This is a genomic window from Streptomyces malaysiensis subsp. malaysiensis (assembly GCF_040653035.1).
Lineage (GTDB): Bacteria > Actinomycetota > Actinomycetes > Streptomycetales > Streptomycetaceae > Streptomyces > Streptomyces malaysiensis.
The window spans coordinates 1-57671 of the sequence record NZ_JBEZNG010000019.1; the positions used below are offsets into that span (position 1 = coordinate 1).

The following is a 57671-nucleotide window of genomic DNA, read 5'->3' on the forward strand; positions in this document are numbered from 1 at the left end:
CTCGGCTTCGTCTACGCGGCCGGCGGGCTCACCCTGCTGATGTACGGGCTGAACAAGAGCGTGACCGAGGGCTGGACCTCGGGCCGGGCGGAGCGCCTCCGCCGCCTCCTCGGCCGCGGCGACCAGGTCGTCCGCCGTCAGGAGGGACGGGTCGCGTGCCGTGGCGACCCGCAGGGCGAGCGCCCCGTGAACGGTCTTGCGGATACGGCGCCCGTCGAGCCCGTGCAGCAGCTTGCCCACCCGGCGGTGCACCGAGGCGTCCGCCGCGAGTGTTCTCAACTCCGCCCACTGGGACGCCAGTTCGCGCAGTGAGTCCGCGACGATCTCCGGCACGACCTCCTCACCCGGGACCTCGGTACGGATCACCAGGTCGGCGCGGGAGAGGAACGCGTCGTCCACCGCGTCGGCGAAGTTCGTCGTCACCACGAGGAGCGTCCCGGGCCGCTCGGCCCGCAGCGCGTCAAGGCCGCTGAGGACGGCGTCCGTGGCACGGTGCACATCCACGGGGTTGGTGTCGAACGACGCCGAGTGCCGGCGGACGGCCAGCGCCTCCACCTCGTCGACCAGGACGACGGTGTGCGGCCGGCGCGCGGCCAGCTCCGGCAGCGTCTCCCGGAAGAGACGGGACACCTGCCGCTGGCTCTCCCCGAGCAGCTCGCTGGGGAAGGCGTGCGGATCGACCTCGACGAGCGTGGTCGCCCCATGGGGGGCGAGGACGCGGGCGGCGGCCTGTGCCAGGCCCTGCGCCAGCGTCGACTTGCCCGTCCCCGGCGGCCCGGCCAGCACCACCAGACCGTGCGGGGCGACCGCCGCCCCCGCGAGCCGCCGCCCGTGCCGCAGCACGAGGACGGCGGTCGCGAGGAGCCGCTCCTTGACCGCCGGGTCGATGAGCACCGCGTCCCAGGGCCCGTCGTGGTGGTCGGCCGGCAGCGCGTGGACACCGGCCACACCATGCGGGAGCGCACTCATCCCGTCACCCCGCTCACGGCCACGTCGGCCGGGTCACCGTCGGCCAGTCGATCGTCGACGGGTCGCCGGCCTGCGCGTCGCGGATGTGCTCCGGCGGCTCCTCGAAGAGCACCAGCGGGTCGCACAGCGCCCGCATGGTCTCCAGGAGGCTGTCGAACATATGGATGCGCACCACCTTCGCGGTCCGCTCCGGGTCCGTGTTGATGTGCTGGTGCCACAGGAAGTGGTCGACGACGATGATGTCGCCCTTCTTCCACGGATGGCGGGTGCCGCCCTCCGGCTCCGGGCCGAGGTAGCTCTCGCCGGAGCCCTCGACCACGTACAGCCATGCCTCGCCCGGGTGGCGGTGCATGGACTGGGCGCGGCCCGGGCCGATCTCGAACATGGCCATGGTGATACCGGACGCCTGGTAGCCGATCGCCCGGTCCAGCAGGAACGTGGTGCGGGTGCCGCGCGGGGTGTTCCGCAGCTCCAGCTCGTCCCAGTCGGTGTGCAGCCGGCCGGAGCGCCGGGCGTCCTGATCGCGGGCGAGGCGGCGCAGCCGCGCCGCGTACGGGTCGGAGCCGTCCTGGCCCGCCGAGTACGGCGGACGCGGCGGGAGTTCGGCCACGGGCGTATGCCCGGCGTCCTCGATGATCGCCATGCCCATGGTCTCGAGGAGCGGCTCGCTGGAGAACGACAGATAGCGCACGGTGTCCCCGGCGTCGTTCCCGCCGCGGTGCCAGGCCCACGCCGGAATGTGCAGGGAGTCTCCCGGCCCGTACTCCACGCGCCGGCCGTCGATCTCGATCCAGCCGCGGCCGGCCACGACGAAGAGCATCGCGTCCCAGGAGTGCCGGTGGATCGTCGTGGTGACACCCGGGTCGATCTCATGGGCGAGCGCGTCCATGGTGCGGGTGGCCCGGTCGCCGTCGGCGCCGACATATACGCCGATGCGGCTCCCGCGCTCGGTCACCCGCATCGGGACGTCCTCGAGGGCGACAACGGTGCGGTGGTTGGCCCGCCAGTCCTCGAGGAACTGGGCTCGTCGCCGCTTCTGCACGTGATAGTGGGTGGTCTGGGTTGAGGTGTGCACACTCATGAGGAACTTCTCCCTCTGACGCAGAACTGACGGATTGCTCAAGAAGCGGCCGACGGCGCCTCTTTCGGGACGTCGAAGGCGCGGATGTGGCGGCCCCGGACAGCGGCCAGACCGGCCGCGGCCGCCGGGACCAGCCCGCCGAGCGCGAGCGCGGTCACCGGGCCGATCGCCCCGGCGAGCACCCCCATCCCGGCGTCGCCGAGCGCGGGGCCGCCCCGCGAGGCCATCTGGTAGATCGCCGAGACCCGGCCGCGCAGCTCGTCCGGCGTCTCGACCTGCACGGCGGCGTGCCGGACGGTCGTCGCCAGCGCGTCTGCCGCGCCCAGGGTCAGCGCCGCCGCCAGGGCGAGGACGAAGGTGCCGGACAGGGCGAGCCCCGTCACCGCGAGGCCGTACACCGCGGTGCCCCACAGCACCAGGCGCCCCGAGCGGGCGGTGCGCACCAGCCGGAACACCCATATCGAGCCGAGCAGCGCACCGGCCGAGGGGGCCGCGGACAGCAACCCGTAGCCCGTGGCGCCGACATGGAGCACATCGGCGGCGAACGCGGGCAGCAGCACCCGGTAGGCCCCACTCACCGTGGCGGCCAGGTCCAGGCCCATCAGCTGCCACACCACCGGGCGGCGGGCCACATACGAGGCTCCCTCGCGCAGGCTCGCCAGGAGCCCCGCGTGCTTGCCCCGCGCGCCGGGCAGCGCCGGCACGCGCAGCACCGCGAGGGCGGCCACCAGCGCCGCGTAGGTGAAGGCATCGAACACGTAGACGGCCCCCGGCCCGCCGGCCGCGATCAGCACACCGGCGAGCGCGGGACCGGCGAGGACGGCCAGCTCGCGCGAGGGGTTGAGCAGCGCGAACGCGTCGACGAGCCGTTCGCGCGGGACGAGCGCCGGGATCAGGGCCTGCCTGGCCGGCTGGTCGAAGGTGGCGGCCGCCGTGGCGAGCAGCGAGGACAGCGCCACCGCCCACACCGTGGCCGTGCCCGTCAGGGTGAGTCCGGCCAGCGCGAGCGATACGACAAGGGCCACGGCCTGGGTGGCCTGGAGCAGACGCCGCCGGTCGAGCCGGTCGGCGTACACCCCGCCGAGCGGGGAAAGGGCCAGCAGGGCCACGGCCTGGGCGAGGCCGACCAGGCCGACCTGCGCGGTCGACCCGGTCAGCTCGTACACCTGGTACAGGTTGGCGGCCACGGCCCCGCGGGTGCCGATCTGCGACAGCACCACTCCGGCCCAGTACAGGGCGAAGTCGCGTTGTCGGAGTACCTCCGGAAGCGTCGGACGCACGGTCCTCCTCTGCGGTCGGTCGGGACGGCGGTGGTTCGGCCGGGGCCGGTCAGTCGACCGGCACGAGCGTCACCTTGTCCGGTGTGACCGAGAAGTGGACCTCCGTGCCGGGCGGGATGGAGAGGGTCGGGTTGGACCGGTTGCGGATCTCGGTGTCGCCGATCCGCACGATGTGGTCGACGACATCGCCGAGGAACGCGCGGGTCCGGACGGTACCGGTCCACTCGTTGGGCAGGCCGCGCCGCTCACGCGACAGGTCGACGCACTCGGGGCGGATCGAGAGGAGCACCGGGTCGCCGACGACGGGTGTGCGCGGCGGGTCGGCGGCCACCAGCCGGCCGTGCGGGGTGTCCACCTCCACCTCGCCGCCGTTCACGGCGACGACCTTGCCCTCCAGGAAGTTGGAGGTGCCGATGAACTCGGCGACGAAGCGGGTGGCGGGCCGGGTGTAGATCTCCCGGGGCTTGCCGATCTGCTCGACACGGCCCTCGTTCATCACGGCGATCCGGCTCGACATCACCAGCGCCTCGGCCTGGTCGTGCGTCACATAGATCGCGGTGAGGTTCAACTCCCGCTGGAGGCGCTTGAGTTCGAACCGCATCGTCTCGCGCAGCTTGGCGTCCAGGTTGGACAGCGGCTCATCGAGGAGCATCAGCTCGGGCCGGGTGACCAGGGCGCGGGCCAGCGCCAGGCGCTGCTGCTGGCCGCCGGACAGCTTGGTCGCCGACCGCTGTGCGTAGGCGCCGAGTTCCACGCTCTCCAGGACCTCGGCCACCTGCTGGTCGATCTCCTGGCGGGAGGGCCGCTTGGCGCGCGGCATGACCTCCAGCGGGAAGGAGACGTTCTTGGCCACGGTCATATGCGGCCAGATCGCGTACGACTGGAAGACCATGCCGAAACCGCGCTGGTTGGGGCGGAGGTTCACGTCCTGCGCCGAGTCGAACAGGACGCGGCCGCCCAGCTCGACCTTGCCCTCGGTGGGGCGTTCCAGCCCGGCGATGGAGCGCAGCGTCGTCGTCTTCCCGCAGCCGGATGGACCGAGCAGCGTGAAGAGTTCGCCGTCGTTGACCTCGAAGTCGACGCCGCCGACGGCATAGGTGCGGGTGGTGTCGCCCTTCTTGCGGCGGGCCGCCCTTCCCGGCACCTCGTCGTAGGACTTCTTCAGGGATTCGACAGTCAGCATCAGCCTGTCCTTCGGCTAGTTGGAGGAGTCGGCCTGGCCCTGGAGCCCGAAGCGGGCGCCGAGCCGGTAGGCGAGGGCGACGAGCACGACCAGCAGGAGCACCATGCACACGCCGAGCGCGGCGAGCGTGGTGAACTGCCCGTTCTCGAACTGCTCCCAGATCAGGACGGACAGCACCTCCTTGCCGGGGCTGTACAGCAGGATCGTGCTGGACAGCTCGCGGAAGGAGACGACGAGGATGTACACCCAGCCGGCCAGGATGCCGCTGCTCATCAGCGGCAGCAGCACCCGCCGGAACGTCTGGAACCAGGACGCCCCGGACACCGCTGCGGACTCCTCCAGCTCGGGTGCCATCTGCGCCATCGCCGCCGACGAGTAGCGCATGCCGTACGGCAGATAGCGCGTGCAGTACGACACCAGCAGGATCAGCAGCGTGCCGTAGATCGGCAGTGGCATCCGCAGGTACACGAAGGCCAGGGCCAGGCCGAGGACCAGGCCGGGGATGACGATCGGGGTGAAGGCGAGCAGGTCGAGGAAGCGCCGCCCGCGCGCCTTGGTGCGCAGCACCACCCAGGAGACGACCGAGGTGAGCAGCATGACCACGGTGGCCGCGCCGAGGCCCAGGATCAGCGAGTTCTTCAGCGCGGTGAACGCCAGCGGCATGTCGAAGACCTGCCGGTAGTTGTCGAAGGTCAGCGAGGACAGCGTCTCGGCGGACGGCGCCGCGTAGTACTTCAGCAGCGACGCGTACACCAGCACCGCGACCGGCAGCACCACGGTGATCAGGAAGTACAGGATGACCGCGATACCCACGACGGGCCGGGCCCGGCCCAGCTCGACCGGGCGGGGCCGGAACGCCTTTCCGGTGACGGTCTGGAAGTTGCGCGAGGAGCGCTGGAGCCAGGACGAGAGAAGCACACCGGCCGCGGCGATGAGCAGCAGGCCGATGGCGTAGGCGCCGGCGGCACCGTAGTCCGTGGGGTAGGAGCGCAGCACGAAGTAGATACGGCTGGTGAAGACGTAGATGCCGTTCTGAAGCCCGAGCAGGGCCGGTACCTCGAAGCTCTCCAGGGACTGGACGAACATCAGCAGCGCGGCGGAGATGAGGGCCGGCCGCACCAGCGGCACCGTGATGCGGCGCAGCACGGTGAGCCGGGAGGCCCCGGACATCGCCGCGGACTCCTCGAGCGAGGGGTCCATGGCGCGGAACGCCGCGACCATCAGGAGGAACGCGACGGGGGACAGATGGAGGCCCTGGACCCAGATCATGCCCCATACGCTGTAGATGTTGACCGGTGAGGTGCCGGTGAGGGGTTTGAAGAGCAGCGCGTTCAGCAGGCCGCTCTGTGGATCGCCGAGGAAGATCCAGGACGTGGAGTACAGGATGCCCGGGACGATCAGCGGAACCAGGGACGCGGCGAAGAACAGGCTCTTGAACGGGGTGTCGGTGCGGACCTGGATATAGGCCAGCGTGGTGCCGAGGATCAGCGCGAGGGCGGCGGAGCCCAGTGCGAACCACAGCGAGTTGAGGAGCATGTCCCCCGACTGGGAGTTGCCGCCGTAGGCGCGGGAGAAGGCGTCGAAGGAGACTCCGGAGCCGTCGGCGTCGAGGAACGTGTCGTGGATGAGATAGCCGAGTGGTACGACCGCGAGATAGCCGACGACGATCACGGCGCCGCCGACCAGGAGGGTCTGCGTGGAGAACCGTTTGCGCCGCAGGCGGGTCAGCAGCCCTGGCCGGGACGGCGGCGGGTCCTGCGAGGGCGCCGCGGGATCCTTGCGGGAGGCGGATATCAGGGCCATCGGGTCACTTCCCCACGGAGTCGACGCCGCGCAGCAGCGCGTCGTACTTCTTGTCCCAGGTGCCCTGGTCGTGGCTGAGGCCCTTGACGTCGAACGGGACGAGGGTCAGGCCGTCGAGGCTCTTGTCGCCGGGGACCTTGGTGGACGGGGTCAGATGGAGCTTGACGAGTTCCTTCTGGCCCTCGGTCAGCATCCAGTCGTAGAACAGCCAGGCGGAGGCCGGGTGCTGGGCGGACTTGAGCATGCCGACGCCGTTGGGGCGCGGGAACGCCGGCACCGTCGACTTCCCGCTCTTCGGCAGGAAGGTGACCGGTGCGCCCTTGGTCGCCGAGCGCGTGGTGATGTAGGTGTAGTTCATCGCCTCCATATGGGTCTGTCCGGAGGTCAGGAACTGCATCATCGTGGTGTGGCCCTTGGCCACCTTGGAGTTGGCGACGATCTTCTTCCAGAGCTGGTCTATCTCGGTCTGGGACTTGCCGTGCTCCAGCCAGTAGTGGGTGACGTTCTCGTACCAGTCGCTGTCGCTGACCTCCAGGGTGATGCGCCCCTTGTACTTGGGGTCGGCGAGCTCCTCCCAGCTCGTCGGCTCCTCACCGGGCTTGATGAGGCGGGTGTTCCAGGCCGGGTGGAAGATGTTGAGGCGGGTGGCGGTCCAGGTGGCGAACCTGCCGGTCTTCTCCACCTTGTCGAGGGGGGAGCCGTCGTACTTGGCGAGCAGCTTGTTGTCGGAGAGCGCCACCATTTCGCGGAAGTTGGTCTCCACCGCGTCCGCGCCCGCCCTGCGGGCCTGCGACTCCTGAAGGGTGCGCTGGAGGACCGTCTCGGAGTTACCGCGGAAGACGGTGACATGGATGCCGGTGTCCCTCTCGAACGCCTTCGCGACGGGGGTGGCGATGTCGGCGGTCATCGAGGTGTAGAGGGTGAGCGCGCCGCCCTCGTCCTTGGCCAGTTCGCGGGCCTTCTCCCGCTGCTTTTCCTTCGGCAGGGCGGCGATCTCGGCGTAGACGGCGTTCTCCTTGCCGCCGGCCGCCGCGTTCGGCAGGGCGCCGCCGCAGCCGCTGAGGGCACCGGCGGACAGCAGCGCGGCTGCCGCGAAGATCGGGGTACGGCTCCTCATTAGAGCTCCAGGTGGGTGGGAGGGACAGGTCAGTCGGCCTGCGGGGCGCCCCGCAGCAGGGCGTCGTAGGCCGCGTCCCATTTCTTGGTGTCTGTCTCGCCGGTCTTGGAGAGGGTGAAGGTCTCCGTACCGGCGGGCACGGGTTCGTCGTAGCCGGGAACGTGCCGCGCCGCGGGGATCCGCAGCGACTTGGCGATCTCCTTCTGGCCCGTGCCGAGGACGTAGTCCGTCCACAGCAGCGCCGCGGCCGGGTGCCGCGGGGTGGCCATGAGCCCGATCCCGTTGGGCCGGAGGATCACCGGTTCGACGGCCGGCTTCCAGGTGACGGGCGCGCCCTTGCGGGCGGCCTTGTCCACGGTGTGGCTGTATACGGACAGGGCCAGGCCGAACTGGCCGGCGCTGAGCATCTCGCCCTGCACGGTGTGGCCCTTGGCCACCTTGACGTTGGCGACGACCTTCTTGAACAGGGCGTCGGCCGCTGCCTCGCTCATTCCCTTCTTCTCGGTGAGATAGGTGTGCATGGCGGCGTACCAGTCCCAGTCGCCGACCTCGACCGAGAGCTTCCCCTTCCACTTCGGGTCGGCGAATCCGGTGAAGTCCTCGGGCTGCTCGCCCTTGGGGATCTCCCGGGTGTTCCAGCCGGCGACGAAGGCGTTGAACCGCTCGGCGGTCCAGTTGCCGAGGCCCTTGGCCTCGGGCTTGAGACCGTCCAGGGAGGGGCCGGTGTAGGCCCGCAGGAGGTGCTGGGAGTCGAGGGCGCGCAGCTCGAGATCGTTGGTGTCGATCACGTCGTTCTGCGGCTTGCCCGCCTGGTTCTCCTGGAGAGTGCGCTGAAGCACCGTCTCGGAGTTGGCACGGAAGGCACGGACCTTGATGTCGGGGTGGGCCTTCTTGAAGCCGTCGACCAGGTCCTGGATATCGGTGTTCGAGGTGTACAGGTCGAGTACACCGCCCTCTTCACGGGCGTCCGCGAGGAGCTTCTCGGTGCGCTTGTCGCCCTTGAGGTTCTCGTAGGCGGCGTACGGGTTGGACTCCTCCTGGGGGGCGTTGGCGGCGGTTGTCGTGGGCGAGGGACCGCATGCGGACATCAGCAGACCGGCGACCAGCAGGCCGGCGGGAAGAGCACCATGACGCATCACACACTCCAGGGCCGAGGGATCGTCTGGGGAGTGGGGGGTGCCGGCGGCCGGTTTACCTTCCGGCCACCGCGCTTGTCCCTGCATGAAACAAGACCGAGGTATTATGGTCTAACCATCGGACAGGACTTTATTGATTCGTTACCGACCTGGGTCGCCCCGAGCGGTCCCCCGGAGCAGCCGTCGGCCGCTCCGCGAAGACGAGGGACTTGATGGTCACGGGCACGGTCCCGGAGGGATGCCGCACCCGGCCGAGGTCGACGTAGTCGAAGTCCTGGAGCGTGATGCCGTCGAGCACCAGCACATCGCCGGGGAGGCCGAGTTCGTCGGTCAGCAGCCGGCCCAGGGTCATCGCCACGTCCCCGTCGAGGACCACGTACACGGGCCGGCCGGCCGCCGTGCGCGCGGCCAGCCCGTCACGGATGCCGCGGGCGAACGGCAGCAGCCGCTCGTACGACGGCGGCCCGTGCCAGGACAGGGCCAGCGCCACGTCCCGGTCCGGGGCCTCGGCGTCCGTCTCGTGCAGACGCCTGCGGATCGCCTCGGCGAGGGCGGCGGTGTCCACCTCGTCGCCGGGGGTGTGGGCGGGGCACACCACCGCCAGGTTGCGGCGGGGCAGCAGGGCGTCGGGCGAGGAGATATGACCGGTGTTCCCGCTCAGCTGGACGCTGTACTCCGAGGCGCCGACCGCGGTGGCGCGGATGCACTCACCGGCGGGCAGCAGCGGCACTCCCAGCGCCCCGTCCTCGGCGGCCGCCCGCAGGCGGCTGCCGAGCCGCCGGCCCAGGTCGCCGAAGTCGCGGTGCTCGCGGCCGTAGACATACTCGGCGACCCCGCCGGAGAAGACCACACCGTCCAGCCTGCCGAGGTCCGGCAGGGGATCGGTGAGGTAGAGGTCCTTCACCTCGTGCGGGGTGAGCAGGGCACGGACCAGCAGGTCGGCCATCGACGCCGCCACCGCGTCCAGGTCGGCCTCCGCCACCCGGCTTCCGGGGTCCCAGTCGAAACCGGCGCGCCGGGCGTGGTCCCGGCCCGCCGGTGCCAGACGCTCGATCCGGCCGTCGGGCGCGGTCACCTGAAGGCGGCCGCCGATGTGCACGGCAGCCGTGGCCTCCACCCGCCCGTGGTCCACCAGGGCCAGCTTGGTGGTGCCGCCGCCGATGTCGACGGTGAGCACCCGGGTGCCCGCCTCATAGGAGGCGCGGACCGCTCCGGAGCCATAGGCGGCGAGCCGGGCCTCCATATGGTGGCCCGCCGTCGCGGTGACCAGGTCGCCTCCCTTGGCCGCGAGTACCGAGGCGATCGCGGAGGCGTTGCGGCGGCGCAGCGCCTCCCCGGTCAGGATCACCACTCCGGTGTCCACGTCCTCGGGCCGGATGGCCGCCGCGCCGTACGCCTCGTCGACGAGCGCGCCCAGCGCGCCCGCGTCGATCATCGTCTCGCTCGCGTAGGGAGTGAGCCATACCGGCGAACGGTGCAGGGTCTCCCGGCGTACCACCAGATAGCGGCTGGTCAGCTCCTCTCCGATGCGGCGCAGAAAGAGCCGGGAGAACAGGACCTGGGTCCCCGAGGAGCCGATGTCGATGCCGACGCTGTGCAGGGTCACGTTGTCCTGCTGCCAGATCGGGTTGTCCTCGATGCGGCCCGGGTCCTCGTCGTGCTCGTGGTCGTGGTCGGGCACATAGGAGGAGTGCACGAGGCGGACCTCGTCGTGCCCGTGTGCATGGGTGTGCGGGTGCGGGTGTGGCATGGATCAGCCCTGGACGCGGGCTTGCGGCAGCGGCGGCAGGGTGGCCAGCTCGGCCTCGTACACCTCGTCCATCCGCGGTGTCATCCCGTGTTTGGCCAGCGCCTCGCGGAAGGTCTCCCGCACATAGGCGGACTCGTCGGCGTAGTCGATCTGGTCGCCGCCGATCCGCTGGCTGATCCACGCCTTGGGCACGCCCTGGGCGTTGCGCACGGAGACCACCTCGTGCTTGAAGGCGAGATAGCGGGCGGGCTCCGTACCGGTGTTGAAGTGCTGGTGGAACCACATGTTCGGCGGGACGATCAGTGTGCCGGGACCCCACTCGTAGCGGCGCGGCTCCTCGCCCTCGGGCCACATCAGGCTGTAGCCCTCGCCGGAGAGCATGATGACATGGGCGCCGGGGCCGTGCCGGTGGCCCTTCTTGTAGGTGGCGGTGGGGAACTGGGAGATATGGCTGTTCATCGACCCCTTGGCCATCGCGAAGCGGATGTGGCCGCCGCCCGCGCCGCGCTCCTTCGCCTCGATCAGCGGCAGGTTGACCGCGTCCGCGACGAAGTTGGTGTCGAGGAGGAGGCCCTTCTGCTCGCCCTTGGGTGAGAAGTAGTCCGGCTCGCCGTCGAAGCGGTCCGGGAAGTCGCGGGCGGTGCCGAAGACGAAGTCCGGGTCGGCGTAGAGGTTCAGGACCGGCGGCAGGTTGGTGGACGCCACGAAGCGGGCGGCCTTGCCACCGGACCCGTTGAAGTGCTGGTGGTGGGTGTTGAGCGGGATCGCGAAGATCGAGCCGGCCTGCCACTCGAAGGTGACCGACGCACCGGCGTCGTTCCACACCCGGGTGGAGCCGTTGCCCTCGAGGACGAGGATCATCTCCTCGAACAGCTGGCGCTGCGGGGCCAGCTTGCCGCCGGCCGGGATCTCGCACACATAGCAGTCGTTGGAGGTGCGGGTGGCCTCATGGTTGATGAACACGCCGCGGCCACCGCGCCGCTCCCATGGCCTGAGGTCCACGGTGCGCAGGTCCGGGACGTAATGGGCGGCGATGATGTCGAGACCCTCCGCCGCGACCCAGCGGGTGTACGGGGACTCCTTCTCGGTCGCGAACTTGGCGGCGAGCTTGTCATTGACGATCGCGTTCTCAGCCATCCTGGGCCCTTTCTCGTCGGCTGTGACAGCTAGGGTGGTGGGCAAAAGTGCAGGTCAACCGGATTGGTAAAACCATAAGTCCGCTACTGTGAGCCCGCTCACCATAAGTCGACCCCGTGTATGCGTCAACGTTCGGGTGTCACTCCGCTCCGGCCCGCAAGGGGCGTTCGGGGTCCAGTTCGGCGGCCGGGGCGCCGGCCGGGCGCAGATACCGGCCGCCGCGCCGCCGGGGCCGCAGAGCCGGATCCAGTTCGTGGAGCAGGGGGATGCCCGAGGGCAGCTCGAGGCCGAGCAGCTCGGTGGGGGAGAGGGCGTCGAGATGCGCGGCCAGGGCTCGCAGCGAATTGCTGTGCCCGACCACCAGGACCGTGGCACCGGCGGCCAGCTGTGGCGCGATGCGGGCGTGCCAGTACGGCAGCAGTCGCGCCGAGACATCGCCCAGTGACTCGCCGCCGGGCGGGCGGGCGTCGGCGGAGCGGCGGATCCGCCGGAACTCCGCCTCCCCCAGCTCGCGCAGCACCGCCTCCTTGTCCCGTCCCTGGAGGCTCCCGTAGTCACGTTCCTCCAGGGCGCGCACGGCCGCGACGGGCGCTGTGCCACGGCCCGCGGCGTCCATGGCGAGTGCGCAGGTGTGCCAGGCGCGGCGCAGTCTCGAGCAGTGGGCGGCGTCCGGCGCCAGCCCCAGAGCGCGGAGCAGTTCTCCGGCGTCACGGGACTGTCGCTCACCGCGCGGTGTGAGGGCGACATCCGCGCGGCCGGTGAACAGATTTCTCGCGTTCCACTCGCTCTCGCCGTGGCGGAGCAGGATCAGGCGGCTCATGGCGGTGATTGTCGGTCACCGGCACCGCTCTTGTATCGCGTTCAAGAGCTCTGGTCTAATGGACAGACCATCGAGCTGGGAGGGACGAACCTTGCCCAAGGTGACCTTCGTCGGTGACGGCGGGCTTGAGCTCACCGTCGAGGCGGCCACGGGAGACTCCGTCATGTCGGTCGCCGTTCGCCACGGCGTTCCCGGCGTCGTCGCGGAATGCGGCGGCAACCAGTCATGCGCCACCTGCCATGTGTGGGTGCGCGACAGCTACACCGATCTCGTCGGGCCTCCCGGAGACATGGAGGACGACCTGCTGGACCTGGCCGTCGCCGACCGGCGTGCCGGCAGCAGGCTCTCCTGCCAGATATCCGTGACGCCCGAACTCGACGGCCTGACCGTCGACATCCCCCCGGAACAGCCCTGAGGGCTCCGGCGTCACCGCACCACCGAAGCAGTCGCCCCGTCAGTCGGGTCGGTTGTCAGTATCGGAAGGGAAACGGCTGTGCTCCGCAAAGACATCAACGAGCTCCTCACCCGGACAGGTCCCGGGACGGCCATGGGAGAGCTGTTCCGCCAGTACTGGATACCGGCCATGCTGGCCGAGGAACTCCCGGAGACCGACTGCCCGCCCGTGCGGGTCAAGCTCCTGTCGGAGCGCCTGGTCGCCTTCCGGGACAGCGAGGGCCGCTACGGGCTCGTCGACGAGTTCTGCGCCCACCGCGGCGCCTCCCTCTGGTTCGGCCGCAACGAGGAGGGCGGCCTGCGCTGCCCGTACCACGGCTGGAAGTACGACGTGTCCGGGCAGTGCGTCGATGTGCCCTCCGAGGCCGACAACTCCAGCTTCTGCCAGAACGTGAAGCTCACCTCGTACCCGCTGGTCAAGATCGGGGACGTGCTGTGGACCTATATGGGCGACGCGGCCACCCAGCCGCCGCTGCCCGAGTTCGAGTGGACCCATGTGCCGGCCGAACAGACCTACACCTCCAAGCGCTGGCAGCAGTGCAACTGGCTCCAGGCGTTCGAGGGCGGCATCGACTCCAGCCATGTCACCTTCCTCCACTCGGGCGGCCTCAAGACCGACCCGCTCTTCAAGGGCGCGAAGGGCAACGAGTACAACCTGAACGACACCAAGCCGTTCTTCGAGGTCGCCGACAGCGACGGCGGGCTGTTCGTCGGAGCGCGCCGCAACGCCGAGGACGGCAAGTACTACTGGCGGATCACCCCCTGGGTCATGCCCGCCTTCACCATGGTGCCGCCGCGCGGCGACCACCCGGTGCACGGCCACTTCTGGGTGCCCATCGACGACGAGAACTGCTGGACCTACTCCTTCGACTACCACCCGGTGCGGCCCCTCACCGAGACCGAGCGGCAGGCCATGATCGACGGCCATGGTGTGCACAGCAAGAACATCCCCGGCACCTACCGGCCGATGGCCAACATGGACAACGACTACCTCATCGACCGCGAGGCGCAGAAGCGGGGCGAGACCTACTCCGGAGTGGCCGGCATCGCCATGCAGGACGCCTCCCTCCAGGAGTCGATGGGCCCCATCGTCGACCGTTCCAAGGAACGCCTGGTGCCCGCCGACAGCGGCATCATCAAGGCCCGCCAGAAGCTGAGGAAGGCCGCCGTGGCGCTGCGCGACGAGGGTGTCACCCCGCCCGGTGTGGACCCCGAGCACCACAGGGTGCGCTCCGCGGCCGTCGTCCTGCCGCAGGCCGAGTCGTTCCTCGACTCGTGCCGCGACGCGGTCAAGGCCGTCCCCGGCACCGCTCAGCAATCGGTGTGACGATGAGCCTCGCCACCAGCCGACAGAGCGAGAGCGCCCGCGCCGCCTCCGCGGCCGAGGCCCGCTACCGCATCGACGTTCCCATCGCGCCCGCCCGGGCCGCCCGTGTCGTCGCCCTCGACGACCGCGCGGCCCGGGTCGCGGCCAACCTCGCCGCCCATCCGTGGGCGCACGCCGAGTTCCTGCGCGCCGACGCCGTCGGCGAACTGCGTGAACTCGGCGGCGGCCCGCTTCCCCTGACCGCCGCGCTGATCGGCGCCGACGTGGTCGTCGTCCTCGCCACCGAGGACGGCGGCCGCGACACCGCCGAGCGAATCGGCCGGCACTGCTTCCGGTACGGGATCACCACCGCGGGCGTGGTCCTCGGCCAGGGCTTCGAAGCCGACGACGCCGTCGCCGCGCTGCGCCCGTACGCCCGTGTCCTGCTGCTCTCCGCCGACGAGAGCGATGTCTTCGAACTGCTCACCGCCCTGAGGGTCTGACCTGGAGCCGCATATGCCCGAGAAGGTGACGCTGCGGGACTTGCAGCGTATGAAGGACACCCGGCACAAGATTGTCGGGGTGGTGGCCTGGGACTACCAGCTCGCCCGTATCGCGGACCGGGCCGGTGTCGACCTCGTCTCCGTCGGCGACACCGTCGGCGTCAACCTGTGGGGCCACGCCACCCCGTTCGAGATCACCATGGACGAGATGCTGACCGTCACCAAGGCGGTCCGCCGCGGCGTCCGACGCGCCCTGGTCAGCGCCGACTTTCCATTCGGCCCGCTCCAGCAGGGCACCGCGGCCGCCCTCGACGCCGCGATCCGCTACGTCAAGGAGGCCGGTGTCGACCTCGTCAAGCTGGACGGCGCCTCCGACCATCTGGCGGCCGTCGAGGCGGTCACCCGGGCCGGTATCCCCGTCTTCGCCCAGTTCGGCATCACACCGCAGACGGCGCTGCGCTACGGCGTCGAGTACAAGGCCGTGCCGGCCGCCGGCGACCAGGTGCCCGAGGAGATGTGCGGGGAGTTGGTAGCCGAGGCCAAGCGGCTGGAGGAGGCGGGCGCCGCCCTCCTCAACTTCACCAACTCCGGTCCCGTGGTCGGCGCCGCCGTGGCCGGGGCGGTCTCCGTCCCCGTGGTCGGCGGCTTCGGCGGCGGGCCCTGGCTGGACGGCCGGATGCGCATGGCCCACGCCGCCATCGGCTACGCCGCCGACACCGTCGACGACGTCCCGCCGGACACCTACGCCCAGGTCGCCGCCACCGCCCTCGACGCCCTCACCGCCTACGCCGGGGATGTGCGCGCGGCACGGCAGATCGCCGGTGGCATTCCCGTACCGAAGGAGGTCTGACCCCGTGCCCACCGCGGTCCTCGACGGCATCCGCACGCGCTACGAGGTCACCGGGGACGGCCCGCCGCTGCTGATGTTCTCCCCGGGCGGCTTCGACTCCACCCTCGACAGCTGGTACGCCACCGGCATTCACCGGCGGCTTCGGCTGCCCGCCCACCTCGCGGCCAAGTTCACCTGCGTCACCTTCGACCGCCGCGAGTCCGGGCGGTCCGGCGGCCGGCTGGAGCGCCTCGCCTGGGACGGTTACGTCCGCCAGGGCGTGGCCCTGCTCGACCACCTGGGCTTCGGGCGGGCGTATCTGATGGGCGGCTGCGTCGGCTGCTCCACCGCGGCGGCCCTCGCCGCCGCGCACCCGGAGCGGGTGGCCGGTATGGTCCTCTACTCCCCGGCCGGTGGCGTCCACTACCGGCGCAAGCAGCACGAGCGGTTCGAGCGGCACCTCGCGTTCGTGCGCGAGTCGGGGCTCGGCGGGGTGGTGGAACTCGCCCGGGCGACCGAGGACGGCTTCTCGAAGGACCCACGGGTCGGCCCGTGGGCGGCGGTGCTCCGGCACGACGCCGACTTCGCCTCCGCGTACGCGGCGTGTGGCGCCGAGCGGTACCGGACGCTGGTCACCGGCAGCGCGGCCCACCTCTTCGACCGGGACACCGTGCCCGGTGTGGAGCCCGAGGACTTGCTCACCCTCGATGTGCCCGCGCTGATCGTCCCCGGTGACGACACCTCCCACGCTCCTTCGGCCGCGCACTACCTGAGGGAGTGCCTGCCCCGTACCCAGTGGTGGGGGGTGCCGCCGGGGGAGCGGACCCCGCAGAACACCTCGGAGCGGATCCTGGAGTTCCTGGCGGGTGCGTGAACCGGCCGGTTCTTCGCGCGCGTTTGAACGGGTCGAAGCCTGACGGGGTCGAAGCCTGAAGGGGTCGAAGCCTGAACCGGTCGAAGGGGGCCTTGGTCGTCCAAGGCCCCCTTCGGCTCTCCCACCCCCCGGTCGGGCTCAGCCGCCCTGTTCGAGCGCGGCGATCTGCGCCACCCGCCGGGCGTGCTTGCCGCCCTTGAACGAGGTGCCCAGCCAGCCGGCGACGATCTCGCGGGCCTGGTCGTCGGTGAGGCGTTTCGCGGGCAGCACCAGCACGTTGGAGTCGTTGTTGCCGCGGGAGATCTCCGCCGTCCACACGTCGTGGCACAGGCCAGCCCGGATGCCCGGCAGCTTGTTGCAGGCGATGGTCTCGCCCAGCCCGCTGCCCCCGAGCACGATGCCGCGCTCGGCCCGCCCGTCCCGCACCCGGGCGCACACCTCGACGCACAGCGCCGGGTAGTCGACCTCCTCGGCGGTATGGCTTCCGAGGTCGGACACCTCGTGCCCGGCGGCGGAGAGCTCCGAGCGCAACAGGGACTTGAGGGCGAACCCGTTGTGGTCCCCGGCGATCGCGATGCGCATGGTGTGTCTCCCCTCGGGCTCAGCCGACCAGGTCGCGGGTGCCGGGCGCGAACAGCTCATCCAGCGGCACGGCCCGCTCCAGGATCCGCTGGTCGACGGCGTGCCGCAGCAGCTCCTCCAGGACATGCCGGTTCGGTTCGAGGCCGTACGGCAGCGGATCGGCCCCGGTCAGCTCGGCCACCCGGCGGTGCATGGTGTCCACCGCCGTCGGGGCCTCGATCTCCCCGGCGAGCAGCCGCTCGGTGTAGAGCCGCTTGGAGCGGGCGAAGGCGTCGAAGACCTGGGCGCCCAGGTCCGGACGGGCCGTGAGGAGTTCGTCCTTGACGACGACGAGGTGGTTGATCGGGTACAGCCCGCGTTCCCGCAGCGCCGTGAAACCGGCCCCCGCGGGGTCGTCGATCAGCGGGACCAGCCCCTCCTGGGGCGGGACACCGATAACGGCGTCCAACTGCCCTTGGCGCAGGGCCTCTTCGAGGGTGCGGCCGGTGCCGAGCGGCTCGACATTGCCCGGCGGGCGGTACTCGGCGACATGCTCGTCGCCGGAGAGCACCCAGGTCACCTTCGACAGGTCCACGCCGTACTCGTCGCGCAGTACGGCACGTGCCCAGACGCCCGTGGTCACCGTGTATCCACGGTTCACTCCGACCCGTCCGCCCTCGAGCTCCCCGGGGGTGAGCGGGCGATCCGCGGCACGCAGGATCGCGCCGTGGTGGAAGCCGCGCACCAGGAACGCGGGCACGGCCGTGAACCGCGCCCCGTGGGCCTTCGCGACGAGATAGGTGGTGAGCGCCATCTCACTGATGTCGAAGGCGAGCTCACGGACCATACGGCGGAAGCCGTGGACGAGGACGGGCACCTCCTCGAAGTCGAACCCGAAGCCGGTGGGGGACACCTCCCCCGTTTTGAGCGCCTCGTTGTTGCCCTGGGTGCGGGTGCAGGTCCTGAGCAGGGGTTCTGTCATGCCCCGAAAGGTACCATGGTCAGTCCATCAGTCCATAGAGTACGGTGACCGACGGGACAACCTCAGAGCGCGAGGAGTCGCTTCATGGCAGATCACGTGCTGGCAGCCGTCCGCACCGCCCCCTCCACCACCGAACTCCGTGAGTTCCCGATGCCCGACATACCGGCCGACGGCGCGCTGCTGAAGGTCGAGGTCGCCGGGATCTGTGGCACCGACGTCAAGATGTACGGCAAGCCACCCTTCCCCGATCCGGTGATCATGGGGCACGAGAACGTGGGGGTCATCGCCCGCGCGGGAGCGGAGTTCACCGCCCGCAAGGGCCTGCGCGAAGGCGACCGCGTCTTCGTCGAGCACTATGTGGGCTGCTTCCGCTGCGCCTGGTGCCACGCCGGGGAGTACCGCCACTGCGAGGCCACCGACTGGCGCACCAACCCCGACGCCCGGCGCTACGGGTACACCTCCGCCGAGAACCCGTACCACCTGTGGGGCGGTTTCTCGCAGTACCTGTATCTGCCGTGGAACGCCGTCACCCACCGCGTTCCCGACGGCGTCACCCCCGAACTCGCGGGCCTGGTCACCCCGTTGTCGAACGGCATCGAGTGGGCGCTGGTCACCGCGGGCGTCGGTTACGCCTCCACGGTGCTCATCCAGGGCCCCGGCCAGCAGGGCCTCTCCCAGGTCGTCGCCTGCAAGCAGGCCGGCGCCTCCACCATCATCGTCACCGGCACCCCGCGCGACGCCGCACGCCTGGCCCTGGCCCGTGAACTCGGCGCCGACCACACCGTCGACGTCACCGAGGACGATCCCCTCCAGCGGGTCCTCGACCTCACCGGCGGACGCGGTGTGGACGTCGTCCTCGACTGCACCGCGGGTGCCGGCACCGCCCCCGTGCTGCTCGGCATCGATGCCCTCAAGCGCCGCGAGGGCGTCATGGTGGTCCAGGGCGAGCTCGCCGCGTTCCCCGACTTCCCCCTGAAGAAGCTCACCGAGAAGTCCATCGCCCTCAAGAGCGCCCGCGGACACAGCTACCGGGCCTGCGAACTCGCCCTGGAACAGCTCGAGTCCGGCCGCTTCCCGCTCGAGAAGCTCGCCACCCACAGCTTCCCGCTCACCGAGACCGACCGGGCCATCCGCACCGTCGGCGGCGAGACCGGCGAGGACGCCGTCCATGTGTCCCTCCTCCCCTGGGCGGCGGTATGAGCATCGTCGTACGGAACCCGCCCCGCGCCGACCTCGCCACCGTCGACGCGCTCGCCGGTTACGGTGTCGCCACCCTCCACGAGGCCCAGGACCGCACCGGGCTCCTCGACCCCGCCCTGCGCCCCGTGTGGCCGGGCGCGCGGGCGGCCGGCACCGCCGTCACCGTGAGTGTGCCGCCCGGCGACAACTGGATGCTCCATGTCGCCGTCGAGCAGTGCCGCGAGGGCGACATACTCGTCGTGGCCCCCACCTCGCCCTCCGAAGCCGGATACTTCGGCGAGCTCCTGGCCACCTCCCTCGCCGCCCGCGGGGTGCGCGGCCTGGTCATCGACGCGGGCTGCCGGGACATCGCCGAACTCCGTGAGATGGGCTTCCCGGTGTGGGCCCGGCACATCTGCGCGTACGGCACCGTCAAGGAGACCCTCGGGGACGTCAATGTGCCGGTGGTGTGCGGCGGGCAGCACATCCGGCCCGGCGATGTGGTCGTCGCCGATGACGACGGAGCGGTCGTGATCCCGCGCCCGCGCGCCGCCGCCGTGGCCGAGGCCGCGCGGGCGCGCGAGGCCAAGGAGGCGTTGTCCCGGAAGCGGTACGAGAGCGGCGAACTCGGCCTCGACGTCAACCGGATGCGTGAACGCCTCGCGGCCAAGGGGCTGGTGTACATCGACCACGCGGAGTGGTCCGCGGCGGAGGGAACCGACCGTTGATCATCGACATCCACGGTCACTACACGACCGCGCCCGCCGCCCACCAGTCCTACCGCGACGCCCAGCTGGCACGCCTGGAGGACCCGTCCCTGCCCGCCCCCGCTCCGGCGGCCATCAGCGACGACGCCATCCGGGAAAGCGTCGAGCACAACCAGTTGAAGGTGTTGCGCGAGCGGGGCGGCGACTTCATGCTCTTCTCGCCGAAGGCATCCGGTATGGAGCACCATGTGGCCGACCCGGCGACCGCCCGCGACTGGGCGCGCGCCTGCAACGATCTGGTGGCCCGGGTGGTGTCCCTCTTCCCGGAGCGTTTCGCCGCCGTCTGTCAGCTTCCGCAGACACCTGGCGGTGGCGTCGACGACGCGGTGGCCGAACTCCGCCGCTGTGTCACCGGGGCGGGCTTCGTCGGCTGCAACCTCAACCCCGATCCGTCGGGCGGGCACTGGACCTCACCGCCGCTGACCGATCCGTCCTGGTACCCGCTCTACGAGGCCCTGTGCGAGCTGGACGTCCCCGCGATGATCCATGTCTCCAGCTCCTGCAATCCGGCCACGCACACCCTCGGCGCCCACTATCTCAACGCCGACACGTCGGTCTTCATGCAGCTGATGCGGGGCGATCTGTTCACCCGGTTCCCCGGGCTGCGGTTCGTCATCCCGCACGGTGGCGGAGCCGTCCCCTACCACTGGGGCCGCTACCGGGGCCTGGCCATGCGCATGGGGCTGCCCGACCCGGCCGAAGCGCTCCTGGGAAACGTCTGGTTCGACACCTGTGTCTACCACCAGGACGGCATCGACCTCCTCACCCGCGTCGTCCCGGTGGCCAACCTCCTGTTCGCCTCGGAGATGCTCGGCGCGGTACGCGGCGCCGACCCGGCGACGGGCGTGGCCTGGGACGACACCAAGCAGTACGTCTGCGCGGCCGGCCTCGCCGCGGACGACCTGCGCCAGGTCCTGGAGGGCAACGCACGGCGTGTCTACCCTCGGCTGGACGCGCTGCTGACGGCCCAGGGTCGGTAACCCGTAGTCGACGCGAGGGGCCGGACAGCTGGATGCTGTCCGGCCCCTCGGCGTCGGGCGTCCGGCCTCCGCGTCAGACCGTCGTCCGCTCGCAGAAAAGGGTCTTGAGCGGAACCTCCGCGTCGGCGGCGCCGTCCGCGGGGATATGGGCGCCGATGGTGAGGGCGCGGCGTACGGCCATGTAGTCGGCGGGCCGGTTGACGGCGTCGACGGCGAGCAGCTCGCCCTGCCGGTAGTACAGGACGGAGAACCGCTCCTCGTCCGGAGTGCCGCGCACGACGCACTGGTCATATCCGGTGGAGAGCCCGGCGATCTGAAGGGTCAGATCTCCCTGGTGGGACCAGAACCAGGGCACGGAGGTGTCCGCCTCCTCCTGGCCGAGCAGCGCGGCGGCCGCCGCATTGGCCTGCGCGAGGGCGTTGGGCACGGACTCCAGCCGGATCCTGCCGTCCCCGGTGCGCGGATGCGGCCGTACGGTGCAGTCACCGGCGGCCACGACGCCGGGCCGGCTGGTCCGGGAACACGCGTCCACGACGATCCCGCCGTCCACCTCGAGGCCGAGCCGCTCGGCGAGGTCGGTGCGCGGGACGGCGCCGACGCCGACGAGAACCAGATCGGCGGGGACTCGTGAGCCGTCGCCGAGGAGCACACCGGTCATCCGGCCGGACTCCCCGTCGAATCCGGTGACGGACGCCGACAGACGCACCACCGTGCCCCGCCGCGCATGGGCCTGCCGGTAGAACTCGGAGACGACCGGCGCGACGGACCGCCCCAGGAGCCGGTCCGCCGCCTCGACCACGGTCACCTCCTTGCCCTGGGCCCGTGCGGCGGCCGCCACCTCCAGGCCGACGAATCCACCCCCGACCACCACCACATGGCGGGCCCACGCCAGCTCCTCCCGGAGCCGGAACGCGTCGGTGAGGTCGCGGAGATGGTGGACGCCGCCGAGCCCGGCCCCTGGCACGGCCAGCTTGCGCGGGGCGGCCCCGGTGGCGAGGGCGAGCCGGTCGTAGGGCAGCTCGCGCCCCCGGTCCGTGACGAGGACGCCGTTGCCGGTGTCGATGACCCGCTCGCCGGTGAGGAGGTCTATCCCGGCCTCGGCGTAGTACTCCGGCTTCCGGAACGCGAGCCGTCCGACGTCGTAGTCACCGGCCAGGAACTCCTTGGAAAGCGGCGGCCGCTGATAGGGAGCCCGCGGCTCCTCGCCGACCACGGTGATCCCCTCACGCTCCCCGCGCCGCCGCAACTCCAAGGCCACCTGCACTCCGGCCTGCCCCCCACCGACGACAACCGTCCCGCGCCCCATGTGCTGGTCCTTCCGTTGGAGTCTTAATGTCAGACCATTATGCCAATGGAGAGGGGGTGAGGGTATGGGTGGGGGCGGGGAAGCCGGAACGTTCTCTTCGGGGACACCGCGGATGGGGTCGGCATGGTGAGGGTCTTCATCGGCCCGCGCGGCAACCGAAACCGGTGACAGCAGGAAGACGGTGGGGTCTCACCGTCAGGGGTGGGCGCGTTCGGTGTCCCGGGCGAGACAGTTCTTCGCGGACTCCTGGAAGCGGGCGACGAGCCGGTTGCGGTCGTCGGCGCGGGTGACGACGGCCACCTGGCAGGGGTCGATTCCCTCGATGGGGATGGTGGCGAGGTCGTCGCGGAGGGTGCTGCGCCGGTCCTCGGCGGGCACGATGGCGATGGCCCGCCCGTCGGCGACGACTTCGAGTTTGTCCTCGAAGGTGTCGACGAGCAGGGGCCCGAGCGGGGCCGGATTGCCGTCCGGGCGGGGGGTGAGCCGCCAGAACTCGGTCCATGCCGCGGCCATGCCCGCGCAGGCGACGAGGGGCTCGTGGGCGAAGTCGTCCGGGCTGACCGATTCCTTCCCGGCGAGGCGGTGGGAGGTGGGCACGAGCAGGGCCCGGGGCTCGTCGTAGAGGACGGTCATGCGCAGGTCATCGCTCGGGATGGGCAGCGGTGTGCGGGCGACGAGCACATCGACCTGGCCCTCGGGGAGGGCGCGGGCTTCGTCCCCGTTCAGATGCCGGGTGCGCACATGGGCGTCGGGATGGCGGCGGCGCAGGTCCCGCACCGCGGGGGTGATGACGAGGCCGTCGAGGTGGCCGATGGTGATCGTGCGCTGCGGTGCGGCGGTGCGGGCCGCGAGTGCCGCCTGGCCGGCGGTGTGCAGGAGTTCCTGGGCCCGGGGGAGAAAGGCCGCACCGGCCGCGGTGAGCCTGCTGCCCTGGGTGGTGCGTTCCAGCAGGCGCACCCCCAGTGCGTATTCCAGCCGCTGGATCTGGCGGCTCAGGGAGGGCTGAGCGACGTGCAACGCCGCCGCTGCCCGGGCGAAGTTCAGGTGCTCGGCGACGACCGTGAAGTACCGGACCAACCGCAGGTCGAGATCCACGCCGGGATTGGCGGCCGGGGAGGGCGGGGTCTGGTCGGGCACACAAGCCACTGTACCCGTCATGCCGTTTCTGCATAACGGGGTGCGAAATGAGTCTTAGACGCCCAGGTCGGACGGCTGTTGACTCGATGTTGTCCAGCCGAGGTCGCCTTGCCGGCCACCGGCGCCGAACTCGCCGTGGACGGCGGCGGCACGCAGATCTGACTCTCATGACAAGGGTGTTTACGCATGACGATCGTCTTTGTTCACGGTGTCCCGCTGACCTCCGCGGCATGGAGGCCGCTGCTCGATGAGTTGTCCCAGTTCATTCACGAAGATGTGGTCCGGCTCTCACCTCCCGGTTTCGGCGCCCCTTTGTCCTCGGATTTCGACGCCACCATTGATGGCTACCGGAACTGGCTCGTCGACGAGCTCTCGCGGTTCGAGGCGCCTGTGCACATCGTCGGCCACGACTGGGGCGGAGGGCATGTCGCGGAAGTCGCGATGACCCGTCCTGACCTGCTGCGCAGTTGGGTCAGCGACACCATCGCCGGTTACGAGCCGGATTTCGTCTGGCACCCGCTGGCACAAACGTGGCAGACGCCGGGCGAGGGTGAGCGAGCCATCGAGGAAATCTTCGAGGGAGACGCCGATGAACGGGCGGCGCGCATGGTCGAATGGGGCATCCCCGAGCCAGTGGCCGGCGAGGTGGCGCTCGGCCAGGGCGCGGAGATGGGCAGAGCCATTCTCGCGTTGTATCGGTCCGCGGTGCCGTCGGTGCTGAATGAGCGTGGCCGCGATCTTCCGGCCGCCGCCGCTCGGCCGGGTTTGGTTCCCATCGCCACCGAGGATTTCACCGTCGGCAGCATCGTCATTCGCCACCGTGCCGCCGAACGCGCCGGCGCTCGGGCCGTGGAACTCGAAGGACTCGGTCACTGGTGGATGATCGAGGGACCCGCCCGGGCGGCCCGCATGCTGGCCGAGTTCTGGAACGGCCTGTAAGGCTTTCCCGGGAGCGAGGTCCCCGGCGGGGCCGACATGGTCGGTCCCGCCGGGGATCGGCGTTTCACGGGTGGCTGGTCAGGTAGCCGCCCATCGAGGTGAAGTACTCCGTCGCGGCCCACTCCCGGCCGTCCTCGGTCCGTACGCGTGTGATGGCCAGGCCGTGGTTGCGGCCGGTGCGCGCGTCGGCTCCGGCGACGATGACCACGCCGTCGCCCTCGCGGTAGAAGATGCGTCCGGGAGTGCCGCCGTAGCGGCCCTCGGACACCACCGCGGCGAGGATCTCGAGACGCTTGCCCTTGTGGAAGGTGAAGGCGCTGGGGTACGGCTCGGACTGGGCGCGGACCAGGCGCTGAAGGTCCTCCGTGGGCCAGGTCCAGTCGATGCGGCTGTCCTCGATGGACCGCTTGTGGAAGAAGCTGGCCCGGGACCGGTCCTGCTTGGTGAACTCCGTCTGCCCGGTGGCGATGAGGTCGAGCGCGCCGATGGTGACCGGGGCGATGAGGTCGACGGTCTTGTGGAAGAGATCGGTGGCGGTGTCCGTGGGGCCGACCGGAACCGCCTCCTGCCGCACGATGTCGCCGGCGTCGAGTTCGTCGTTCATCATGTGCGCGGTGACGCCCACTTCGGACTCGCCGTTGATCAGTGCCCAGATCAGCGGGGAGAAGCCGGCGTACTTGGGCAGCAGCGCGTCATGGACGTTCAGCGTGCCGTGGCGCGGGAGGCCGAAGATGCGCGGCGGGATCCAGGTCCGCCAGTTGTTGGCCACGATGATGTCCGGGTCGGCCTCCTTGAGGCGCTCGAACAGTTCGTCGTCGTCGGGACGGTTGCGGAGCAGCACCGGGACGCCGTGCTCCTCGGCCAGGTCGGCGACCGAGTCGCTCCAGATCTTCTCGTATGCGTGATCGCTCTTGGGGTGTGTCACGACCAGTACCACGTCGTGTTCGGAGTCCAGGAGGGCTTGCAGGGTGCGGTGCCCCCAGGTCTGGTAACCGAACATGACGACCCGCATGGGGTTCCTCCTCGAGGCAGGGAATGGCCGTGGTCAGTAAAGCAAGGCTTACCTAAGTGGTCAACGGGGTGTCCGTGGACAGCCGTTGGCGGCCGTGTGCTTCCGGCTGTTCGCTCCCGGCCGTCGGTTTGACTCTGGACAGTCGGATGACATGAGCTTAGCCTTACCTAAGTTTTGGGCCGTGGCTCTTCGGCGTGCCCGACTTCCGTACTTCCTGATGCTCGACCCTGGGCCGGCCGTCCCGCATGGCGGCCGCCCCCGCACGATGGGAGTGACATGGCACAGGCTCGTCCTGGCGACGCCCCTTTGATCCACGACCTCATTGGCATCGGCTTCGGGCCGTCCAACGTGGCCATGGCGATCGCACTCAGCGAGCACAACGCAGGCGTCGGGAGGGAGGAAGCGGTCACCGCTCACTTCTTCGAGCAACAGCCGCGCTTCGGCTGGCACCGAGGCATGCTCATCGACGACGCGACCATGCAGGTGTCCTTCCTCAAGGACCTGGTGACGCTCCGGAATCCCGCCAGCGAGTACAGCTTCCTGTGCTACCTCCAGAGCAGGGGACGGCTGATCGACTTCATCAATCACAAGAACCTCTTCCCGCTGCGGGTGGAGTTCCACGACTACTTCGAGTGGGCCGCCGGCAAGGTCGACGACATGGTCTCCTACGGTCATGAGGTCGTCGGCGTGATGCCCGTCCTGCGCGACGGCGCCGTGGAGTATCTGGACGTGACGGTTCGCTCGGGGGAGGGGCTCGCCGTCCACCGGGCGCGCAACCTCGTCATCGGCACCGGTCTGCGTCCCCTGATGCCGGAGGGCGTGGAGCGCGGCGACCGCGTCTGGCACAACTCCGAACTGATGGTGAAGGTCGATGAGCTGGAGTCCACATCGCCCTCCCGGTTCATCGTCGTGGGAGCCGGACAGAGCGCCGCGGAGAACGTCGCCTACCTGCACCGCCGCTTTCCCCGGGCCGAGGTCTGCGCGGTCTTCTCCCGCTACGGCTACAGCCCCGCCGACGACAGCAGCTTCGCCAACCGGATCTTCGACCCCGGGGCCGTCGACGAGTTCTTCACCGCACCGGAGAACGTCAAGCGCCGGCTGATGGACTACCACGGCAACACCAACTACTCCGTGGTGGACATCGACCTGATCGACGACCTGTACCGGCAGATGTACCAGGAGAAGGTCCTCGGCGCCGAGCGCCTGCGCTTCCTCAACGTGTCGCGGCTCGTGGACGTCAAGGAGACCCCGGACAAGGTCCGGGCCACCGTCTCGTCCCTCGTCACCGGCGAGGAGACCCTCCTGGACGCGGATGTCGTGGTCTTCGCCACCGGCTACAGCCCCGCCGACCCCGTCGGCGTGCTCGGTGAGGTCGCGGACCGCTGCCTCCGCGACGAGGACGGCCGCGTCCGCGTCGAGCGCGACTACCGCATCGCGACCGACACCGATCTGCGCTGCGGCATCTATCTGCAAGGCGGCACGGAGCACACGCACGGCATCACATCGTCCCTGCTGTCCAACACCGCCATCAGGGTCGGCGAGATCCTGGACTCGCTCCTCGGCCGGGGCCTCGCGCCCGCTTCCGGCGAGGCCCGGACGGTCGCCGACGGAACCGGCAGCACCGCCCGCTGATCCGCCCGACCGGTTCAGCCGCACACCGCCGCACACCGCCGCACCCCGCCCGGAAGCAAAGGGATAACGTACGTCGACATGGGCACGATCGAAGTCGAGCGCCCCGCGCCCAGGGGCCCAACACAGGCCCGTCACAGGCGAGTTGTGGGTCTGGGCACGCTTGTGGTGATCCTCGTGATCACGGGGGCGGTGTCGTTGGCCGTCGGTGCGCGGGCGTTGAGCCCCGCCGAGGTGTGGCACGGGCTGTTCGGGGGGCCGGAGGCCGATCAGCGGCTCACCGAGATCAGGCTCATCGTGCGGACCGTGCGGGTACCCCGGACGGTGCTCGCGATCGTGGCGGGCATCGCCCTGGGGGTCGGCGGAGCGCTGATCCAGGGGTACACGCGCAACCCGATCGCCGACACGGGCCTGCTGGGCGTGAACTCCGGTGCCTCGTTCGCGGTGGTGACGGTGATCGCCGTGTTCGGGTTCGCCAACCCGTTCCAGTACGTCTGGTTCGCCTTCCTGGGGGCGGCGGTCGCCGGTGTCGTCGTGTTCGGGCTGGCCAGCATCGGCCGGGGGGCGGGCAACCCGTTGACGCTCGCACTGGCCGGACAGGGGATCACGGTGTTCCTCGCGGCGATGACCACGGCCGTCTCGCTGTCGGACAAGGCGGCGCTGAACGCGCTGCGGTTCTGGAACGCGGGCTCACCGGCCGGTGTCGGATTCGATGTCATCTGGCCGGTGTCCGCGTTCGTCGCGGCCGGGCTGGTGCTGGCACTGATCACGCTGCCCGCGCTCAATCTGCTCAACCTGGGTGACGATGTGGCGCGGGCGCTCGGGGTGAACATCGCGCTGAGCCGGACCATCGGCATCGCCGCCGTCACCCTGCTGGCCGGAGCGGCGACGGCGGCGTGCGGCCCCATCGCCTTCCTCGGGCTCATGGTGGCGCATGTGGCCCGCTATCTGACCGGGCCGGACTACCGCTGGCTGGTGCCGTACGCGGGGCTGCTCGGCGCCATCGTCCTGCTGCTCTGCGACATCGTGGGACGTCTGGTGGTGCGGCCGGGCGAGTTGGACGCGGGTGTCCTCGTCGCCCTCCTCGGCGCCCCCTTCTTCGCGGTTCTGGTCTGGCGCGGAAAGTTCAAGAGCGTATGAACGGGACCGAGGTGAAGCCATCGGTGGCGCCGGGCGTCCGGCTCGGCCATGTGTCGTTCGTCTGGCGGCCCTGGGTCGCGCTGATCACGCTGCTGCTGGCGGCGGCGACCTTCCTGGTGTTCTGCCTGTCCATCGGCGTCGGGGACTTCCCCATCGGACTGCCCCGGGTGGCGGCCACGATCTTCGGCCGGGGCGAGCGGGTCGACGAGTTCGTGATCATGGACCTGCGGATGCCGCGCGCCCTGGCCGGGCTCGTCGTGGGCGTCGCGCTGGGGGTGTCCGGCGCGATCACACAGTCCATCGCGCGCAATCCGCTGGCCAGCCCGGACATCCTGGGGATCACCGGGGGCGCCGGGGCGGTCGCGGTGTTCCTGGTGACGGTGTCGGGCGGGGCGGCCACGGCGATCGTCGACGCCGTGGGGCTGTCCGCGGCGGCACTCGCGGGCGGTCTCGGTACGGGTCTGCTGGTGTACTTCCTGGCGTGGCGGCGCGGGCTGGACGGCTTCCGGCTCATCCTCATCGGCATCTCGGTGAGCGCCGTGATGGAGGCGATCACAACCTGGCTGCTGGCCTCGGCCGACATCCGGGATGTGGCCAGGGCCCAGGCATGGCTGATCGGCTCGCTGGACGACCGGTCATGGGAGGAGGTCCGGGTGGCGCTGTGGTGCTCGCTCGTCCTGCTGGCCGTCGTGACATGTGTCGCGTTCCAGTTCAAGCCGATGCACCTCGGCGACGATGTCGCCGCGGGCCTGGGGGTCCGGTACACGATGGTGCGGGCGGTCCTGCTGCTCTGTGCGGTGCTGCTGGCCGGTGTGGCGGTGAGCGCGGCCGGCCCGGTGCCGTTCGTCGCGCTGGTGGCGCCGCAGGTGGCGATGCGCATGGCGAGGTGCCCGACGCCGCCGATGGTCGCCTCGGGGATGGTGGGCGCGTTGCTGCTCATCGGCGCGGACCTGGTGGCGCGCACGGCACTGCCGGTGGACCTCCCGGTCGGCGTGGTCACCGCCGCGATCGGCGGCCCCTTCCTCGTCTATCTGCTGGTGCGGGCGAACCGCGGGTAGCTGGTAAGAAGTCGGATGAGCCTGAATAAGGGGGCCTTGTGGTCGCTCAGTCCATCACCGGGACCGAGTGCGCGGTCGATGACACCTCACGGCTGGCAGCCAGGGGTATCGCGGTCGGGTACGGCGCCCGGACCGTCATCGACGATCTTGACGTCGCGATCCCGCCAGGGGTGGTCACCACGATCATCGGCCCCAACGGCTGCGGGAAGTCGACCCTGTTGCGCACCCTGTCGCGGCTGCTCAGACCGGTCAGGGGAACGGTGCTGCTGGACGGCGACGACATCGTCAGGCTCAGGACCAGGGACGTGGCGAAGAAGCTCGGTCTGCTGCCGCAGTCGCCGGTCGCCCCGGAGGGGCTGACCGTGTCCGACCTGGTCGCCCGGGGCCGCCATCCGCACCAGAGCTGGCTGCGCCAGTGGTCGTCGGACGATGCCGCCGTCGTGGCGCGCGCGCTGGCCATGACCGGGGTGTCCGACCTGGCCGACCGCCCGGTGGACTCACTCTCCGGCGGGCAGCGTCAGCGCGTCTGGATCTCGATGACGCTGGCTCAGGGCACCGATCTGCTGCTGCTTGACGAGCCGACGACCTATCTGGACCTGGCGCATGCGATCGATGTGCTCGACCTGGTGGACGATCTGCACGAGTCGGGGTGCACCGTGGTCATGGTGCTGCACGACCTCAATCTGGCCACGCGCTACAGCGACAACCTCATCGTGATGAAACAAGGCGCGATCCTGGCGCAGGGACACCCTCGGGAGGTGATCACCGCCGAGCTGCTGCACGAGGCGTTCGGGCTGCGCGCCATGGTGATCGACGACCCGGTGGGGGACCGGCCGCTCATCGTGCCGATCGGCCGTACTCACGTCCAACTCGGCTAGATCCTGCTCAGGTTATGTAAGTTAGGCTAGGCTTACCTCACCTGGTCACGGTAAGGTTTGCCTGCCCTAAGACAGGGTCGAGTGGACAGCGCGAAAGCAAGGGGATCCCGGATGCTCCTCCACGACATGACGCGTAGAAAGCCCTGGCGGCGGTTGGCGGCGATATTGTCCGCCGCGGCCCTCGGTGTCGGCCTTCTCGCGGGATGCGGTTCCGACTCGGAGGACAAGGGGAGTGAGACCACCTCGGGCGGCGCCGGCGGCTCGTTCCCGGTCACCGTGGAGCACGCGTTCGGATCCACGACGATCAGCAAGGCCCCCCAGCGGGTCGTCTCCGTCGGCTACACGGACGACCAGACCATCCTGGCGTTCGGCATCAAGCCCGTCGGCATGGTCGACCAGTACCCGAACCCGGCGGGCCGGACCCCCGACATCAACACCCAGTGGCCCTGGGTGAAGGACAAGTGGGGCGGCACCAGGCCCGAGGTCATCATGAAGAACGGCGACTCCGGCCCCAACTACGAGAAGATCGCCGCCCTGCGCCCGGATCTGATCGTCGCGGTCTACTCCGAGATCGACAAGCCCGCCTACGACAAGCTCTCCAAGATCGCCCCGACGGTGGCCCGCACCAAGAAGGAGAAGGAGCCCTTCAGCGCGCCCTGGCAGGACAACGCGCTCCACATCGCCAAGGCACTCGGCAAGGCGAAGGAGGGCGAGAAGAAGGTGGCGGACATCCAGGGCAAGCTCGCCGCGGCCGGGAAGGCGCACCCGGAGTTCGCCGACCAGACCGCCGTGGTGCTGTCCTGGTACGAGAACTCCGTGGCGCCGTTCACCTCCACCGATGTGCGCGGACGGCTGGTGACGGGCATCGGCTTCACCTACCGGACCGCGATCGACAAGATCGCGGGTGGCAACTTCTACACCAAACTCTCGCCTGAGCGCGTCGACCTGGTCGACGTCGACCGCGTCTTCGTCATCAACGACAAGGCGGACACCCAGGCGCTGAAGAAGTTCAAGCTCTTCGCCAACCTGGACGCCGTGAAGAAGGGGAACGTGTCGTACCTGCCGGACAGCGAGGGCCCGGCGGTCGGCGCGGCCATCTCCCAGGGCACGTTGCTGTCGATGCCGTACGCGATCGACGAGCTCGTCAAGTCGGCCGAGTAGGACGTGAGCGCCACCGATACGGGCGTCGCCCCGGCAACTTTGCGCACGGCGACCGGACATGAGGCCACCCGCTGGGTCGCGGCACACTGCCGCGGTGTGCCATGGCTGACGGCCGCCACCGTCCTCACCACGGTGGCCGGGGCGGCGCTCCAGGTGCTGCCGGTGCTGCTGCTCGGCCGGGTGGTCGACGGAGTGGTTCAGGGCGAATCGCAGTCGGTGCTGGTCGTGATCGGTGCACTGATGGCGGCCGCCGCGCTGCTCGGAGCGGCGGCCACCGCGGTGTCGACCTATCTGATCGGGCGGCTGGGCGCGGATCTGCTGGCGCGGCTGCGGGAAGGCGCCGTCCGGGCGGTGCTCGGAATGCCGAGCGCGCGGATCGAGCAGGTCGGCCGGGGAGATGTGCTGTCCCGGGTCGGCGATGACGTGGCCGTCATCTCCAAGGGCATCCGCACGGCCATCCCCACGGTGTTCTCGGCGGGAGTGCTGGTCGCCATCGCCACGGTCGGCATGTTCGGGCTGGACTGGCGGCTCGGGCTGGCGGGCGCCGCCGCGCTGCCCGCGTACGCGCTGGCCCTGCGCTGGTACCTCCCCCGGTCCGCCCCGCTCTACCGGAAGCAGCGGGTGGCCCAGGCCGACCGCGCGCAGGCGCTGATCAGCGGCCTGAACGGGATCGACACGGTCCGCGCGTACCGCCTCGAGGACGCCTTCCGGGAGAAGGTCACCCGTGAGTCCTGGCGGGTGCGCGATCTCGGGATCGAGGTGTTCCGGTTCTTCGGCCGGTTCGTCGGCCGGGAGAACCGCGCCGAGTTCATCGGACTGGTCCTGATCCTGGTGGTGGGCTACGCCCTGTTGGAGACCGGCGCCGCCAGCCTGGGCGAGGTGTCGGCCGCCCCGCTGCTGTTCCACCGGCTGTTCACCCCGCTGGGCCTTATCATGTTCACCTTCGACGAGGCGCAGAAGTCCGGCGCGAGCCTGACCCGGCTGGTCGGAGTGGTGGCCGAGGACGCCGAGAACCGGCTGGTGGGCGACCCGGCCGTGGCGCCGGTGGACGCCGCGCCCCTGCCGGTGACGGTGGAGGGCCTGACGTATCGCTACCCCGGCACCGAGGAGCCGGTCCTGCGGGAGGTCGGTCTCACGATCCCGGCCGGAGGCTCGCTCGCGCTGGTGGGCGCCACGGGCGCGGGCAAGACGACCCTGGCCGCGCTGATCGCGGGCATCGGGACCCCGCAGTCCGGAACGGTGCGCATCGGGTCGACCGACCTCGCCGGTCTGGACGAGGCCGGGGCGCGGGCCCTGGTGAGCATCCTGACGCAGGAGACCCATGTGTTCTCCGGCCCGCTCGCCGACGACCTGCGGCTCGCCGCGCCGGGCGCGTCCGACGCCGAGTTGCTGGGCGCGTTGCGCACGGTCGGCGCCGACGGATGGGTCGAGGCGCTGCCCGACGGGCTGAACACCCCGGTCGGGGAGGGGGGTGAGCGCCTGGACGTCACCAAGGTCGCCCAGCTCGCCCTGGCCCGGCTGGTGCTGAGCCGGTCGCCGGTCGTGGTGCTGGACGAGTCGACGGCGGAGGCGGGCAGCGAAGGCGCCGCCGAGCTGGAGCGGGCCGTGCTGGCCGCGTGCTCGGGCCGCACCACGCTGTTCGTGGCGCACCGGCTGACCCAGGCGGTGGCGGCCGACCGGATCGCCGTACTGGACGCCGGACGCGTCGTGGAGCAGGGGACCCATGAGGCGCTGGTGGCTCAGGGCGGCCGGTACGCGCGACTGTGGCGGGCCTGGCGAGAGATCGGTTAGGTAATCCTAAGTTAGGTTGGGCTAACTTTCGTGCCGTGGAAGGACGCTGAGTCTTCGATGATGGAACCGAGCGCTCGTCTCGTACTGCTCACCCCCGCCCGACTGGCCGGCGTACGGCGGCGAGTCGGCGGCTACTCCGACAGGACCATCGCCGAAGCGTGCGCCATCGGGCTGTCGTACTGGGCGACGGGCGAAAGCCCCGAGGGCATCGACCTCACCCCCGGCACGCTGTTCGCCGATGTCCTCGGGTGGGTCGACAACGGCGGGGCCGGGCCCGCCGGTTGGCGGGTCGGCGCCGACGGCCGGAGCATCGCCGCCCCGGCGGGCGTCGCGCTCGCCGACGCCCAGCTCGCCCTCGACGACCTGGCCGACTTCCCGGACCGGCCCATCGGCACCATCGGCCCGGCCGGCCCGGCCGCGCGGCTGGAGTCCCTGGCCGAGTGGAACGACACGCGGGCCGACCGGGACCGCCCGACCATCGTGGAGATGTTCCGCGAGCAGGCGCGGACCAGGCCGGACGCCGTCGCCATCGTCGACGAGCACCGAACGCTGACGTACCGTCAGGCGGCCGCCATGTCGAGTCAGCTGGCCCACCATCTGATCGACCGCGGACTCGACCGCGAACAGGTCGTCGGCATCTCGCTGGACCGCTCGGCCGACATGGTGATCGGGCTGCTCGCCGTGGTCCAGGCGGGGGCCGCGTTCGTGCCGCTCGATCCGCGGTGGCCCGCCGCACGCCGCGCCGTCGTCATCGAGGACGCCGGGGTCGTCGTGCAGCTCAACCACTCCGGCGAACACGACCCGGGCGAACCGGAAGCCGTGGCCGTCGACCTCGGCGACTGGAGGTTCGGCGCCCACCCCACCGAGGGAACCGGAATCACGGTCCCCGGCGCGGCCCTGGCATACGTGATCTTCACATCCGGTTCGACCGGCCGGCCCAAGGGCGCGATGATCCGGCACGAGGCGATCAGCGAGCGCCTGCTGTGGCAGGTGAACGAGATCCTGGGCTTCGGCCACGACGACGCGTCGCTGTTCAAGGCGCCGCTGTCCTTCGACATCTCCATCAACGAGATCTTCCTGCCGCTGGTCTGCGGCGCCCGGCTGGTGGTCCTGCGGCCCGGCGGCGAACGCGACCCGCACCATCTGCTGAGCGTGATAGCCGAGCAGCGGGTCACCTTCACCTATCTGGTGTCGTCCATGCTGGACGTGCTGCTGGAGATGGCGGGCGACTCCGGCCGCCTCGACAGCCTGCGGCATGTGTGGTGCGGCGGCGAGGTGCTCACCCCGGAGCTGTACGAGCGGTTCCGCGGCAAGCTGGACATCCCCCTGTACCACGGCTACGGTCCGGCCGAGACGACGATCGGCGTCTCCCATGTGATCTACCGGGGCGCGGCGGAACGCCTGTCCACCTCGATCGGCAAGGCCAACCCCAACACCCAGCTGTATGTGCTGGACGACGAACTGCGCCCGGTCCCGGTCGGGGTCGGCGGCGAGCTCTACGCGGGAGGGTTCCTCCTGGGGCGCGGATACGTGGGCGCGCCCGGCCTGACGGCGTCCCGGTTCGTCGCCAACCCCTTCGCCGACGACGGTTCCCGGCTGTACCGGACCGGTGACCTCGCACGGTTCCACCCGGACGGATCGCTGGACTTCCTCGGCCGGGCCGACAACCAGATCAAGATCCGCGGTATGCGGCTGGAGATCGAGGACGTCGAGGCCGGTCTCGCGGAGCACCCCGGCGTACGGCACACCTGCGTCGTCGCCAAGCAGAACGCCGCGGGCGGCACCTACCTGGTGGGCTATGTGATCCCGGTGGCCGAGCGCAAGGACCTGCGGGCGGACGAGGTCACGGAGTGGGCCGGGGCGCACATGGTGGAGTACATGGTGCCCGCCCATATCGTGGTGATGGAGGAGTTCCCGCTCACCGCGAACGGCAAGCTGGACCGGCGCGCGCTGCCGGAGCCGGTGATCGGCGGGGGCTCGCTCGTCCCGCCCACCACGGAGGACGAGCGTGTGGTGTGCGCGGCGGTCGCGGCACTGCTGCGGCTCGATGAGGTCGGTGTCGACCAGGACTTCTTCCAGCTCGGCGGGGACAGCATCCTGGCGATCTCGCTGCTGAGTGCGTTGCGCGACGCCGGTCTCCATGTCACGGCACGGCAGATCTTCACCCACAGCACGGTGGGCGCGCTGGCGGCGGTGGCGAGCCGTGAAGAGGTCTCCACGGTGGACCACCGGGATGTCGCGACCGGTCCGGTCGTGGGATCGCCCATCGTGCAGTGGCTCGGCGAGACCACCGACGCGATCGACGGCTTTGTGCAGTCGGTGGTGGTGAACACCCCGGCGGACCTGACCACCGGCGCTCTCGACGAGATCCTCGCCGCCCTCGTCCGGCGCCACGACATGCTGCGCGCCAGGCTGGTACGAGGCGACAGCTGGAGCTTCGACATCCCGGAGGCCGACCGGGCCGCCGTCGGGTGGCAGCAGAGCGACCGGCCGCTGGAGGAGTGCGTCGCGCTCGCCACCGGCGGACTGGACCCGGCGGGCGGGGCGATGCTGTGTGCCGTCTGGCGGCGCGAGGCACGGCAGCTGGTCCTGGTCGCCCATCATGTGGTGATCGACGGCGTGTCCTGGCGGATCCTGATGGAGGACCTGGCCACGGCGTGGCGCCAGTTCGCCTCGGGCGCCCCGATCGAGCTGCCGCCGGTGGGCACGTCGTTCCGGCGCTGGACACAGCTGCTGGAGCGCGCGGCGTTCGACGCGGACAGCGCCTACTACCGGCGGCCCCTGCCGGGCACGGACCAGCCGGTGGGCCGGCGCGCGCTGTCCGGCGACGACACCGTCGCGCGCGAGCGGGTCCGGACCCTCCCGGTCGGCCCCGGGGTCACGGCCGCGCTGCTCGGGGAGATTCCCGCGAAGTTCCACGCGGGCGTCAACGATGTGCTGCTCACCGCGCTCGCCGTCACCCTCGCCCGGTGGCGCCGCGACCTCGGACAGGACCAGACGTTCGCGCATATCGAACTCGAGGGGCACGGCCGCGAAGGGCGGTTCGTGGCGGGCTCCGCCGGTTTCGAACCCGAACTCTCGCGCACGGTGGGCTGGTTCACCACCCTGTTCCCGGTCACCGTGGACCCCGGCGCGGCGGCCGACTTCACCGCCCCCGAATACCTGGCCGCCGCGCTCAAGGCCGTCAAGGAAGACCTCGCCCGGGTGCCGGACAACGGCGTCTCCTACGGCGCGCTGCGCTATCTGACCCGCACCGGGTTCGACTCGCCCGCACCGCAGGTGCTCTTCAACTACCTGGGCCGCTTCGACGCGGGCGAGTCCGGCGACTGGCAACTGTCAGGGCCCACCGGCCAGTTGGGGGAAAGGCGCGACCCGAGGATGCGCCTGCCGCGCGCCCTGGAGTTCAACGCCATCGCCGAACCCGCCCCGACCGGTGAGTACGAGCTGGTCACCACCGTCTCCTGGCCCGATGGGATGCTCACCGACGAGGACATCACGGCCATCGGCGAGTACTTCCGGGAGACGCTGACCGCCCTCGCCGGGCTCGACCGGGGCGGCCACTCTCCCAGCGACTTCGGCCCGGTCCGGCTCACCCAGGCGGACGTCGACGCCCTGGACGGCCCGGCGCTGCGGGACATCCTGCCGCTGACTCCGTTGCAGGAGGGCCTGTACTTCCATTCGGTCTTCGACGACGACTCGGCGGGCTCCTACGTCGAGCAGCAGTTGCTGAAGCTGGACGGAGAGGTGGACGCCGACCGGCTCGCCGCGGCGGCCACCCGGTTGCTCACGCTGTACCCGAACCTGGCCGCGCGGTTCGTGGCCCTGGCCGACGGTCGTGTGGTCTCCGTGCTGGAGGGCGGTGTTCGGGCGCCCTTCACCACACTGGACCGCCCCGGGATCACCGACGCCGAGATCCGCGCATACGCCGAGCGGGACCGGCGCACCGGGTTCGACCTGGCGACCGGCCCGCTGATGCGGTACACGCTCATCCGTGCGGGCTCCGGCCGGAACATCCTGGTGCAGACCGTGCACCACATCATCGCCGACGGCTGGTCGGTGCCGCCGATGCTCCGGGCGCTGCTGGCCGAGTACCACACGCCGGGGACCACGTACCCCGTCGGCGGCTTCCCCGACTATGTGCGCCGGCTCGCGGAACGCGACGCCGAGGAGAGCGACCGGGTATGGGGCGAGCAACTCGCCGATCTGCCCGGCCCCTCGCTGGTCGCCGAGGGCCACACCCCGTCCGACCGGTTCGCCGACACCGCCGTGGAACCGGCCGACGACATCGACGCGGCCGTACGGTCGGCCGGGGTGCCGCTGAGCGTGGCCGTGCACAGCGCCTGGGCGGTCACGCTGGGTTCCCTCCTGCACGGCCAGGACGTGGTGTTCGGTTCCACGGTGTCCGGTCGCGACGCGGACGTGCCCGGCATCGAGGACATGGTGGGTCTGTTCATCAACACCATCCCCGTACGCGCCCGTTGGGCCGCCACCACCACGGCACACGATCTCCTCGCCGCCGTCCGGGAACACCAGAGCGCGGTGCTGCCGCACCAGCATGTCTCGCTGGCGAGGATCGGCCGTCAGGCCGGGGCGGGCACGCTCTTCGACACCCTGGTGGTGTTCGACGTCGCGACCGACCCGGCAGCCCTGCGGCGCCCCGGCGACACACTGGTCATCACCGACATCGTCAACGAGGGTGCCCCGCACTACCCGTTGACCCTGGTCGTCGAGCGCATGGCCGACGGGCGTCCGCGCTTCGACCTGATCTACGACGGGGCACTGCTGCGGGAGGCGAGCGCCCGGACGATCCTGCACACGTTCACCCGGACCCTCACCGCTCTGCTCACCCGGCCGGACGCCCTGGTCGACGACCTGGCGCCCGGGAACGCCTCGCGTCCCGCGCCGATCAGCCCCGTGACCCTGGGCGCGCTGTTCGACGCCGCCGCCGACCGCGACCCGGCCGCCACCGCCGTCACCCGGTGCGGGCTCGACGGCGGCAGCCGGTCCCTGACCTACGGCGCACTGGCCGAGGCGAAGAACGAACTGGCCTCGGCGCTGCGCGCGGCCGGTGTCGGGCCCGGCACCCGCGTCGCCGTCGCCGTCCCGCGCTCCCTCGAACAGGTCGTCGCCCTGGTCGCGGTGGTCACGGCGGGCGGCGCGTATGTGCCGCTGGACCTCGCCCACCCGGACGAACGGCTGGAGTACATCCTCGCCGACTCCGCTCCGCAGGTGGTTCTGGTGGACGGCGAGCAGCGGGACCGCTTCACACGGATGCTGGACCGAGCGGGCGTGAGCGCCCAGGTGCTTGTGCGGGGAGACGAACCGCCGGCGGGGGACACGACCGGTCCCGAGCCCGGCTGGCACGACCCCGCGTATGTGATCTACACATCCGGATCCACCGGCCGGCCCAAGGGCGTCGTCGTCCCGCACTCCAGCGTGGTGACGCTGCTCGCGAACACCCGGCCCGAGATGGACTTCGGCCCGCATGACGTGTGGGTCCAGTTCCACTCGTACGCCTTCGACTTCGCGGTCTGGGAGCTGTGGGGCGCGCTGGTCCACGGCGGTGAGCTGCTGGTGCCGGAGTACGGACTGACACGCTCTCCGGTCGACTTCCACCGGCTGGTCCGCGAACGCGGTGTGACCGTGCTCAATCAGACCCCTTCGGCGTTCTACCAGTTCATCGAGGCCGACCGGCATGCCGACGAGCCGGTCACCACACTGCGCCGGATCATCTTCGGCGGCGAGGCGCTGGATCCCGGACGGCTGCGCGGCTGGGTCGAGCGGTACGGCACCGGCTCGCCCGAGCTGGTCAATATGTACGGCATCACCGAGACCACCGTCCATGTCACCCATCGGGTGCTGACCGACGAGGACTTCGGCTCCGGCGACGACGTCAGCCCCATCGGCGGCCCGATCCCCGGGCTGGTCACCTATCTGCTCGACGACCGGCTCCGGTCGGTGGCACCGGGCCGGGTGGGCGCCATCTACGTCGCCGGGGACCAGGTGTCGCTCGGCTATCTGGGCAGGCCGGGGCTCACCGCGGGCCGGTTCGTGGCCGACCCGTTCGCGGGCGACGGCTCCCGTATGTACCACACGGGCGACCTCGCCCGCCGCACGCTCGACGGCGATCTCGAGTTCACCGGCCGCGCCGACGACCAGGTCCAACTCAAGGGCTTCCGCGTCGAGTTGGGTGAGGTGGAGGCCACGATCAGGGAACTCCCCGGCGTGGTCGACGCGGCCGTCACCGTGGCGGCCACCGGTGACCACCTGGTCGCACACATCGTGGGCCGGGTGCCCCGCGATATCACCGGCCCGCTGTCCGCGAAGCTGCCCGCGCATATGGTGCCCGGCCGGATTCTGCCGGTCGCGGCCCTGCCGCTGACGGTCAACGGCAAACTGGACCGGAAGGCCCTGGCCGAGCGGGTCGCACAGTCCGCTGAGGCCCAGGACCACGCCCCGCCGGCCGGGAGTGATTCCGCGCTCGCCGCGCTCGTCGACGTCTTCGCAGGGGCCCTGCCCGGCTCCGCCGTGGACGCCGACACCGACTTCTTCCGGGCCGGGGGTGACAGCATCGTCGCCATCACCGTGGTCAACCGGGCCAGAGCGCTCGGTCTGCCGATCGCGCCCAGGGATGTGTTCCTGCGCCGGACACCGCGCGCGCTCGCCGGGAACGTGGCGACGCGCCCGCCACGGGAGGCGGCCGCCACGCCGGCCCGCCGCGGGGACGGCCCGCTGACGCCGACGCCGATCATCCTGCGGCAGCGCGAAATCGGTGGCTCGCTCGCCCGGTTCGCCCAGGCCAGGACGCTGGTGGCCGCCGAGGGCGTCACCTTCGTCGATATCGAGCGCGCGGCCAACGCCGTCGTGGCCGCACATCCGGTCCTCCGGCTGCGGCTGCGCGTCCAGCACGGGGTGTGGGAGCTGCGCACCGAACCCGAGCGTGCGATCACCGTCGTACGGGCGGACACGACCGACGCGACGAAGGCGGCGAACGAAGCGGCCGGACGGCTCGATCCGGAGTCCGGCCACATCATCGCGTTCTCATGGCTGGCGGCGAGCCGGACCCTGGTGGTCACCGCGCACCACCTCGCGGTCGACGCGGTGTCCTGGCTGATCCTGCTGGACGACCTCGCCACCGCCCTGCGCGGGGCGCCCCTGGCACCGCCGACCACGTCGTACGCCGAGTACGCCGAAGCGCTCACCCTCCAGTCCACCCATGCGATCGACGATCTTGAGCACTGGGTCACCACGCTCCGGGCTCCCGAACTGCTGCCCGCCCTCGGGGAGTCGCGCGAGACCACCGTGGTGCTCGCCCCCGATGTGAGCGACCGCGTCACACGTACCGCGCCCGCCGCACTCGGCGTCGGCCTCACCGAATTGCTGTGCGGCGCACTGCGCACCGCGCTGACCCACATCCAGCCGTCGCCCACCGATCTCGCGATCGAGCTGGAGCGGCACGGCCGGGTCCCGGCGCTGGAACACCATGACTACACCCGTACGGTCGGCTGGTTCACCTCCATCGCGCCCGTGCGGCTCACGGCACACATCGACCCCGTGGCGGCGGCCCGCGAGATCGCCGAACGCCAGCCCGACGAGCGCGGGCACCTGGCCTACGGCCTGCTCAGATACCTCAACCCGCAGACCGCTCCGCTGCTGGAGACCCGCCCGCAGGTGCTGTTCAACTACCTCGGCCGGGGCGGTGAGTCCCAGGTGCCGCAGATCACCGGCGGCGGGGGCAGTCCGTACGCCGTCGAGGTCAACGCGTGGACCGACGCGGCCACCGGCAGTCTGCACGCCGCCTTCACCCTCGCCGACGGCGTCCCCGACGAGATCACCGAGCACTGGCGGAGCGCGCTGGAGCACATCGCGGACGCCTCCGCGACGGCCGAGCGCACGGCACCGGTCACCCCGCTCCAGCGGGGCCTGTACTTCCAGGCCCAGATGGCCGGCTCGGCCGGACACTACGTGGCGCAGAGCTGGTTCACCTTCGACCGGCGCCTGGACACCGACGCCCTGTCCGAGGCCATGGCGCGGGTGATCGCGCGGCATCCGGTGGTGGGCGCCGGCTTCTCCACCGACGACGACGGAAACCCGGTCCAGGTCCTCACGCCGGGCCGGCGGGTCGATGTCCACACGGTGCGGCTGTCGACGGACGCGGAAGTCGAGGACCTGCGCGCCCGGGACCGCGACACGGGATTCGACCCCGGTGAACCGCCGCTGATCCGGCTGACCGTGGTGCGTCTGCCCGGCGGCCGCGACGGCCTGCTGCTGAGCTACCACCTGTTGCTGTGGGACGGCTGGTCCCGCGCGATCGTGCTGCGGGACCTGTTCGACGCCTACCGGGCCGTCGTGGCGGGCGAGCCGTTCGACCCGGCCCCGGCCACCCCGAGCTTCGAGGAGCACGCCCGGACGCTCGCCGCCCGGGACACCGCCGCGTCGGAGCGCTTCTGGGCGGAGCGGCTGGCCGGTCTCCCCGGCCCGACGCTGCTCGCCGGACGGGCGCCGTCCCTCTCGGAGGAGCTGCCGCGGGCGCTTGTGCACACGCTGTCCGCCGAGGGGTCGGAGCTGCTGCGGGAGGCGGCCAGGGCACACGGCGTCACACTGAACTCGGTGCTGACCGGCGCGTTCGGCCTCCTGCTGGGCACCCACACGGGCCGTGGTGACGCCGTGTTCGGCGTGACCGTCTCCGGCCGTGAGGGCGAGGGGCTGGACGGCATCGTCGGGGTGCTCCTCAACACCGTGCCCATGTGGACTCGGGCCCGGCCGGACGACACCGTCGGGGAATACCTCTCCGCCGTGCAGACGGCCAGGGTCGAGGCGATGGACCACGAGCACCTCGGGCTCGGCGAGATCCAGCGGGCCACCGGGCACGACACCCTCTTCGACAACCTCTTCGTGCTCCAGAACTTCCTGGACCTGGACGGGCTCGCCGAGATGAACGCCCGGCACGGCATCACCTCGGTACAGGCAGACGACTCCACCCACTACCCGTTCACCTGGGTCGTCACGCCCGGCGACCGGCTCACGGTCAAACTGGAGTACCGCGACGAGGACACCGCGCACGCGCGGCGGCTTCTGGCGGACTACCTACGGGTGCTCGACGACCTGGCGCACTCGACCGGACCGGTCGGCGCGCTGCCGGGGGTGGGGCCGCGGCCCCCGCGGGGCGAGCGTACGGACATCGGCACCGACACCGTCGTGGACCGGTTCGATCAGGCGGCGGACCGTGCCCCGGAGCGGATCGCGCTCGTCGCCCATGGCTCGGCCATGACCTTCGCCGAGCTCAGGGACCGCAGCCGCGCCGTGGCGGGTGTGCTCGTCCGGCGTGGCATCGGCCCCGGGGCCACGGTGGGTCTCGCGATCCCGCGCTCCCCGGACTCGATCGTGGCGCTGTTCGCCGTGTTGCGGGCCGGCGCCGCGTATGTGCCGCTGGAGCTGGACCACCCGGACGAGCGGATCGCCTCGATCGTCGCGGACGCCCGCCCGGATGTGCTCCTCACCGTGAGCGCGGTGTCGCCCCGGCTGACGGGCGACCTGATCGAGCTGGACCGGCCCCTGCCCGAGGCCGAGCCGTATCGGACGTTCGCGCCGGACGACCCGAACCGCCTGCGGCACCCCGCGTACACGATCTACACCTCGGGATCGACCGGGCGGCCCAAGGGCGTGGTGACCGAGTACGCCGGGCTCACCAATATGCTGATCAACCATCAGCGCCGGATCTTCGCGCCGGTGCTGGCCGAACACGGCCACCGGGTCTTCCGGATCGCGCACACCGTGTCCTTCGCGTTCGACATGTCCTGGGAGGAGCTGCTGTGGCTCGCCGACGGACACGAGGTGCACATCTGTGACGAGGAGCTGCGCCGTGACGCCCCCCGGCTGGCCGAGTACTGCCTCGAGCACGGCATCGACGTCATCAACGTGACCCCGACCTATGCACAGCAACTGGTGGCGGAGGGGCTGCTGGACGACCCGGCACGGCGGCCGGCGCTCGTCCTGCTCGGCGGCGAGGCCGTCACCCCGGCGCTGTGGCGGCGGCTCGCCGAGACCGAGGGGACGGTCGGCTACAACCTGTACGGACCCACCGAGTACACCATCAACACCCTGGGCGTCGGCACCTTCGAATGCCAGGACCCGGTGGTGGGCGTGGCCATCGACAACACCGAGGTGTATGTGCTGGATCCGTGGCTGCGGCCGCTGCCGGACGGAGTCCCCGGTGAGCTGTATGTGTCGGGCATCGGCATCGCCCGCGGCTATCTCGGCCAGGCCGCGCAGACCGCGCACCGCTTCGTGGCATGCCCGTTCGGCGCACCCGGCGAGCGGATGTACCGCACCGGGGACCTGGTGGTCCGCCGTCCCGACGGGAATCTGATGTACCTGGGCCGCACCGATCAGCAGGTCAAGATCCGGGGCCACCGGGTCGAACCGGGCGAGGTCGAGGCCGCGTTCGCGGCACACCCGGCGGTGCGGTTCGCCGCCGCGGTCGCCCAGCCCGATCCGCAGGTCGACGGCGCCCACCGGCTGGCCGCCTACCTCGTCCTGGACGGCGCCGACCTGGCGACGGTCGCCGCCGAGGCGGGCGCCGGGCTGCCGGACTTCCTGCGCCCGACGCACTACGCCCAGGTCGACAGCATCCCGCTGACGGTGAACGGGAAGGCCGACACCAAGGCGCTGCCCGAGGCCAAGCCGCTGGGCGCGCTGACCACGGCGGGGGAGCGGGGGCCGGAGACCGGGACCGAGACCGTGGTGTGCGAGTTCTTCGCCGAGGCACTGGATCTGGACGACGACGAGGTGAGCGCGGTGGGCGACTTCGTGTCCCTGGGAGGGCACTCCATGGTGGCGGTGCGGCTGATCGGGCTGCTCCGCCGGGAGTACGGCCCCGTGATCACGATCCGAGACCTGTTCACCCTGCGCACCCCGGAAGCGATTGCCCGTCACCTTGATGAAAACTCCTGACACCCAGCGGCCCCGACCGGGGTCCGACATCCTGCGCACCGCGCTGCGCCGCAACGTCCGCGCCATGGCCTCGGGCACCGTTCTGATGGGTCTGTACCAGGCCGGTGAGACCGCCTTCCCCATCGCGCTCGGCCTGATCGTCGAGCACACGATGCGGGACCGGAGCCTCGGCGCGCTCGGCCTGTCGATCGCCGCGCTGGCGGTGATCATCACGACGGTGTCGCTGTCGTGGCGGTTCGGGATGCGGGTCCTCCAGAAGGCCAACACCACCGAGGCGCACCGCTGGCGGGTGAAGGTCGCCGCCTGCGGACTCCAGCCGGTGGCCAGGGACACCGACCTGAAGTCCGGCGAGGTGCTGACCATCGCCACCGAGGACGCCGACCAGACCGCGGACATCATCGAGGTGGTGCCGCTGCTGGTCAGCTCGCTGGTGGCGGTGCTGGTCGCGGCGGTCGCGCTGGGGCTGGCCGACATCCGGCTCGGTCTGCTGGTGCTCGTGGGAACCGTCGCGATCCTGTCGATCCTGAGCGTGCTCTCCAAACGGATCGGCACCAGCACCCGTGAACAGCAGGCCCGGGTGGCGCGGGCGGGGGCCAAGGTCGCGGACCTGATCACCGGCCTGCGCCCGCTGCACGGCTTCGGCGGCAACCACGCGGCGTTCCGGTCCTATCGGAAGGTCAGCACGGAGGCGAAGCACCAGGCGATCACCGTGGCCAAGGTGAACGGCGCGTACGCGGGCGCCGCGCTGGCCCTCAACGCGATCCTCGCCGGCGCCGTGACCCTGACGGCGGGCTGGCTGGCGTTCCACGACCTGATCAACATCGGGGAACTCGTCATGGCCGTGGGACTGGCGCAGTTCATCATGGAACCGCTCAAGCTGTTCTCGGAGATGCCGAAGTACATCATGATCGCGCGCGCGTCGGCCGAGCGGATGGCACTGGTGCTGACCGCGCCGCCGGTGATGAACCCGGGGCCGGAGCGCCCGGCCGAAGGGGGAGACCTCGAGATCGACTGCGTCCGGTACGGGGAGCTGCGGAATCTGGAATTCAAGGTGTCCGCCGGCGAGTTCGTGGCCATCGCCGCCTACCAGCCCCGCGCGGCCGCCGAACTCGCGTCGATCCTGGCGGTGAAGGTGCCGCCCGACGCGTACGAGGGAGCCGTGCGGATCGGCGGGCGGGAGCTCGCGGAGCTGTCGGTCGAGGCGGTCCGCGAGCACATGCTGGTGAATCCGTACGACGGGGAGATCTTCGCGGGCACCCTGCGCACCAACATCGACCCGTCGGGCGCCGGCCGGATGGTCTCCGAGGCCGTCGAGGCGTCCATGCTGACCGATGTCGTCGCCCTCCACCGCGAAGGGCTCGACTACGGCGTCCGCGACCGCGGTGCGAACCTCTCCGGGGGGCAGCGCCAACGGCTGTCCCTGGCCCGCGCCCTCGCCGCGGACACCGACGTCCTCGTGCTGCACGACCCGACGACGGCCGTCGACGCGGTCACCGAACAGCTCATCGCGCGGGGCGTCGCGAAGTTGCGCCGGGGCCGCACCACCATCGTGATCACCAGCAGCCCGGCCCTCCTGGACGCCGCCGACCGGGTCCTCGTCCTGGACGACGGCGTCATCGCGGTCGAGGACACCCATCGGAATCTCCTCGCCACCGACGAGGACTACTGCGCGGCGGTGGCGCGGTGAACCAGACCGTCAGCCGAGCGCCCAGGCGACATCCCGGAGCAGCGCGTGCCGCCAGCCCGCCCGGTCGTGGTCCGAGGCCGACCGGGAAACCCGCACGGTCGCACCGGCCTGTTCGGTGAGGGTCTCGACCGGCTCGCAATGGGGCAGCATCCGGGTCTCGTGTTCCCCGACGTCGAACGCGATCCGCAGACCGGACAGGTCGGGGCGCTCCCGCAGGCGCGCGGCGATGGTGCCGCCGGCCGGGCCGCCCAACGGGTCCGCCAGGTCCATGGCGTCGGGAGTCCACCAGAAGGACGCCGACTGACAGGCGACGCGGGACACCAGACCCGGGAACTCCAGCGCCGCGTACATCGCGCTCAGCCCGCCGAGGCTCTGCCCGGCGACCACCAGCCGGTCCAGGTCGGCGGGTACGCCGGTGTCCGCCACCAGCGGCAGCAGTTCGTCCCGGATCCCCTCCCACAGCTCGGGCCGGCACCCGAACTCGGCCGCCCTGTCCTTGGACGGCAGGAAGACCAGCGTGACCGGGGGCATCCCGCCACTGGCGACGGCCGAGTCGAACGCGGTCATGGCGGGGTGCAGATACAGCCAGTCGTCCCCGTCCAGGAGCAGGACCACGGGCCCGCCGCCGCCCGCCGGATGGACGCGCACGGTGCGCCGCCCGCCGAGCCGACCGCTGTTCCAGCGGACCCGGGTGAGCGGCACGGGCAGTACGGCGTCGGCACCCATGGCGGGCCAGTGCGGCTGGGCCGGGGCGTCCGGGGTCGCGGCGACGGACCGGTCACCGCCCGCGCCGACCGGGTTGAACGGGTCGGCGTACGCGGTGCCGTCCACGAGGAACTGATAGGTCACCCGCAGCCGCGTGGGCATGCGGACCGCGGCGTACCAGCAGTCCGTATCGCCCCATCGACGCAGGGGGACCGGTTCCGACCAGCTCTCGAAACCCACGCTCGCCTCGGGCCCGCGCCACAGGAACAGGGTCGCCCAACCGCCGTCCTCGGCCGGTGCCGACACGGGCGTGCCGACCGCGGTCCAGAACTCCTCGGTGCCGGGAGTGCCGCGCAGCCCGAATGCCGCGAAGGCGTTCTCCATGTCGGCCGTGACCAGGGGCATGAACGTCTCCTTGTGAGAGGGAAGCGGCAAGGCTAAGCTCCAGTCAGTTAGGTCAGCCTAACCTAAGGTCAGCGTTCCGAGGAGGCGCCGAGCATGAGCACCAACCCCTTCGACGACAGCGAAGGCCGTTTCCTGGTCCTGGTGAACGACGAGGGTCAGCACTCCCTCTGGCCGTCCTTCGCCGAGGTGCCCGGGGGATGGACGGTCGTCTTCGACGAGAACACCCGAGTGGCGTGTCTGGAGTTCATCGAGGCCCACTGGACCGATATGCGCCCCCGGTCCCTCGCGGCATCCGCGGACGGCTGATCCGCCGCCGTAGCGAACCACCCGGCGTCCAGGAGAGCCTTGGCAGATGCTCTGTACCAGACTGACGAACGCCCGCTTCCTCACCATGGACCCCGACCACCCCGTCGCCCACGACCTGGGCATCTGGCGGGGCCGGATCGTCGGCCTGGACGAGGCGGTGACCTCGCTGCCCGCACATGAGGTGATCGACCTCCAGGGCGCCACCGTGCTGCCCGGGTTCATCGACGCCCATGTCCATCTGGCCTGGACCGGCTTCAAGGAGAAGACCCCGAGCATCGCGGGCCGTACGGGGATCGACGAGGTGCTCGCCGTCGTGGAGGAGGCCGTCACCCGGAAGGGCTCGCCAGGCGCCTGGGTGAGCATCGCCGGCTACGACCAGCGGGCTCTCGGCCGTCATCTGACCGCCGCCGAACTGGACACGGTCAGCCATGGCCACAAGGTGTTCATGCTGCACGACTCCGGGCACGGCTGCGTCGTCAACACCGCCGTTCTCGATCTGCTCCCCGCCGGCACCCCGCATGACAGCGGCTTCCTCGCCGAGGGCGCCATGGGCGCCGCCCGCGCCCTGCGTCTGCCGTACTCCCAGGAGGAATTGGCCCAGGCGATCGGACGGGCCGCCCGCACCTGTCTCGCCGAGGGCGTCACCGCCTGCGCCGAAGCGGGCATCGGGGGAACCCTCTTCGGCCACAGCCCCGTCGAGTTGGGCGCGTATCAACTCGCCTCCGAAAAGGGGTTGTTGCCGCTGCGCGTTCAGCTCATGGTGTCCGCGGACCGGCTGCGCCCGGTCGCCGCACACGAGGCCGACGGCATTCCCCGCGCCCTCGACCTCGGTCTGCGCACCGGGTTCGGCGGCGACCGGCTCTCCGTGGGCGCGCTGAAGATCTACACCGACGGCGGCATGATGGCCCGGACCGCCGCGCTCGGCAGCCCGTACGAAGGGCTGGACCACTCCGGTCAGTTGCAGGACGATCCGGATGTGCTCGCGGACACGATCGTGGACGGCCATCTCGCCGGGTGGCAACTGGCCGTCCACGCGATCGGCGACCGCGCGGCCGATGTCGCCCTGGACGCCCTGGAACGGGCCCAGCGCCTCCGCCCGCGCCCCGGCGCCCGGCACCGCGTCGAGCACGCCGGCCTGATCCGTCCCGACCAGCTCCCGCGCTTCGCGCGGCTCGGTGTCAGCGCGGTCGTCCAGCCCAACTTCCTGCGCTACTTCGGCGACGACTACGCGGCGATCATGGGCGAGGAGCGCGCCCCGTGGCTCTACCGGGGCAGGGCGTTCCTGGACCACGGCATCACGCTCGTCGGCAGCTCGGACCGCCCCGTCACGGACGGATCCCCGCTGCGAGCCATCCAGTTCATGGTCGAGCGCGCCTCCGAGTCCGGCCGGCTGATCGGCCCGGACGAGGGCATCACCGTCGACGAGGCCCTGCGCGCCTACACCGTCGCCGGCGCCTTCGCCTGCCACTGGGAGGACAGCCTGGGCAGCCTCACCCCGGGCAAACTGGCCGACCTGGTCGTGCTCGGCGACGACCCCCGGCGCGTCGATATGTCGCGCATCGGGGACATCGAGGTGGTGACGACATACGTCGACGGCCGCGAGAGCGGGAAATCGGCGTCCTGAGCATCCTGTCATCAGGGACCTTCGACCCCGGCCCTGGACTGTTCGGCCCTGTGCGGCCATTGCCCGACCGATGATCATGTGACGAGTCGGAAAGAGCGGCGGCTTTCCCGAGCGCCCTCTTTCCGGCTGTTTCGGAAATGATCAGAGAGACGGAGGGCACGGCTCGGTGGACGGACTGAGTACAAACGGGAACCAGGTCAGGGGAACCGCTCCCGGAACCGCTTCCCAGCCGTCGCGCAGACATGTCCTGGTGGAGTGGCTGACGACGACCGATCACAAAAGAATCGGCACGCTGTATCTGGTCTCGGCATTCGTCTTCTTTCTCGTCGGCGGGCTGATGGCGCTGGTCATGCGGGCCGAGTTGGCGCGCCCGGGGACCCAGCTCGTATCGAACGAGCAGTACAATCAGGCATTCACGATGCATGGCTCGGTCATGCTGCTGCTCTTCGCGATGCCTCTGTTCACCGGCTTCGCCAACTGGATCATGCCGCTCCATATCGGGGCACCGGACGTGGCTTTTCCCCGGCTGAACATGCTCGCCTACTGGCTGTTCCTGTTCGGCTCGCTGATCGCCGCAGCCGGATTCCTCACCCCTCAGGGCGCCGCCGACTTCGGCTGGTTTCTGTATGCGCCGCTTTCGGATGCCATCCACTCACCCGGTGTCGGCTCCGATATGTGGATCATGGGCGTGACGCTCTCCGGCTTCGGCTCCATCCTGGGCGCGGTCAACTTCATCACCACGATCACCTGTATGCGAGCTCCGGGTATGACGATGTTCCGCATGTCCATCTTCACCTGGAACGTGCTGCTGACCTCGGTGTTGATCCTCATTGTCTTCCCGGTGCTGGCCGCCGCGCTCCTCGCGCTGGAGTGCGACCGCAAGTTCGGATCGCATATCTTCGACCCGGCCAATGGCGGTGCCCTGCTGTGGCAGCATCTGTTCTGGTTCTTCGGCCACCCCGAGGTCTATATTCTCGCGCTGCCGTTCTTCGGCATCGTCTCCGAGGTCATCCCGGTGTTCTCGCGCAAGCCCATGTTCGGCTATATCTCGCTGATCGCCGCCACGATCTCGATCGCCGGGCTTTCGGTGACGGTGTGGGCCCACCATATGTATGTCACCGGGGGCGTGCTGTTGCCGTTCTTCTCGTTCATGACGTTCCTCATCGCGGTGCCCACCGGCATCAAGTTCTTCAACTGGATCGGCACGATGTGGAAGGGGTCGCTGTCCTTCGAGGCGCCGATGCTCTGGGCCACCGGCTTCCTGGTCACCTTCACCTTCGGCGGTTTGACCGGTGTGATCCTGGCGTCACCGCCGATGGACTTTCATGTGTCGGACTCCTACTTCGTTGTCGCGCACTTCCACTACACGCTGTTCGGTACCGTGGTCTACGCGATGTTCGCCGGATTCCACTTCTGGTGGCCGAAGTTCACCGGAAAGATGCTCGACGACCGGCTTGGAAAGATAACGTTCTGGACCCTCACCGTCGGGTTCCACCTCACCTTCCTCGTGCAGCACTGGCTGGGCGCCGAGGGCATGCCCCGCCGATACGCGGACTATCTCGCGGCCGATGGTTTCACCGCCCTCAACACACTCTCTTCCATCGGCTCGTTCCTCCTCGGCCTTTCGGTGCTGCCGTTCTTCTACAACGTCTGGAAGACCGCCAGATACGGCAAGCCGGTCGAGGCGGACGACCCCTGGGGATACGGACGCTCCCTGGAGTGGGCCACCTCGTGCCCGCCGCCGCGGCACAACTTCACCCGGCTGCCCCGGATCCGCAGCGAATCCCCGGCCTTCGATCTGCACCATCCGGAGATCCGCGAGCTCGAGGCCACCCAGCGCTGAGCGGACCGCCGTGGTCCGGCCGCCCGATCCCTGGTGTCCGACGAAGGAGAGTGCCATGTCCCATGCCGTTCTCGCCCTGGCCGCCGCGGTGTTCTGCGCCGCCGGCTGTGTCTGGTCCCTGCCCGCGGTGGCGGACGTACGGGCCCGTGAGGACCGGCCGCGGTCCCGGCGGATCGCGGCGGCCGGGTGCCTGACCGGTTGGGGCACGGTGGCGCTTCTGGTACCGCTGCTGCTCGCGCCGGTGTCCTGGAAGGGCATCGGCGCCGTGGCCGTGACGGGCGCGGCCACGGCCACGGCGCTGGCCGCCCGGTCCCGCGTCCAGCGGGCACATGAGCTCCGGGAGGCCGAGGAACACTGGGTGGCCTGGGGATACGGTGTCCCGGTCCGGCCCGCTCCGGCACCGTCCCGCGCCTTCCTCATATGGCTGCTGCCCGGACTCGTCGTGGCGACCGCGGTGGCGACCGCGATCCTCTGGAGCGGGCAGGCGGACCTGGGCCGTACGGCTGCCGCGGCCTTGACCGCGGCGGGCATCGTCAGCGTGTTCCTGGCCATCGCCATCGTCGACCCGGCCGGTGGACACGCCGCGCGGCGCGGCGAAGCGCCCAGGGGCCGCCCCGGCCGTAGGTGATCTCCGCGCCGGGATCGCCGGGCGGGCGACGGCCATCCGCACCCCCGGCAAGCCCCCGGCGACCGCGCGCCGCCGGGGGAGGGCCCGGACCGCGGTCAGGAGTCGTCGGCCTCATCGGCGGCGGTGAGCCGGACGCCGGTGATCAGGTCGGGACGGATGCGCACCGCGTAGTCCATGGTCCGCTTCACCCAGGGGCTCAGCAGGTCCTGGTAGCGGGCCAGCTCCTCCGGGTCCGTCACCAGGTGGGCGTAGCCGGTGACCACGACGCTCCAGCCGAGGTGTGTGTCGGGGTCGATGGAGTCGGCCTCGTACGCCACCACGACGCCGCGCTCGTCGGCCTGCCCGGCGCGCGCGGTCAGGGCCGCGCCCTCGTGGGTGCGGATGACGATGTCGCCGCCCACCAGGACGTGGTTGACCGGGCGGATCGTCGGCAGCGCGTGGCGGGTGAAGACGACTCTTCCGAAGGACGCGCTGCCCAGCAGCCGCAGGGCTTCGTCGCTGTCCAACTCGATGCTCCGGCGCGGTCCGGCGGGGACGGCCCGGGGGGTGTCGATGGTCATGGGGGGCTTCCGTGCGGGTTCGTTGCTCACTGCTGTATGTCTTCGGCCGGCGCGGCGGGACTGTCGGGCGGTCCGTGGCCGTGGTGGCGGCCGGTGCGCCGGTACGGCATGAGCGTCGTCCCTTCCGGGCGTGGGCGGCTGCCTGTCCACGGCCTCGGATGGGGGCCGTGGACAGGCTCGATCAGGTCATTGGAATGGCACCGGAACACTTGATGCCAGGGCCGTTCGGCCCTGGTCCGTGTCCGGCCGACCCTGCTTGTCCCGGTGGCGGCCAGGCCCGTGATCTTCCGCATGCCGCTTCTGCCCCCGGGGCTCCAGGGGCGGACAACAGGGCCGACCGGCCCTGGCCCTTCGGCCCCGGAACGAGAAGGATCTCAGCGTGGAGGGCCGATCCCGGCCACAAGCGGGCATCGGTACGGAACGCGGAACAGGGAGCGGTTTGATGGCGGACAGCGAGCGGCCCGGCGCGGCCGACCCGATCCGGGTCTTCCTGCTGGACGACCACGAGGTGGTACGGCGCGGTGTGCGCGACCTTCTGGACGACGAGCCGGACATCGATGTGATCGGCGAGGCCGGCACGGTGGAACAGGCGCTGGTGCGCGTTCCCGCGTTGCGCCCGCAGGTGGCCGTGCTCGATGTCCGGCTGCCCGACGGCGACGGGGTGACCGTGTGCCGGGAGCTCCGATCGCGCATGCCCGAGCTGGCCTGCCTCATGCTGACCTCCTTCGACGACGAGGAGGCCCTGCTCGACTCGATCATGGCCGGTGCCTCCGGATATGTGCTGAAGCAGATCCAGGGCTCGGACCTGGTGTCCGCCGTACGCACCGTGGCCAAGGGCCAGTCCCTGCTCGACCCCAGCGCCACCGCCAAGCTGATGGCCCGGCTTCGCGGCAGCCGGGAGGAGGAGCAGCAGCCCGACGGACTGGCGGGCCTGACCGAGCGGGAGCGGGAGATCGTGGTCCTGATCGGTGAGGGGCTCACCAACCGCCAGATCGGCAAGCGGCTCTACCTGGCCGAGAAGACGGTGAAGAACCACATCTCCCGTCTGCTGGCCAAGCTGGGCGTGGAGCGCCGCATCCAGGCCGCCGTCATCGCCACCCAGGTCCAGGACCGGCAGCGGCAGGAAGGGCGCTGAAACCCCGGGACGCCGGGAGACGCGGCGCTTCCGGTGCCGTGGGGGCGAGAGGACCGACGGGCCCTGTGGCCGGGGAAGTTCGGCCCTGTTCCAGGTGACGGCTTCGACGGAATGATCGATATGCCCTCGGATCCGCACCACGGATCCCGGCGGTAACGGTGAACGCCGTCCCTCCACGGGCCCCACATCTCAGAGGAGTCCCATGCTTTCGCCTGAGTCGGCCGCTGTCGTTCGCGCCACCCTGCCCACCGTCGGCGGGGCCCTGGACGAGATCACGGCGCGCTTCTACGGCACCATGTTCGCCGAGCAACCCGAGCTGCTGGACGGGCTGTTCAACCGCGGTAACCAGGCCAGCGGCGAGCAGCGCCGGGCGCTGGCCGGATCCATCGCGGGCTTCGCCCGGGCCCTGCTGGCCGACCCCGGCGCCCGGCCGGACGCGCTGCTGTCCCGGATCGCGCACAAGCACGCCACGCTCGGCGTCACCGAGGACCAGTACACGATCGTGCACAAGTACCTGTTCCGCGCGATCGGCGATGTGCTGGGCGACGCTGTCACGCCCGAGGTGGCGGCCGCCTGGGACGAGGTGTACTGGCTGATGGCCGGTGCCCTCATCGCCCAGGAGGCCCGCCTCTACCACGAGGCACAGGTGGACCCCCGCGACCCGTGGCGGCGGTGGACCGTGGTGGAGCGGCGCGAGGAAACCCCCGACGTGGTCTCCTTCCTGCTGCGCCCGGCCGACGACGGCCCGCTGCCCAGGGCGCGCGCCGGACAGTACGTCAGCGTCCGGGCGCTCATGCCCGACGGCATCCACCAGACCCGCCAGTACAGTCTGTCCAACGCCCCCGGTGACCGTCTGCGGCGTATCACCGTCAAGCGGGTGGCGAGCGTCGCCGACGCCCCGGAGGGCGAGGTCTCCAATCAGTTGCACCGCACCGTGGGAGTCGGCGACGAGCTCACCCTGTCGGCCCCGTTCGGAGATGTGGTCCTCGACGACGCGGACACCCCGCTCGTGCTGGTCTCGGCCGGTATCGGCTGCACCCCGATGGTCGGCATGCTCGAACACCTCGCCGCCACCGGTTCGTCCCGGCCCGTGTGGGTCCTGCACGCCGACCGCACCCCGGCCGACCACGCTCTGCGCGCCGACACCCGGCGCCTGGTGGACCAACTGCCGGGCGCGAAGGCGGAGTTCTGGTATGAACAGGACGCGGCGGCGGAGCCCGGCTCCCGGACGGGCCTGATGGACCCCGACGACCCCGACCTGCCCGCCGACGCCGACGTCTATCTGTGCGGCGCGCTCCCCTTCATGCGCGCCGTCCGCACCCGGCTGCTCCGGGCCGGTGTTCCGGCACGCCGCATCCGTTACGAGGTCTTCGGCCCCGATCTGTGGCCGGCTCACCCCGAGGGCTGATGCCCCGCTCCACACCTGGCGTTCAGGTGAGTACGCTCAGCCCCGGCCGACGCCGGGGCTGACCGCGTTCGCTTCCCGGTGCCGGGTCATGGCAACAGGCTGCTCCCGTACCCCCGGAACTGGGTCAGGGCGAGGACGGCGATCACTCCGTACCAGGCGGCGAGGAGTATCCAGTGGGTCTCCAGCACCAGCGCGAGGACGCTCCGGCCGGCCACCGGCAGGGGGATGACGCCGTGTTTGAGATTGCGCAGTGTGACGTACCAGAACAGGGCGATGGTGACGGCCCAGACCACGGCGCAGTACGGGCAGAGCCGGCCCAGGACGAAGAGGGACTGATAGATCAGCCAGTGCACGAACACCACGCCCGCCAGCGCGCCGGTGTTCAGCGCGAGCCACAGTGCCCGGTGCAGACGTGCTCCGCCGAGCACGGCCAGGCCCAGGACGGCGACCGCGGCGAAGGCGCCGAGCCCCAGCAGCATGTTGGGGAAGCCGAACACGCTGCCCTCGGGACTGGACATGACGCTGCCGCAGCTGACGATCGGGCTGATGTCGCACGGTGGCCGGTAGGCCGGGTCCTTCAGCAGCCGCCAGTCGTCCACCGTGAGCTGGAAGGAGGCGAGCCAGCCGATGGCCCCGCTCAGGGCCAGCAGCCGGCCGATACGCCGGTCCGGCCGTACCGGGCGGGGCCGCCTCATGCGGCGCGCCGGGGACGCGGCTCGGGGGTCGGCACCTCGTGCGCCACGGGCGCCGGGGTGGCCGCGCGTCGCCGGTAGACCAGATACGGCCGGGCGAGGTAGCCGATCGGGGCGCTCCACACATGGACCAGCCGGGTGAACGGCCAGGCCGCGAAGAGCAGACAGGCGCTCAGGGCGTGCAGCTGGAACAGCGGGGGCGCCCCGGTGATGGCCTCCGGACGGGGGCTGAGGGCGAAGATGCCCCGGAACCAGACCGAGACGGTGGCGCGGTAGTCGTAACCGCCGCCGAACACGTTCTCCACGGCGGTGGCGCCGATACCCAGCAGGACCGTGATGGACAGCAGCGGGAACAGCAGTTTGTCGCTGGGGTCGGTGGTGAGCCGGATCCGGCGGGTCAGCAGCCGGCGGGCGCACAGCATGCCCAGGCCGGTGACCATGGCGACCCCGGCGACGGACCCGAGCGCGACGGCCGTGATGTGGTAGGCGTGCTCGCCGATCCCCGCGGCTTCGGTCCAGGAGGCGGGCACCGCCAGGCCGATCACATGTCCGGCGATCACCGCGAACGCGCCGAGGTGGAACAGCGGGCTGCCCCACCGCAGCCAGCGGTGTTCCAGGAGCTGGGTGGTGCGGGAGGTCCAGCCGAACTGGTCCTGGCGGTAGCGCCAGACATGCCCGACGGCGAACACGGCGAGGCAGATGTAGGGGAAGGCGACCCACAGCGGCAGGCCGGCGCCGCCGGTGGCGGCCGCGATCGGGTTCATCGAGGACCTTCCGAACGGTAGGTGGGCGGGGCGGGCGGCGGCGGTACGAAGGCGTCGGGCGGGGCGAACTCCCCGTGCGCGTAGGCGCCGTAGGGATCGAGCCCGACCTCCTCGTTCGGCGGACCCTCGGCCGCCAGCTTCGCCACCGCCGCCTTGTCGGCCTCCGTCGGCGGCGGCAGAAGGGTGAGCAGCGCGGCCAGGATGTGCCGGTAGGGGGAGTCGGAGTCGGCCAGGGCCCGGTGGATCAGCTCCAGGCCGCGCCGGTGCCGGCGCAGCGGCGCCTCGCCCGCGCCGCCGCCGGCCAGCGCGGCGAACTCCAGGACGACCGGCAGATGGTCGGGCAGTTCACCGCCGTGGATGTCCCATCCCATGGCGCGGTACTGCCGGCTCAGGGCGAGCAGGGCCATGCCGCGGCGGCGGGTGTCGCCGTGCAGGTAGTAGGTGAGGTAGAGGCCGCTCCTGCGGCGCAGGTCGAACATCTCGACGTAGTGCCGCTCCAGCGCCTCCGGCTCCTGGTTGCCGAACCATGCGGTGAAGTCGGCCAGGTGGCGGGCGGCGGGCCCGGCCGGGAGCGCGTCGACGGTGGTCGTCAACGCCGGCCGGGCGGCGGTGAGTTCGGCGTCCGGGTACTGGAGCAGCAGCGAGCACAGCCGCAGCAGCAGGGCGCGTGCCCCGGCCTCCTCGGGGGTGGGCTTGGCCGGGCGGCGTACGGCCGCGCGGACGCGGGTGCGGACCATGGCGGGGATCGTGGCGGGTTGCGGGCTCATGCGCGGCCTCCGGGTGTGTGGCGTCGCAGGGTGGGGATGCCGAGCATCACTCGCCGGCCACCGGCATCCGTCGGTTCGCCGGAGGTCTCGACCGGGCAGCGGTTCTCCATCGCGGTCAGCGCGGCGGCGTCCTCCTTGTGGGCGGCCGGGACGACGTACCGGTCCTCGTACTTGGCGACGGCGAGCAGCCGGTGCAGGTCCTCGGCCTCACCGGCGGTGAGGCCGACGGCCTCGAGCCCCGCCTCGTCGCCCGCTTCGCCGAGGGTGCGTTCACGCATGTGGGAGCGGAGCGCGGTGAGCTTCATCAGCACTCCGGCGACCAGGTCGGTGTCCCCGGCGGTGAACAGGTTCGCGAGGTACTCCAGCGGGATGCGCAGCCGGGCGACGGCGGCGAACACATGGTCCGGATCGTCCTGGTCCCCGCCCGCCGCGCCCACGGCGTCCAGGACGGGGGAGAGCGGCGGCACATACCAGACCATGGGCAGGGTGCGGTACTCCGGGTGCAGCGGCAGCGCTATCCGGTACGTGGCGATGAGGGCGTACACCGGGGAGCGGCGGGCCGCCTCCAGCCAGTCCTCCGGGATGCCGGAGGCGCGCGCGGCCGCGATCACCGCGGGGTCGCTCGGGTCGAGAAGGACATCGCGCTGGGCGTCCAGCAGATCCTTCTCGTCTTCGGTCGCCGCGGCCTGACCGACGCGGTCGGCGTCGTACAGCAGCAGCCCGAGGTAGCGCAGCCGGCCGACGCAGGTCTCGGAGCAGACGGTGGGCTGGCCGGCCTCGATGCGCGGGAAGCAGAAGGTGCACTTCTCGGCCTTGCCGGTGGCGTGGTTGACGTACACCTTCTTGTACGGGCACGCCGTCACGCACATCCGCCAGCCGCGGCAGCGGTCCTGGTCGACCAGGATGATGCCGTCCTCGACGCGCTTGTACATCGCGCCGGACGGACAGGCGGCGACGCAGGCCGGGTTGAGGCAGTGCTCGCACAGGCGGGGCAGGTGGAAGAGGAAGGTCCGCTCGAACTCGAACCTCACCTTCTCCGCCAGCTCACCCCCGAGGTTGGGGTCGCCGCCCGCGTGCTCGGGCGCTCCGCCGAGGCCGTCCTCCCAGTTGGCGCCCCAGGTGATGGCGGTGGGCCTGCCGGTGAGCACCGAGCGGGGGCGGGCGACCGGGATGTCGTCTCCGGCCGGGGCGCCGACGAGGTTGTCGTAGTCGTAGGTGACCGGCTCGTAGTAGTCCTCGATACCGGGCAGGTCCGGGTTGGAGAAGAGCGACAGCAGCCGTTTGACCCGGCCCCCGGAGCGCAGCACGAGGCGCCCGCGCTTGTCGAGCGTCCAGCCGCCCTTCCACCGCCGCTGGTCCTCGTAGCGGCGCGGGTAGCCGACGGCGGGCTTGGTCTCGACGTTGTTGAACCAGGCGTACTCGACCCCGGTCCG

Annotated in this window: 44 protein-coding genes (1 of these 44 running past the window's edge); 23 read left to right on the forward strand and 21 right to left on the reverse strand. The window is 70.9% G+C overall.

Features of this window, described 5'->3' with window-relative positions; genetic code table 11:
* From AB0E24_RS30645 to AB0E24_RS30690, 10 genes are all read right to left on the reverse strand, one after another.
* The coding region (locus tag AB0E24_RS30645) for an AAA family ATPase (RefSeq protein ID WP_359381849.1) at nt 1–969 on the reverse strand (969 nt) is incomplete at its 3' end.
* A gap of 13 nt (nt 970–982) precedes the next feature.
* On the reverse strand, nt 983–2050 hold the full coding sequence (locus AB0E24_RS30650) for a cupin domain-containing protein (protein ID WP_359381852.1): 1068 nt from the start codon (nt 2048–2050) through the stop codon (nt 983–985).
* 38 nt (nt 2051–2088) lie between these two features.
* Nucleotides 2089–3330, reverse strand: coding sequence for an MFS transporter (locus AB0E24_RS30655; protein ID WP_099016262.1), 1242 nt, complete (start codon nt 3328–3330; stop codon nt 2089–2091).
* Between the two features lie 49 nt (nt 3331–3379).
* Nucleotides 3380–4513, reverse strand: coding sequence for an ABC transporter ATP-binding protein (locus tag AB0E24_RS30660; protein WP_069868520.1), 1134 nt, complete (start codon nt 4511–4513; stop codon nt 3380–3382).
* 15 nt (nt 4514–4528) lie between these two features.
* The gene (locus tag AB0E24_RS30665) at nt 4529–6316 is read right to left on the reverse strand and encodes an ABC transporter permease (protein ID WP_359381855.1); all 1788 of its coding nucleotides are present in this window, start codon (nt 6314–6316) and stop codon (nt 4529–4531) included.
* Nucleotides 6317–6320: 4 nt separating this feature from the next.
* A complete protein-coding gene (locus AB0E24_RS30670) occupies nt 6321–7433 on the reverse strand; it encodes an ABC transporter substrate-binding protein (RefSeq protein ID WP_251771993.1) in 1113 nt (370 codons plus the stop codon).
* A gap of 29 nt (nt 7434–7462) precedes the next feature.
* Nucleotides 7463–8569 carry an ABC transporter substrate-binding protein gene (locus AB0E24_RS30675; RefSeq protein ID WP_174884149.1) on the reverse strand — a complete coding sequence of 369 codons (1107 nt, stop codon included), beginning with the start codon at nt 8567–8569 and terminating at the stop codon, nt 7463–7465.
* A gap of 130 nt (nt 8570–8699) precedes the next feature.
* Nucleotides 8700–10319 carry an ethanolamine ammonia-lyase reactivating factor EutA gene (locus AB0E24_RS30680; protein WP_069868511.1) on the reverse strand — a complete coding sequence of 540 codons (1620 nt, stop codon included), beginning with the start codon at nt 10317–10319 and terminating at the stop codon, nt 8700–8702.
* A gap of 3 nt (nt 10320–10322) precedes the next feature.
* Complete coding sequence (locus AB0E24_RS30685; RefSeq protein WP_100805003.1) at nt 10323–11456, reverse strand: cupin domain-containing protein; 1134 nt, start codon at nt 11454–11456, stop codon at nt 10323–10325.
* 139 nt (nt 11457–11595) lie between these two features.
* Complete coding sequence (locus AB0E24_RS30690) at nt 11596–12276, reverse strand: 2,3-bisphosphoglycerate-dependent phosphoglycerate mutase (protein WP_069868507.1); 681 nt, start codon at nt 12274–12276, stop codon at nt 11596–11598.
* 100 nt (nt 12277–12376) lie between these two features.
* Between AB0E24_RS30690 and AB0E24_RS30695 the strand changes: the two genes are divergently transcribed.
* The 5 genes from AB0E24_RS30695 (at nt 12377) to AB0E24_RS30715 (ending at nt 16241) form a co-directional block, all read left to right on the forward strand.
* Nucleotides 12377–12691, forward strand: a complete 315-nt coding sequence (locus AB0E24_RS30695) for a 2Fe-2S iron-sulfur cluster-binding protein (protein WP_231981717.1) — start codon at nt 12377–12379, stop codon at nt 12689–12691.
* Nucleotides 12692–12769: 78 nt separating this feature from the next.
* Nucleotides 12770–14056, forward strand: a complete 1287-nt coding sequence (locus AB0E24_RS30700; RefSeq protein WP_206334289.1) for an aromatic ring-hydroxylating dioxygenase subunit alpha — start codon at nt 12770–12772, stop codon at nt 14054–14056.
* Between the two features lie 2 nt (nt 14057–14058).
* Nucleotides 14059–14538 (forward strand): 3-methyl-2-oxobutanoate hydroxymethyltransferase, encoded by a 480-nt coding sequence (locus AB0E24_RS30705; protein ID WP_359381862.1) that lies wholly within the window; start codon nt 14059–14061, stop codon nt 14536–14538.
* 13 nt (nt 14539–14551) lie between these two features.
* Entirely contained in the window at nt 14552–15388 is an 837-nt protein-coding gene (locus AB0E24_RS30710; RefSeq protein ID WP_069868498.1) for a 3-methyl-2-oxobutanoate hydroxymethyltransferase, read from the forward strand.
* Nucleotides 15389–15392: 4 nt separating this feature from the next.
* Nucleotides 15393–16241, forward strand: coding sequence for an alpha/beta fold hydrolase (locus AB0E24_RS30715; RefSeq protein ID WP_206334291.1), 849 nt, complete (start codon nt 15393–15395; stop codon nt 16239–16241).
* 138 nt (nt 16242–16379) lie between these two features.
* Here AB0E24_RS30715 and AB0E24_RS30720 read toward each other — a convergent pair whose 3' ends face one another.
* Both AB0E24_RS30720 and AB0E24_RS30725 read right to left on the reverse strand, forming a co-directional pair.
* Nucleotides 16380–16823 carry an RpiB/LacA/LacB family sugar-phosphate isomerase gene (locus AB0E24_RS30720; RefSeq protein WP_174884154.1) on the reverse strand — a complete coding sequence of 148 codons (444 nt, stop codon included), beginning with the start codon at nt 16821–16823 and terminating at the stop codon, nt 16380–16382.
* Between the two features lie 19 nt (nt 16824–16842).
* Nucleotides 16843–17784 carry a substrate-binding domain-containing protein gene (locus tag AB0E24_RS30725; protein ID WP_359381866.1) on the reverse strand — a complete coding sequence of 314 codons (942 nt, stop codon included), beginning with the start codon at nt 17782–17784 and terminating at the stop codon, nt 16843–16845.
* A gap of 84 nt (nt 17785–17868) precedes the next feature.
* Here AB0E24_RS30725 and AB0E24_RS30730 point away from each other — a divergent pair, with 84 nt between their 5' ends.
* Genes AB0E24_RS30730 through AB0E24_RS30740 form a run of 3 tightly spaced genes read left to right on the forward strand, consistent with a single transcriptional unit; the run spans nt 17869 to nt 20710 of the window.
* Entirely contained in the window at nt 17869–18984 is a 1116-nt protein-coding gene (locus tag AB0E24_RS30730; protein WP_359381869.1) for a zinc-dependent alcohol dehydrogenase, read from the forward strand.
* A complete protein-coding gene (locus AB0E24_RS30735; RefSeq protein WP_099016271.1) occupies nt 18981–19691 on the forward strand; it encodes a 4-carboxy-4-hydroxy-2-oxoadipate aldolase/oxaloacetate decarboxylase in 711 nt (236 codons plus the stop codon). The genes AB0E24_RS30730 and AB0E24_RS30735 overlap by 4 nt, the downstream gene beginning before the upstream one ends.
* Nucleotides 19688–20710, forward strand: coding sequence for an amidohydrolase family protein (locus AB0E24_RS30740; protein WP_069868488.1), 1023 nt, complete (start codon nt 19688–19690; stop codon nt 20708–20710). Before AB0E24_RS30735 ends, AB0E24_RS30740 begins: the two co-directional genes overlap by 4 nt.
* Nucleotides 20711–20783: 73 nt before the next feature.
* On the opposite strand, the gene AB0E24_RS30745 is transcribed toward AB0E24_RS30740, so the two are convergent.
* Nucleotides 20784–22016 carry an NAD(P)/FAD-dependent oxidoreductase gene (locus AB0E24_RS30745; RefSeq protein WP_359381873.1) on the reverse strand — a complete coding sequence of 411 codons (1233 nt, stop codon included), beginning with the start codon at nt 22014–22016 and terminating at the stop codon, nt 20784–20786.
* 195 nt (nt 22017–22211) lie between these two features.
* Complete coding sequence (locus AB0E24_RS30750) at nt 22212–23153, reverse strand: LysR family transcriptional regulator (RefSeq protein WP_359381876.1); 942 nt, start codon at nt 23151–23153, stop codon at nt 22212–22214.
* A gap of 186 nt (nt 23154–23339) precedes the next feature.
* On the opposite strand from AB0E24_RS30750, the gene AB0E24_RS30755 reads away from it, so the two are divergent.
* Nucleotides 23340–24092 (forward strand): alpha/beta fold hydrolase, encoded by a 753-nt coding sequence (locus AB0E24_RS30755; RefSeq protein WP_359381879.1) that lies wholly within the window; start codon nt 23340–23342, stop codon nt 24090–24092.
* Nucleotides 24093–24156: 64 nt separating this feature from the next.
* Here AB0E24_RS30755 and AB0E24_RS30760 read toward each other — a convergent pair whose 3' ends face one another.
* The gene (locus tag AB0E24_RS30760) at nt 24157–25104 is read right to left on the reverse strand and encodes a methionyl-tRNA formyltransferase (RefSeq protein WP_099016274.1); all 948 of its coding nucleotides are present in this window, start codon (nt 25102–25104) and stop codon (nt 24157–24159) included.
* A 276-nt stretch (nt 25105–25380) separates the two neighbouring features.
* Between AB0E24_RS30760 and AB0E24_RS30765 the strand changes: the two genes are divergently transcribed.
* The 8 genes from AB0E24_RS30765 to AB0E24_RS30800 all read left to right on the forward strand — a co-directional run bounded on the left by AB0E24_RS30765 (nt 25381) and on the right by AB0E24_RS30800 (nt 45401).
* A complete protein-coding gene (locus AB0E24_RS30765; protein WP_093700027.1) occupies nt 25381–26736 on the forward strand; it encodes a lysine N(6)-hydroxylase/L-ornithine N(5)-oxygenase family protein in 1356 nt (451 codons plus the stop codon).
* 78 nt (nt 26737–26814) lie between these two features.
* Nucleotides 26815–27873, forward strand: coding sequence for a FecCD family ABC transporter permease (locus AB0E24_RS30770; protein ID WP_359381882.1), 1059 nt, complete (start codon nt 26815–26817; stop codon nt 27871–27873).
* Nucleotides 27870–28931, forward strand: a complete 1062-nt coding sequence (locus AB0E24_RS30775; RefSeq protein ID WP_102936163.1) for a FecCD family ABC transporter permease — start codon at nt 27870–27872, stop codon at nt 28929–28931. The genes AB0E24_RS30770 and AB0E24_RS30775 overlap by 4 nt, the downstream gene beginning before the upstream one ends.
* 38 nt (nt 28932–28969) lie before the next feature.
* On the forward strand, nt 28970–29809 hold the full coding sequence (locus AB0E24_RS30780; RefSeq protein WP_174884161.1) for an ABC transporter ATP-binding protein: 840 nt from the start codon (nt 28970–28972) through the stop codon (nt 29807–29809).
* A 111-nt stretch (nt 29810–29920) separates the two neighbouring features.
* A complete protein-coding gene (locus tag AB0E24_RS30785; RefSeq protein WP_359381886.1) occupies nt 29921–30970 on the forward strand; it encodes an iron-siderophore ABC transporter substrate-binding protein in 1050 nt (349 codons plus the stop codon).
* Between the two features lie 3 nt (nt 30971–30973).
* Nucleotides 30974–32761: an ABC transporter ATP-binding protein gene (locus AB0E24_RS30790; RefSeq protein WP_359381888.1), complete on the forward strand. Its 1788-nt coding sequence runs from the start codon at nt 30974–30976 to the stop codon at nt 32759–32761.
* A gap of 57 nt (nt 32762–32818) precedes the next feature.
* Nucleotides 32819–43714 carry a non-ribosomal peptide synthetase gene (locus AB0E24_RS30795; protein WP_359381890.1) on the forward strand — a complete coding sequence of 3632 codons (10896 nt, stop codon included), beginning with the start codon at nt 32819–32821 and terminating at the stop codon, nt 43712–43714.
* On the forward strand, nt 43701–45401 hold the full coding sequence (locus AB0E24_RS30800) for an ABC transporter ATP-binding protein (RefSeq protein WP_147964883.1): 1701 nt from the start codon (nt 43701–43703) through the stop codon (nt 45399–45401). The genes AB0E24_RS30795 and AB0E24_RS30800 overlap by 14 nt, the downstream gene beginning before the upstream one ends.
* 9 nt (nt 45402–45410) lie before the next feature.
* On the opposite strand, the gene AB0E24_RS30805 is transcribed toward AB0E24_RS30800, so the two are convergent.
* A complete protein-coding gene (locus AB0E24_RS30805; RefSeq protein ID WP_359381893.1) occupies nt 45411–46511 on the reverse strand; it encodes an alpha/beta hydrolase-fold protein in 1101 nt (366 codons plus the stop codon).
* 93 nt (nt 46512–46604) lie between these two features.
* Here AB0E24_RS30805 and AB0E24_RS30810 point away from each other — a divergent pair, with 93 nt between their 5' ends.
* The 4 genes from AB0E24_RS30810 to AB0E24_RS30825 all read left to right on the forward strand — a co-directional run bounded on the left by AB0E24_RS30810 (nt 46605) and on the right by AB0E24_RS30825 (nt 50912).
* Entirely contained in the window at nt 46605–46817 is a 213-nt protein-coding gene (locus AB0E24_RS30810; RefSeq protein ID WP_359381896.1) for an MbtH family protein, read from the forward strand.
* Between the two features lie 46 nt (nt 46818–46863).
* Nucleotides 46864–48441, forward strand: a complete 1578-nt coding sequence (locus tag AB0E24_RS30815) for an amidohydrolase (RefSeq protein WP_174884170.1) — start codon at nt 46864–46866, stop codon at nt 48439–48441.
* 175 nt (nt 48442–48616) lie between these two features.
* Nucleotides 48617–50284, forward strand: coding sequence for an aa3-type cytochrome oxidase subunit I (gene ctaD, locus AB0E24_RS30820; RefSeq protein WP_254645579.1), 1668 nt, complete (start codon nt 48617–48619; stop codon nt 50282–50284).
* Between the two features lie 55 nt (nt 50285–50339).
* Nucleotides 50340–50912, forward strand: coding sequence for a hypothetical protein (locus AB0E24_RS30825; protein ID WP_093703068.1), 573 nt, complete (start codon nt 50340–50342; stop codon nt 50910–50912).
* Between the two features lie 95 nt (nt 50913–51007).
* Here the strand turns inward: AB0E24_RS30825 and AB0E24_RS30830 are convergent, their stop codons facing one another.
* Nucleotides 51008–51472: a pyridoxamine 5'-phosphate oxidase family protein gene (locus AB0E24_RS30830; protein WP_069868453.1), complete on the reverse strand. Its 465-nt coding sequence runs from the start codon at nt 51470–51472 to the stop codon at nt 51008–51010.
* A 442-nt stretch (nt 51473–51914) separates the two neighbouring features.
* Here AB0E24_RS30830 and AB0E24_RS30835 point away from each other — a divergent pair, with 442 nt between their 5' ends.
* The gene (locus AB0E24_RS30835) at nt 51915–52607 is read left to right on the forward strand and encodes a response regulator (RefSeq protein WP_359381899.1); all 693 of its coding nucleotides are present in this window, start codon (nt 51915–51917) and stop codon (nt 52605–52607) included.
* Nucleotides 52608–52809: 202 nt separating this feature from the next.
* Nucleotides 52810–54015 (forward strand): globin domain-containing protein, encoded by a 1206-nt coding sequence (locus AB0E24_RS30840; protein WP_359381902.1) that lies wholly within the window; start codon nt 52810–52812, stop codon nt 54013–54015.
* An 86-nt stretch (nt 54016–54101) separates the two neighbouring features.
* Here AB0E24_RS30840 and AB0E24_RS30845 read toward each other — a convergent pair whose 3' ends face one another.
* The 4 genes in view from AB0E24_RS30845 to narH are tightly spaced (each overlapping or abutting the next) and all read right to left on the reverse strand, a layout consistent with a single transcriptional unit that may run on beyond the window.
* Nucleotides 54102–54710 carry a vitamin K epoxide reductase family protein gene (locus tag AB0E24_RS30845; protein WP_359381904.1) on the reverse strand — a complete coding sequence of 203 codons (609 nt, stop codon included), beginning with the start codon at nt 54708–54710 and terminating at the stop codon, nt 54102–54104.
* Complete coding sequence (narI, locus tag AB0E24_RS30850) at nt 54707–55471, reverse strand: respiratory nitrate reductase subunit gamma (protein WP_359381906.1); 765 nt, start codon at nt 55469–55471, stop codon at nt 54707–54709. The genes AB0E24_RS30845 and narI overlap by 4 nt, the downstream gene beginning before the upstream one ends.
* Complete coding sequence (gene narJ, locus AB0E24_RS30855; RefSeq protein WP_359381908.1) at nt 55468–56238, reverse strand: nitrate reductase molybdenum cofactor assembly chaperone; 771 nt, start codon at nt 56236–56238, stop codon at nt 55468–55470. Before narJ ends, narI begins: the two co-directional genes overlap by 4 nt.
* On the reverse strand, nt 56235–57671 hold the 3' portion of the coding sequence (gene narH / locus AB0E24_RS30860; protein WP_359381911.1) for a nitrate reductase subunit beta. The gene runs 96 nt beyond the window's last position; 1437 of the gene's 1533 nt are visible here — the last part of the coding sequence; the start codon falls outside the window, past its right edge; its stop codon occupies nt 56235–56237. Before narH ends, narJ begins: the two co-directional genes overlap by 4 nt.

Bases quoted from the DNA above. Each gene is read 5' to 3' on its own strand.
- AB0E24_RS30650 (WP_359381852.1), bottom strand. From the start codon at position 2,050: ATGAGTGTGCACACCTCAACCCAGACCACCCACTATCACGTGCAGAAG.
- AB0E24_RS30660 (WP_069868520.1), bottom strand. From the start codon at position 4,513: ATGCTGACTGTCGAATCCCTGAAGAAGTCCTACGACGAGGTGCCGGGA.
- AB0E24_RS30665 (WP_359381855.1), bottom strand. From the start codon at position 6,316: ATGGCCCTGATATCCGCCTCCCGCAAGGATCCCGCGGCGCCCTCGCAG.
- AB0E24_RS30670 (WP_251771993.1), bottom strand. From the start codon at position 7,433: ATGAGGAGCCGTACCCCGATCTTCGCGGCAGCCGCGCTGCTGTCCGCC.
- AB0E24_RS30675 (WP_174884149.1), bottom strand. From the start codon at position 8,569: ATGCGTCATGGTGCTCTTCCCGCCGGCCTGCTGGTCGCCGGTCTGCTG.
- AB0E24_RS30680 (WP_069868511.1), bottom strand. From the start codon at position 10,319: ATGCCACACCCGCACCCGCACACCCATGCACACGGGCACGACGAGGTC.
- AB0E24_RS30685 (WP_100805003.1), bottom strand. From the start codon at position 11,456: ATGGCTGAGAACGCGATCGTCAATGACAAGCTCGCCGCCAAGTTCGCG.
- AB0E24_RS30690 (WP_069868507.1), bottom strand. From the start codon at position 12,276: ATGAGCCGCCTGATCCTGCTCCGCCACGGCGAGAGCGAGTGGAACGCG.
- AB0E24_RS30705 (WP_359381862.1), top strand. From the start codon at position 14,059: ATGAGCCTCGCCACCAGCCGACAGAGCGAGAGCGCCCGCGCCGCCTCC.
- AB0E24_RS30710 (WP_069868498.1), top strand. From the start codon at position 14,552: ATGCCCGAGAAGGTGACGCTGCGGGACTTGCAGCGTATGAAGGACACC.
- AB0E24_RS30720 (WP_174884154.1), bottom strand. From the start codon at position 16,823: ATGCGCATCGCGATCGCCGGGGACCACAACGGGTTCGCCCTCAAGTCC.
- AB0E24_RS30725 (WP_359381866.1), bottom strand. From the start codon at position 17,784: ATGACAGAACCCCTGCTCAGGACCTGCACCCGCACCCAGGGCAACAAC.
- AB0E24_RS30730 (WP_359381869.1), top strand. From the start codon at position 17,869: ATGGCAGATCACGTGCTGGCAGCCGTCCGCACCGCCCCCTCCACCACC.
- AB0E24_RS30735 (WP_099016271.1), top strand. From the start codon at position 18,981: ATGAGCATCGTCGTACGGAACCCGCCCCGCGCCGACCTCGCCACCGTC.
- AB0E24_RS30745 (WP_359381873.1), bottom strand. From the start codon at position 22,016: ATGGGGCGCGGGACGGTTGTCGTCGGTGGGGGGCAGGCCGGAGTGCAG.
- AB0E24_RS30755 (WP_359381879.1), top strand. From the start codon at position 23,340: ATGACGATCGTCTTTGTTCACGGTGTCCCGCTGACCTCCGCGGCATGG.
- AB0E24_RS30760 (WP_099016274.1), bottom strand. From the start codon at position 25,104: ATGCGGGTCGTCATGTTCGGTTACCAGACCTGGGGGCACCGCACCCTG.
- AB0E24_RS30765 (WP_093700027.1), top strand. From the start codon at position 25,381: ATGGCACAGGCTCGTCCTGGCGACGCCCCTTTGATCCACGACCTCATT.
- AB0E24_RS30770 (WP_359381882.1), top strand. From the start codon at position 26,815: ATGGGCACGATCGAAGTCGAGCGCCCCGCGCCCAGGGGCCCAACACAG.
- AB0E24_RS30775 (WP_102936163.1), top strand. From the start codon at position 27,870: ATGAACGGGACCGAGGTGAAGCCATCGGTGGCGCCGGGCGTCCGGCTC.
- AB0E24_RS30785 (WP_359381886.1), top strand. From the start codon at position 29,921: ATGCTCCTCCACGACATGACGCGTAGAAAGCCCTGGCGGCGGTTGGCG.
- AB0E24_RS30795 (WP_359381890.1), top strand. From the start codon at position 32,819: ATGATGGAACCGAGCGCTCGTCTCGTACTGCTCACCCCCGCCCGACTG.
- AB0E24_RS30800 (WP_147964883.1), top strand. From the start codon at position 43,701: ATGAAAACTCCTGACACCCAGCGGCCCCGACCGGGGTCCGACATCCTG.
- AB0E24_RS30805 (WP_359381893.1), bottom strand. From the start codon at position 46,511: ATGCCCCTGGTCACGGCCGACATGGAGAACGCCTTCGCGGCATTCGGG.
- AB0E24_RS30810 (WP_359381896.1), top strand. From the start codon at position 46,605: ATGAGCACCAACCCCTTCGACGACAGCGAAGGCCGTTTCCTGGTCCTG.
- AB0E24_RS30815 (WP_174884170.1), top strand. From the start codon at position 46,864: ATGCTCTGTACCAGACTGACGAACGCCCGCTTCCTCACCATGGACCCC.
- AB0E24_RS30825 (WP_093703068.1), top strand. From the start codon at position 50,340: ATGTCCCATGCCGTTCTCGCCCTGGCCGCCGCGGTGTTCTGCGCCGCC.
- AB0E24_RS30830 (WP_069868453.1), bottom strand. From the start codon at position 51,472: ATGACCATCGACACCCCCCGGGCCGTCCCCGCCGGACCGCGCCGGAGC.
- AB0E24_RS30835 (WP_359381899.1), top strand. From the start codon at position 51,915: ATGGCGGACAGCGAGCGGCCCGGCGCGGCCGACCCGATCCGGGTCTTC.
- AB0E24_RS30840 (WP_359381902.1), top strand. From the start codon at position 52,810: ATGCTTTCGCCTGAGTCGGCCGCTGTCGTTCGCGCCACCCTGCCCACC.
- AB0E24_RS30845 (WP_359381904.1), bottom strand. From the start codon at position 54,710: ATGAGGCGGCCCCGCCCGGTACGGCCGGACCGGCGTATCGGCCGGCTG.
- narI (WP_359381906.1), bottom strand. From the start codon at position 55,471: ATGAACCCGATCGCGGCCGCCACCGGCGGCGCCGGCCTGCCGCTGTGG.
- narJ (WP_359381908.1), bottom strand. From the start codon at position 56,238: ATGAGCCCGCAACCCGCCACGATCCCCGCCATGGTCCGCACCCGCGTC.